The 41,967-nt window shown below is 43.3% G+C and carries 37 protein-coding genes and 2 pseudogenes; 15 read left to right on the forward strand and 24 right to left on the reverse strand.

Features of this window, described 5'->3' with window-relative positions:
- Window positions 1-168: 168 nt before the first annotated feature.
- Both AC2VE5_RS12430 and xth read right to left on the reverse strand, forming a co-directional pair.
- A pseudogene (locus tag AC2VE5_RS12430) lies at window positions 169-912 on the reverse strand (gamma-glutamyltransferase family protein); the annotation flags it as partial.
- Between the two features lie 144 nt (window positions 913-1,056).
- On the reverse strand, window positions 1,057-1,833 hold the full coding sequence (gene xth, locus AC2VE5_RS12435) for an exodeoxyribonuclease III (RefSeq protein WP_486888057.1): 777 nt from the start codon (window positions 1,831-1,833) through the stop codon (window positions 1,057-1,059).
- Between the two features lie 279 nt (window positions 1,834-2,112).
- Between xth and AC2VE5_RS12440 the strand changes: the two genes are divergently transcribed.
- Window positions 2,113-2,346, forward strand: a complete 234-nt coding sequence (locus AC2VE5_RS12440; RefSeq protein ID WP_486888058.1) for a DUF1816 domain-containing protein — start codon at window positions 2,113-2,115, stop codon at window positions 2,344-2,346.
- Window positions 2,347-2,475: 129 nt separating this feature from the next.
- On the opposite strand, the gene AC2VE5_RS12445 is transcribed toward AC2VE5_RS12440, so the two are convergent.
- Window positions 2,476-4,113: an acetolactate synthase large subunit gene (locus AC2VE5_RS12445; RefSeq protein WP_486888059.1), complete on the reverse strand. Its 1,638-nt coding sequence runs from the start codon at window positions 4,111-4,113 to the stop codon at window positions 2,476-2,478.
- Window positions 4,114-4,186: 73 nt separating this feature from the next.
- Window positions 4,187-5,551, reverse strand: a complete 1,365-nt coding sequence (locus AC2VE5_RS12450) for an NAD-dependent succinate-semialdehyde dehydrogenase (protein ID WP_486888060.1) — start codon at window positions 5,549-5,551, stop codon at window positions 4,187-4,189.
- A 467-nt stretch (window positions 5,552-6,018) separates the two neighbouring features.
- On the opposite strand from AC2VE5_RS12450, the gene AC2VE5_RS12455 reads away from it, so the two are divergent.
- Window positions 6,019-6,444 carry a response regulator gene (locus tag AC2VE5_RS12455; RefSeq protein WP_486888061.1) on the forward strand — a complete coding sequence of 142 codons (426 nt, stop codon included), beginning with the start codon at window positions 6,019-6,021 and terminating at the stop codon, window positions 6,442-6,444.
- A gap of 8 nt (window positions 6,445-6,452) precedes the next feature.
- Here AC2VE5_RS12455 and AC2VE5_RS12460 read toward each other — a convergent pair whose 3' ends face one another.
- The 3 genes from AC2VE5_RS12460 to groES form a co-directional block, all read right to left on the reverse strand.
- A complete protein-coding gene (locus AC2VE5_RS12460) occupies window positions 6,453-6,830 on the reverse strand; it encodes a Na-translocating system protein MpsC family protein (protein WP_486888062.1) in 378 nt (125 codons plus the stop codon).
- 197 nt (window positions 6,831-7,027) lie between these two features.
- Window positions 7,028-8,665, reverse strand: a complete 1,638-nt coding sequence (gene groL, locus AC2VE5_RS12465) for a chaperonin GroEL (protein ID WP_486888063.1) — start codon at window positions 8,663-8,665, stop codon at window positions 7,028-7,030.
- Window positions 8,666-8,756: 91 nt separating this feature from the next.
- Window positions 8,757-9,068, reverse strand: coding sequence for a co-chaperone GroES (gene groES / locus AC2VE5_RS12470; RefSeq protein ID WP_486888064.1), 312 nt, complete (start codon window positions 9,066-9,068; stop codon window positions 8,757-8,759).
- Window positions 9,069-9,279: 211 nt separating this feature from the next.
- On the opposite strand from groES, the gene AC2VE5_RS12475 reads away from it, so the two are divergent.
- Together AC2VE5_RS12475 and AC2VE5_RS12480 are read left to right on the forward strand one after the other, a co-directional pair.
- On the forward strand, window positions 9,280-9,753 hold the full coding sequence (locus tag AC2VE5_RS12475; protein ID WP_486888065.1) for a (2Fe-2S) ferredoxin domain-containing protein: 474 nt from the start codon (window positions 9,280-9,282) through the stop codon (window positions 9,751-9,753).
- 276 nt (window positions 9,754-10,029) lie between these two features.
- Window positions 10,030-10,674 carry a response regulator transcription factor gene (locus tag AC2VE5_RS12480; protein ID WP_486888066.1) on the forward strand — a complete coding sequence of 215 codons (645 nt, stop codon included), beginning with the start codon at window positions 10,030-10,032 and terminating at the stop codon, window positions 10,672-10,674.
- A gap of 73 nt (window positions 10,675-10,747) precedes the next feature.
- Here the strand turns inward: AC2VE5_RS12480 and AC2VE5_RS12485 are convergent, their stop codons facing one another.
- A complete protein-coding gene (locus AC2VE5_RS12485; protein ID WP_486888067.1) occupies window positions 10,748-14,734 on the reverse strand; it encodes a magnesium chelatase subunit H in 3,987 nt (1,328 codons plus the stop codon).
- Between the two features lie 219 nt (window positions 14,735-14,953).
- Between AC2VE5_RS12485 and AC2VE5_RS12490 the strand changes: the two genes are divergently transcribed.
- On the forward strand, window positions 14,954-16,177 hold the full coding sequence (locus tag AC2VE5_RS12490; RefSeq protein WP_486888095.1) for a glycosyltransferase family protein: 1,224 nt from the start codon (window positions 14,954-14,956) through the stop codon (window positions 16,175-16,177).
- A gap of 12 nt (window positions 16,178-16,189) precedes the next feature.
- Here the strand turns inward: AC2VE5_RS12490 and AC2VE5_RS12495 are convergent, their stop codons facing one another.
- Complete coding sequence (locus AC2VE5_RS12495) at window positions 16,190-16,576, reverse strand: hypothetical protein (RefSeq protein ID WP_486888068.1); 387 nt, start codon at window positions 16,574-16,576, stop codon at window positions 16,190-16,192.
- 498 nt (window positions 16,577-17,074) lie between these two features.
- On the opposite strand from AC2VE5_RS12495, the gene AC2VE5_RS12500 reads away from it, so the two are divergent.
- Window positions 17,075-17,767 (forward strand): M23 family metallopeptidase, encoded by a 693-nt coding sequence (locus AC2VE5_RS12500; RefSeq protein WP_486888069.1) that lies wholly within the window; start codon window positions 17,075-17,077, stop codon window positions 17,765-17,767.
- 138 nt (window positions 17,768-17,905) lie between these two features.
- On the opposite strand, the gene ftsH is transcribed toward AC2VE5_RS12500, so the two are convergent.
- The gene (gene ftsH, locus AC2VE5_RS12505) at window positions 17,906-19,828 is read right to left on the reverse strand and encodes an ATP-dependent zinc metalloprotease FtsH (protein WP_486888070.1); all 1,923 of its coding nucleotides are present in this window, start codon (window positions 19,826-19,828) and stop codon (window positions 17,906-17,908) included.
- A gap of 330 nt (window positions 19,829-20,158) precedes the next feature.
- Here ftsH and AC2VE5_RS12510 point away from each other — a divergent pair, with 330 nt between their 5' ends.
- Window positions 20,159-20,701, forward strand: a complete 543-nt coding sequence (locus AC2VE5_RS12510; protein WP_486888071.1) for an NADPH-dependent FMN reductase — start codon at window positions 20,159-20,161, stop codon at window positions 20,699-20,701.
- Between the two features lie 113 nt (window positions 20,702-20,814).
- Here the strand turns inward: AC2VE5_RS12510 and AC2VE5_RS12515 are convergent, their stop codons facing one another.
- From AC2VE5_RS12515 to AC2VE5_RS12530, 4 genes are all read right to left on the reverse strand, one after another.
- A complete protein-coding gene (locus tag AC2VE5_RS12515; RefSeq protein ID WP_486888072.1) occupies window positions 20,815-21,507 on the reverse strand; it encodes an ATP-binding cassette domain-containing protein in 693 nt (230 codons plus the stop codon).
- A 43-nt stretch (window positions 21,508-21,550) separates the two neighbouring features.
- Window positions 21,551-22,690 (reverse strand): ABC transporter permease DevC, encoded by a 1,140-nt coding sequence (devC, locus tag AC2VE5_RS12520; protein WP_486888074.1) that lies wholly within the window; start codon window positions 22,688-22,690, stop codon window positions 21,551-21,553.
- A gap of 9 nt (window positions 22,691-22,699) precedes the next feature.
- Window positions 22,700-23,098 (reverse strand): hypothetical protein, encoded by a 399-nt coding sequence (locus AC2VE5_RS12525; protein ID WP_486888075.1) that lies wholly within the window; start codon window positions 23,096-23,098, stop codon window positions 22,700-22,702.
- 63 nt (window positions 23,099-23,161) lie between these two features.
- Window positions 23,162-23,440 carry a hypothetical protein gene (locus tag AC2VE5_RS12530; RefSeq protein WP_486888076.1) on the reverse strand — a complete coding sequence of 93 codons (279 nt, stop codon included), beginning with the start codon at window positions 23,438-23,440 and terminating at the stop codon, window positions 23,162-23,164.
- Window positions 23,441-23,487: 47 nt separating this feature from the next.
- On the opposite strand from AC2VE5_RS12530, the gene AC2VE5_RS12535 reads away from it, so the two are divergent.
- Window positions 23,488-23,904 carry a virulence activator alpha C-terminal domain-containing protein gene (locus AC2VE5_RS12535; protein ID WP_486888077.1) on the forward strand — a complete coding sequence of 139 codons (417 nt, stop codon included), beginning with the start codon at window positions 23,488-23,490 and terminating at the stop codon, window positions 23,902-23,904.
- 91 nt (window positions 23,905-23,995) lie between these two features.
- On the opposite strand, the gene AC2VE5_RS12540 is transcribed toward AC2VE5_RS12535, so the two are convergent.
- The 3 genes from AC2VE5_RS12540 to AC2VE5_RS12550 form a co-directional block, all read right to left on the reverse strand.
- Window positions 23,996-25,150 (reverse strand): ferrochelatase, encoded by a 1,155-nt coding sequence (locus AC2VE5_RS12540; protein WP_486888079.1) that lies wholly within the window; start codon window positions 25,148-25,150, stop codon window positions 23,996-23,998.
- 142 nt (window positions 25,151-25,292) lie between these two features.
- A complete protein-coding gene (locus AC2VE5_RS12545; protein WP_486888081.1) occupies window positions 25,293-26,171 on the reverse strand; it encodes a GGDEF domain-containing protein in 879 nt (292 codons plus the stop codon).
- Window positions 26,172-26,176: 5 nt separating this feature from the next.
- Window positions 26,177-28,270 carry a PAS domain S-box protein gene (locus tag AC2VE5_RS12550; RefSeq protein WP_486888082.1) on the reverse strand — a complete coding sequence of 698 codons (2,094 nt, stop codon included), beginning with the start codon at window positions 28,268-28,270 and terminating at the stop codon, window positions 26,177-26,179.
- A 253-nt stretch (window positions 28,271-28,523) separates the two neighbouring features.
- Between AC2VE5_RS12550 and AC2VE5_RS12555 the strand changes: the two genes are divergently transcribed.
- The 6 genes from AC2VE5_RS12555 (at window position 28,524) to AC2VE5_RS12580 (ending at window position 35,567) form a co-directional block, all read left to right on the forward strand.
- Window positions 28,524-29,090 (forward strand): hypothetical protein, encoded by a 567-nt coding sequence (locus tag AC2VE5_RS12555; protein ID WP_486888083.1) that lies wholly within the window; start codon window positions 28,524-28,526, stop codon window positions 29,088-29,090.
- Window positions 29,091-29,125: 35 nt separating this feature from the next.
- Window positions 29,126-30,412, forward strand: coding sequence for an MFS transporter (locus AC2VE5_RS12560; protein ID WP_486888084.1), 1,287 nt, complete (start codon window positions 29,126-29,128; stop codon window positions 30,410-30,412).
- Between the two features lie 153 nt (window positions 30,413-30,565).
- Window positions 30,566-32,431: a biosynthetic-type acetolactate synthase large subunit gene (gene ilvB / locus AC2VE5_RS12565; RefSeq protein ID WP_486888096.1), complete on the forward strand. Its 1,866-nt coding sequence runs from the start codon at window positions 30,566-30,568 to the stop codon at window positions 32,429-32,431.
- A gap of 122 nt (window positions 32,432-32,553) precedes the next feature.
- On the forward strand, window positions 32,554-34,035 hold the full coding sequence (gene dacB / locus AC2VE5_RS12570) for a D-alanyl-D-alanine carboxypeptidase/D-alanyl-D-alanine endopeptidase (RefSeq protein WP_486888085.1): 1,482 nt from the start codon (window positions 32,554-32,556) through the stop codon (window positions 34,033-34,035).
- A 16-nt stretch (window positions 34,036-34,051) separates the two neighbouring features.
- Complete coding sequence (locus tag AC2VE5_RS12575) at window positions 34,052-35,062, forward strand: heme-dependent oxidative N-demethylase family protein (protein ID WP_486888086.1); 1,011 nt, start codon at window positions 34,052-34,054, stop codon at window positions 35,060-35,062.
- 49 nt (window positions 35,063-35,111) lie between these two features.
- Complete coding sequence (locus tag AC2VE5_RS12580; RefSeq protein ID WP_486888087.1) at window positions 35,112-35,567, forward strand: NUDIX domain-containing protein; 456 nt, start codon at window positions 35,112-35,114, stop codon at window positions 35,565-35,567.
- Here the strand turns inward: AC2VE5_RS12580 and AC2VE5_RS12585 are convergent.
- Both AC2VE5_RS12585 and AC2VE5_RS12590 read right to left on the reverse strand, forming a co-directional pair.
- Window positions 35,559-36,353 (reverse strand): pantothenate kinase, encoded by a 795-nt coding sequence (locus AC2VE5_RS12585; RefSeq protein WP_486888088.1) that lies wholly within the window; start codon window positions 36,351-36,353, stop codon window positions 35,559-35,561. The genes AC2VE5_RS12580 and AC2VE5_RS12585 overlap by 9 nt on opposite strands.
- 43 nt (window positions 36,354-36,396) lie before the next feature.
- On the reverse strand, window positions 36,397-37,182 hold the full coding sequence (locus AC2VE5_RS12590) for an SAM hydrolase/SAM-dependent halogenase family protein (protein ID WP_486888089.1): 786 nt from the start codon (window positions 37,180-37,182) through the stop codon (window positions 36,397-36,399).
- 266 nt (window positions 37,183-37,448) lie between these two features.
- Between AC2VE5_RS12590 and AC2VE5_RS12595 the strand changes: the two genes are divergently transcribed.
- On the forward strand, window positions 37,449-39,035 hold the full coding sequence (locus tag AC2VE5_RS12595) for a polysaccharide biosynthesis protein (protein WP_486888090.1): 1,587 nt from the start codon (window positions 37,449-37,451) through the stop codon (window positions 39,033-39,035).
- A 162-nt stretch (window positions 39,036-39,197) separates the two neighbouring features.
- Here the strand turns inward: AC2VE5_RS12595 and AC2VE5_RS12600 are convergent, their stop codons facing one another.
- From AC2VE5_RS12600 to AC2VE5_RS12620, 5 genes and pseudogenes are all read right to left on the reverse strand, one after another.
- Window positions 39,198-40,244: a class I SAM-dependent methyltransferase gene (locus AC2VE5_RS12600; protein ID WP_486888091.1), complete on the reverse strand. Its 1,047-nt coding sequence runs from the start codon at window positions 40,242-40,244 to the stop codon at window positions 39,198-39,200.
- 116 nt (window positions 40,245-40,360) lie between these two features.
- Window positions 40,361-40,879: a DUF1499 domain-containing protein gene (locus AC2VE5_RS12605; protein WP_486888092.1), complete on the reverse strand. Its 519-nt coding sequence runs from the start codon at window positions 40,877-40,879 to the stop codon at window positions 40,361-40,363.
- A 27-nt stretch (window positions 40,880-40,906) separates the two neighbouring features.
- On the reverse strand, window positions 40,907-41,095 hold the full coding sequence (locus AC2VE5_RS12610) for a CPXCG motif-containing cysteine-rich protein (RefSeq protein ID WP_486888093.1): 189 nt from the start codon (window positions 41,093-41,095) through the stop codon (window positions 40,907-40,909).
- Window positions 41,096-41,100: 5 nt separating this feature from the next.
- Entirely contained in the window at window positions 41,101-41,601 is a 501-nt protein-coding gene (locus AC2VE5_RS12615; protein WP_486888094.1) for a hypothetical protein, read from the reverse strand.
- A gap of 85 nt (window positions 41,602-41,686) precedes the next feature.
- Window positions 41,687-41,967, reverse strand: a pseudogene (locus AC2VE5_RS12620) (photosystem II q(b) protein); the annotation flags it as partial.

The following is a 41,967-nucleotide window of genomic DNA, read 5'->3' on the forward strand; positions in this document are numbered from 1 at the left end:
CGACTAGAGCTTTGGGTATATGTATAATCTCATACCTAGAAGTGAAAGTCAAGACTAATTGGAGACTAAGAGTCTCCCGCTATCCATCCCCTCCCTGCCTGCGGCGAGGAAGGGGAATTCCGCGAAAACCGTTAAATCGTTAGAAGATGCGCCCCAAGTCCTACCTTAAAGCCATCTAGGAGCTTCAATCGCCTCTTGGACGCTAAAACAAAAATCAACAATGCGGAGTTACAAGGGCGGCTTGAGTTTGTGGTTGTCCTTCTCCTCCCATTGTGCCGTAAACAAGATAAGGTTTTCCTGCCTTAAATATCATTGCTGGGTTTAAGGTATGAAAAGTACGCTTTCGGGGTTCTAAATGATTGACGTGAGTTGGATCTAACGAAAAGAAGCTACCCTGATTCTGGAGCAAAACTCCGGTATTTTTAGCAACAATCCCCGAACCAAAATCATGATAGATGCTTTGAATTAAAGATACCGAATTACCATCTTTATCTACCACCCCTAGCCATACAGTATCGCCTTTAGGGTCGAGGAGTTTTGCTTCTTTAACTGTTTTACTTAAGTTAATCGGCTTGCTAATTCTGTGCCATGCTTTTTTGATAATAGAGAGTTTAGAGGAATTTTGACAAACTCAGGATCGCTCAAATATTGATCGCGATCGGCAAAAGATAATTTAGTTGATTCTACAATTAGATGATAGTAATCTGCTGTCCCTTCTCCGATTTTTTTTAAATCAAAATTATTCAAGATGTTTAAAATCGACAGAGAAGCCATTCCTTGAGTATTAGGAGGAAAATTATAAGCCTGATATTCACGGTAGTTAACAGAAATTGGATTAACCCAGTTAGCAGTATGTTGGGCAAAATCTTTAGCAGTCAAAACTCCTCCATTAGCTTGGACATCTGCTACTATAATTATCAGTAAAATCCTACTAATTAGAGATTGACAAAATAACCAAAATACTTAATTAAAGTTGAAATGTATAAAAATGATTTGATGGCTAAAGTAAAGAGATTTACAAGCTCTAACAAAGTTAATTTATTGCGATTACTTTTCTCAAAATTCGACAATTACGGGCGCGTGGTCGCTAGGCTGGGTAAGTTTCCTAGGAGTAGTATCAATAACGCAGCTAGTTGCCTGTTTGTAGAGGTCGGAGGTGAGATAATGATGGTCTATGCGCCATCCCAAATTCCGCCGAAAAGCCACCGCGCGATAGTCCCACCAGCTATAATGTCCGCCTTCGGTTGTAAACTTGCGAAAAGCATCAGCAAAACCCAACTCGATAATTTCTTGCAAGGCTTGACGTTCTAGCTCTGATGCCATAGTCTGACCTGTTAGTAAAGCGGGAGAGTGGATATCTTTATCTTCTAAGGCAATATTAAAGTCACCGCAAATACAGATATTAGAGATTTCATACAAAGCAAAGCGCAAGTATTCTCGCAAGGCTTTTAGCCATTGCAGCTTGTAGAGATATTTTTCGCTTCCTACCGCCCCACCATTAGGGACATAAACGCTAACAATTTTAATGTCGTCAATAGTCCCTGTAATTACTCGCTTTTGGGTGTCTAGGTCATTTGCCCCAATTAGGGGTGCAAAACCTGTACTAACGTCTTCTAAAGGCTGATTGCTAATAATTGCTACGCCGTTGTAGGACTTTTGTCCTGAAGCATAAATGTGATAACCTAACTCGGTAAAAGGCGATCGCGGAAAATCACCGTCTACAACTTTGGTTTCTTGCAAGCATAGTACATCTACCTGATTTTTACTTAACCAATGTACTACCGTATCTAGACGAATCCGAATTGAATTTACATTCCAAGTGGCAACTTTCATTGAAGACAAGTAATTATTTATGAGAAATAGCTGCAACAAAAAATAATTCTACTAACTATTTTTTACGATGTAACAATTTAAGTTGTTTTGAGGAGTAGGAATAGAGTATTACTACTATTAAAAGTTTATTAGCCTAAAACTTATTCTTCACGATAAATAAATAAATTATTATTTATTCCATCCGATAGAAGCTATTTAGAAGATAATAGTTATTGTATTTAAATAACTACTCTGGTAACATAAGCTTTTTGCGGCTACTCTTTATGCCCTACTACATACATGATTAAACAGTTAATTATAGGCTTCATGCAAGGCTTTAAGACACCTTGGTGGGCAGAAATTACAACTGTTAAGCCCCGTTGCGTGTACTACTTTGGACCTTTCAAAACCTCTGCTGAAGCCAAAGCTGCCTATCCAGGCTACATTGAAGATTTGAATAAGGAAGGAGCAGAAGGAATTGTAGTAGTTATCAAACGCTGTAACCCAAAAGAGCTAACTGTTTATGACGAATAGCTAATGCTGGGTTAACCTTAAAAAGTGCAGAAAATTAAGGAAGGAACGAGTAAAAAGTAACAAATTTTGGTTTTAGTGCCTTCTTACTCAATCAAACACATTGATAACTTGCGCTTTTTGACAATAGGTTTACAATTTACAATTTAAGTCCCCAGATCTTTGGGTAAATCGGTAGTTTTCTCGGTAATCTACGGGACAATCAATAACCGTCGGAACATCTTGGGCTAAAGCAGTTTTGAGGATAGGAATAAAATCTGTTGCCGACTCCACGCGGTAGCCTTTTAAGCCCATACTTTCAGCTAATTTTACAAAATCTGGGTTGCCAAAATGGACGTAAGAGGAGCTACCAAATTGATTTTGCTGCTTCCACTCAATTAAGCCGTAACCGCCATCATTGAAAATTAAAGTTACAAACGGCGTACCTACCCGCAAAGCAGTTTCCAATTCTTGGCAATTCATCATAAAACCACCATCTCCTGTCGCTGCAACCACTTTACGGTTGGGATGCACGAGTTTTGCTGCTACTGCGCCAGGAATTGCAATCCCCATTGCGGCAAAGCCATTAGAAATCAAGCAAGTATTTGGGCGATCGCAATGATAATGACGGGCAATCCACATTTTATGAGCGCCAACATCAGAAATGACAATATCTTCTGGTCCCATTGCTTGACGCAGATCGTAAATTAGTTTTTGGGGCTTAATCGGAAAACCAGTATCGTTTGCATACTCCTCGTAATCTGCCCGAATTTCAGTGCGTAATTGCAGGGCGTAGGGTTCGGGTTTGCCTACGCGATCGACTCGCTGCAAAATCTCATCTAAGGAATCAGAAATATCGCCGACAACTTCCACGAATGGCACGTAGCTACTATCGATTTCGGCAGACAGCCCACTGATATGAATAATCGGAATCTTGGCTTGGGGATTCCATTTTTTGGGGGAGTATTCAATCAAGTCGTAGCCAATGGCAATTACCAAGTCTGTATTATCAAACCCACAATTAATATAGTCGCGCTGCTGCAATCCCATTGTCCACAAAGCTAAGGGGTGAGTATAAGGAATTACGCCTTTACCCATAAAAGTATTGACTACAGGGATATTTAGCTCTGTGGCAAACTTGGTTAAAATTTCGCTGGCATTAGCTCTAATTGCCCCATTTCCTACTAAAATCAATGGATTTTTAGCCTCAGAAATAGCTGAGGCGGCGGCGGTAATACTTTGAAAAGCCGCATAGGTTTTTTGCAGAGCGCTGTTATTTAAAGGCGTGCCAACGGCAGGCATGGCGGCAATATTTTCGGGCAAATCAATATGCACTGCCCCTGGTTTTTCGCTTTGTGAAGTCTTAAAAGCTCGGCGGACAATTTCTGGAGTATTGCTAGGACGAACAATTTGGCTATTCCACTTCGTCACAGGTGCAAACATTGCCACTAAATCGAGATACTGGTGTGCCTCAATGTGCATTCGATCGGTTCCTACTTGTCCGGTGATGGCAACTAAGGGTGCGCCGTCTAAATTGGCATCAGCAACTCCAGTCATTAGGTTGGTTGCCCCAGGTCCTAAAGTAGAGAGACATACCCCAGACTTGCCCGTTAAGCGCCCGTAAACGTCTGCCATAAACGCCGCGCCTTGCTCGTGACGGGTGGTGATAAATTGGATGGAAGATTTTTTAATTGCCTCCAAAACGTGCAGGTTTTCTTCTCCAGGCAAACCAAAAATGTAACGCACGCCTTCATTTTCTAGACACTGCACTAATAATTCTGCTGTATTCATCGATTTCCTCCACACTCTATAAAGGGACTATTTGATTCGGCTTCTACCTAATACTTCCCCATAAACGCTGACTTTACTTCACCCAAACGGTCTTAATATTGACAAATTCATGAATTCCTTGGCTGCCTAGTTCTCGACCATAACCTGACTTCTTGATCCCACCAAAGGGCATTCGCGGGTCAGATTTGACCATACTGTTGATAAATACGGCTCCAGATTCAAGTTCGTCAATTAGGCGATCGCGTTCTTCGCTATTATTTGTCCAAGCACTAGCACCCAACCCAAAGGGCGTATCGTTGGCTAATTTAATTGCCTCGTCTAGGTCGGCGACTCTAAATAACAATGCTACTGGACCAAAAAATTCTTCTTTTTGAGCCGGGCTTCCGGGCGGAATGTCAGTTAGTATTGTCGCTGCATAATAATTGCCCAGGCGATCTAACGGCTTGCCGCCAATCAGCACTTTTGCGCCGTCTTTTACCGATTGAGTAACTTGATAGTCTATGTCTTTGAGAATACTTGGCGTTGCCAATGGTCCCAAGTCGGTGTCGGGCTGGGCGGGATCGCCTACTTTTAGCGCCGCAAATTTTTCTACTAAGCGTTGCTGGAATTGGTCGGCAATTTCTTCTACGACAATAAAGCGCTTAGCGGCGATGCAAGATTGTCCGTTGTTGAGCATCCGCGCCGTTACTGCCGTAGCTACGGCGGTTTCTAAATCCGCACTACCCAAGACTATAAATGGATCGCTACCGCCCAATTCTAAAACTACTTTTTTTATTTGTTTTCCGGCGGCGGCGGCTAAACTTGCTCCCGCAACTTCACTTCCAGTTAAAGTCGCAGCTTGGATGCGATCGTCGCTAATTAAATCGCTAACTTTTTGCGCTCCCACTAGCAAAGTTTGAAATACTCCCGGCGGAAAACCTGCTTGAGTAAAAATTTCCTCAATGGCTAAGGCACACTGCGGTACATTTGAGGCGTGTTTGAGCAAGCCTACATTCCCCGCCATTAGTGCGGGAGCGGCAAACCGAAATACTTGCCAAAAAGGGAAATTCCACGGCATTACTGCTAGAATTGCGCCTAATGGTTGGTAGCGAATAAAGCTAGAACTTGCATCGGTAGAGGCGGGGACATCGGCGAGAAATTTGGCGGCATTTTCGGCGTAGTAGCGACACACCGCAGCGCATTTTTCAACTTCCGCGATCGCGCCTTTAATGGGCTTACCCATTTCTAGGGTCATTATTTGAGCGTATTGGGCTTTATTTTGGTCTAAAAGCGCTGCGGCTGAGTGCATCCACTCTGCACGTTGGATTATTGGTATGGCGCGGTATTTTTCAAAAACTTGCTTAGATAAAGCAAGTTTAGTTTCAATTTCCCCTTCTGTTAGGGCATTAAAGGTTTTGAGCGTTTCTCCGGTAGCGGGATTAATTGTAGAAATCGCCATTACTATTCTTCTCACTCTACGGGGCTGGAAATGCTTAGGGCTTCGCCGTAGGCATCGCGTTTCTATTCTATTCTGGCGCTAAAATCAGGTAATATATTGCTTTTTGGGCGATGCCTACGTCAAAAACAAAGTTTTACGCACTTTTGCAAAATTAAACCCATTCCCATCAGGCATAGGTCTTCTTCATCAAAATGTATTACTTTGTAAACTCAATTACATCTCCTCCGGAGATTTTGACTTATTATTAAAAAAATATTAAGTTTCTTCTCAATTTTGTGCAGTTGAATTTTAAGATTTTTGTAATAGTTTGTAGTATTAGCTACACCACTAAGACTTACTTAGTTTTTTGCTTAGACAGGTTTTCTCAAACAATGGCAATTAATTAAGCAAGAGCCAGTCCATCACGAGCGCCGGATACGCCGCTTAGGGAATGCCTCAATTGCAATGTTTATTGACGGATTCCACTAATGGAGGATCAATTGGAAGTTTTAACCAAAAGTGTAGAGACAAATGCCAAACAAGCAAGGATTTTAGCAGTAGATGACAATGAGGATAATTTGCTGCTGCTTGGTGAAGTATTGAATGTGTTTAATTGCTCCCTTATCACCGCAACTCGTGGGCAGATAGCCTTACTCCTAGCCCAAGAATGCAACCCAGATTTAATTTTGCTAGATGTAAAGCTGCCAGATTTAAATGGTGTAGAGGTTGTCCGCCATCTAAAACAAAACTCAACTACAGTAAATATCCCGGTGATTGCTGTAACCGCCTTAGCTAGAGAAGAAGATCGCCAAGCTTTATTAAAAGCAGGTTGCAGCGACTATATCAGCAAACCTTATATGCTCGAAGACTTAGAAGCAACCGTGCGCTGTTATTTAGCCCAAATGGCGAGTTGATTTTCTTACTAACTAGGAGCAATAAACTCTGGTGCATGAGCCAAAATTGCTACAATACTAGTCCGCCCGCTATCTAAGGACGATTTGGAGATCAAGTCTGTAAGGGAAATAGCCGTAACTTCTTCAATTGTCGATTTAAGATAAGGTTCAAAAGCTAAGCGAAGATTAGTTCTTACTTGTTGTGCCAATTCTTCCTTACCACTACTTATTAATAACTGTTCGGGTTGGGTGAGCGAATCTTCAATAACCATTGCTAAATTTTTATCGAGCAGTTTACAAGAAACTTGTTGTGGTTGATGTCCGAGGATTTTCAAATATGCGTTTTGGACGCACTCTAATACCTTTTGCTCTAACTGCTCTTGAGTGTGGCAAATATTTTTTGTCATAAAATTATTTTTTATAAGAAATAACTAATTTATTTTTTACAATCTACCCTGCTAGGGTTTAGCTACAAACAACCCATAGAGATATATATCTAAAACTTATGTATATAAGCAAAATAGGCAGAGTTTCCTTACTAAGAAACTCTGCCTATTTTTGAAGCAGCAACGAGGGCGCAAGTAATACTTACACCCATCTACGATTAATAATCGTAGTCGCCGCCACCCATACCACCACCCGCAGGAGCAGCGCCATCTTTTGGCTCAGGCTTGTCAACTACGATGCACTCAGTAGTTAAAACCATACCAGCGATGGAAGCTGCGTTTTGCAAGGCAGAACGAGTTACTTTCGCAGGATCGACAATTCCGGCAGCAAACATATCGACAAATTCGTTAGTTGCCGCATTGAAGCCCACATTAAAGTCTTTTTCTTTGACGCGTTCGGCAATTACTGCACCATTTTGTCCGGCATTTTCAGCAATCCGCTTTAAGGGGGCTGCCAAAGCACGAGATACAATCATCGCGCCAATCAATTCTTCATCTTTGAGGTTGCCTGTAGCCCAAGCTTCCAATTCAGGAGATAGGTGAGCTAAAGTTGTACCACCACCAGGAACAATACCTTCTTCTACGGCGGCTTTGGTTGCGTTAATCGCATCTTCTAGACGCAATTTGCGGTCTTTCATCTCAGTTTCTGTAGCTGCACCAACTTTAACTACAGCTACACCACCAGCCAACTTAGCTAGGCGCTCTTGCAGCTTCTCTTTGTCGTAGGACGACTCAGTTTCGTCCATTTGGCGACGGATTTGTTCGCAACGAGTTTTAACCGCTTGTTCGTTACCTTCAGCAACGATTGTAGTAGTGTCTTTGGTGATATTAATGCGACGAGCTTTACCTAGCATTTCTAGCTTGGTGCTTTCTAGCTTTAAGCCCGCATCTTCAGTAATTAGTTGACCGCCCGTTAGTACGGCAATATCTTCTAACATTGCTTTACGGCGATCGCCAAATCCGGGAGCTTTAACCGCCGCTACGTTCAATACACCCCGCAGGCGGTTGACAACCAAAGTTGCTAAAGCTTCTTTTTCAATGTCTTCGGCGATAATTACCAATGGACGACCAGAACGAGCTACTTGCTCTAGTACGGGTACTAAGTCTTGAACTAAGGCAATTTTCTTGTCTGTCAACAAGATAAAAGGCTCTTCAAAAACTGTTTCCATCCGCTCTGGATCGGTAGCAAAGTAAGGAGAGATGTAGCCTTTATCAAAGCGCATCCCTTCAGTAATTTCTAGTTCGGTATTCATAGATTTCCCTTCTTCTAGGGAAATTACGCCTTCTTTACCGACTTTATCCATCGCATCAGCAATCATCTGCCCGACTTCTTCGTCGTTACCCGCAGAGATAGAGCCGACTTGGGCGATCGATTTTGAATCTTCTACTGGACGAGCGTGTTCGGCAATTTTGCCAACTAAGAAATTAGTTGCTTTGTCTACTCCACGCTTGAGAGAAATTGCATTGGCTCCCGCCGCTACGTTTCTCAGACCTTCTTTGACCATAGCGTGAGCAAGCACGGTAGCTGTAGTTGTGCCATCACCTGCCGCATCATTGGTTTTGGAAGCTGCTTGGCGAATTAGCGCTACACCAGTATTTTCAACGTGGTCTTCTAGTTCGATTTCTTTGGCAATAGTTACGCCATCGTTAACGATTTGTGGTGCGCCAAATTTCTTTTCTAGAACTACGTTACGACCTTTAGGTCCTAACGTAACAGCTACGGCTTCTGCCAAAATGTCCATGCCCTTTTCTAAAGCACGACGAGCATTCTCGTTATAAATAATTCGCTTTGCCATATTGGTATTGTGTGGTGAGGGGGTTACTTTGCTTGAAGACGCTAGAGAATAAAAAATTTATTCCTGCTTTGTACCTTTTTTGTTGTGCTTTCTATGCAACTACGGCAAGGATGTCTTTTTCCGATAACAGTACATATTCTTCTGTACCGAGCTTGATGTCTGTGCCAGCGTACTTGGAGTAAAGAACTTTATCTCCAACTTTGACATCGAGTTCGGTACGGCTACCATCATCGTTGCGCTTGCCAGGTCCAACGTTGACAATTTCCCCTACTTGGGGCTTCTCTTTGGCGTTATCGGGCAAATATAGACCTCCGGCGGTCTTTTCTTCGGCGGCGCTGACTTTTACAAATACGCGATCGCCTAGGGGGCTAACTGTCGATACACTTAGAGTTACTGCTGCCATATATATATCTCTCCCAAAAAAATTAGCACTCTCTGCTCCTGAGTGCTAATTTACCTAAATAAGTCACCTAAAAGCAACAAAATTCTGTGTACGGGTTTCCGAACTTATGCCTTGCGATAGTTGGAATGGTTGTAGGAAAAGGCTTAAGCCGCGCGATCGCTCTTTATAATTTGTCAAAATAGTTTTAACGCAAAAATTACCTTTTGTAACAATGACTCAAGAAAACGCCGCGCCAGTAGAAATATTTGCAGAAGTTGAAACCTGCCAAGCTCAAAGTCTTGAATCTTTAACTAACTGCGTTCAAACCTTGGGACTAGAGAAAATCCAACGCCATATTTTTATCTGTGCTGACCCAACTTTTCCTCAATGTTGTTCTAAAGAAGCTAGTTTAGAATCTTGGGAGTATCTGAAAAAACGTCTAAAACAGTTAAAACTTGATAAGCCAACTGATACACGCCCCAGTTGTATATTTCGCACTAAAGCTAATTGCTTGCGCGTCTGTAGCTTCGGACCAGTTCTAGTAGTTTATCCTGACGGCGTTTGGTATCGGCAAGCAACTCCTGAAGTAATTGAGCGAATTATTCAAGAACATTTAATTAATAACTGTGTAGTTGAAGAATATGCTTTTTTAATTCATCCTTTGCCACAACCTGTAAATTTTGATACCTCCCTAAGTAAACAATAGTAACGTCTATTTTTAGACTCAAGTAATATCAAGGCTAGTAATAGCAATTATCCAGTAGGTTGCTAAAATTTTAATGAAAAAACCACTACACAACAACGCATCAGATATACTATATAGTTCCGTAGCATTACTGGAATCGCAATTTTTCAGTAGAAAATAAAGAAGGAAAATAAGCTTGGGAAAACAATTGTGACAGTAGGTGCTATCAACAGGGACACGATGCAAAATACCCACCATAAAATTTCATCAAATTAAAAGTAACCACAGTAGCAAAGTATGAAAGAGACTAGCGTTAAAGAACACAAAAGACTGCTACTAATTGACGACGATCCAAACTTAATATTGCTGGTCAAAGATTATTTAGAATTTCGCGGTTATGAGGTTATCACGGCTGAAAATGGCAGGGAAGCATTAGAAGTTTTGGAAAATGACGTTCCAGACATGATTGTTTGCGACGTGATGATGCCGGAGATGGATGGCTATGATTTTGTTAGTAATATTCGCGAAAATGAACGTACCAGCTGGATTCCAGTGCTATTTCTTTCTGCCAAAGGTCAAGCTCAAGACCGAGTTAAAGGGTTAAATGTGGGCGCAGATGTTTACATGGTTAAGCCTTTTGAGCCAGAGGAATTGGTAGCTCAAGTAGAAGCATCGCTCAAACAAGCTTTTCGGCGGCAACAGTCGAATAATGGGGGCGATAATGAATCAAAAATTCAAGTACCCTTCGATGTGCATCTCACGCAAACAGAGATGAAAGTTGTGCAGTTTGTAGCTAGAGGTTTGGCGAATAAAAATATTGCTGATGAACTTAATGTAAGTCAGCGCACTGTAGAAAGTCATGTTTCTAATATGTTAGGCAAAACAGGGCTGCATAATCGTACGGAACTAGCTCGGTGGGCAATCGAGAACCAGATGACTTGAAGTAATTGTTACAAATAAAAAGGAATAAAAAATCGCGTGGAGGTAAGCTAGTAGCCTCCACGCGATTTCTTACTTATTCGATGCCTTCGATGCGGTCTTCTACTTCTTGATATAATTCGCGCAACATCTGCAAGTTGCTTTCGCTAGTTTCCCAGTAACCGCGCCCATTGACTTCCAACAAAGTTGAAACTACTTTGCGGAAAGAATGAGGATTGAGGTTCATCAAGCGCTGACGCATGGCAACATCTTGAATAAACGTCGAATTGGTATCTTCGTAAATCCAGTTATCCACCGCTCCTGCCGTTGCACTCCAACCCATCGTATTTACTAAGCGCTTAGAAAGCTCTCTTACACCCTCGTAACCGTGATTTAGCATTCCCTCGTACCACTTGGGGTTGAGTAGCTTAGTACGGGCATCTAAACGCACGGTTTCAGATAAGCTGCGGACTTGGGCATTGGCGGTAGTAGTATCGGCGATAAATGACGAGGGGGTTTTACCGTCAGCACGTAAACTTGCTACAAGTTTTGTAGGATCGGAGTCGAAATAGTGACTAACATCCGTCAAGCTAATTTCTGAGGAGTCGAGATTTTGGAAAGTAACATCAACAGTTTTTAAGGCGGTTTCAAAAATCTGTTGAGACTTATCCATCATGCCCGGATCGTCAGCGCTAAAGGCGTAAGATTTGCGACTGAGGTACATATCTTGTAACTCGGCTTCGCTATCCCAAGTGCTATTTTCGACTGCCAGGTTGACGTTAGAAGAATAAGAACCTGAAGCATTAGAAAATACGCGAGTTGCAGCTTGACGCAAATTGATACCCATTTCTTCCGCTTGAATTAGCGCGTGTTTGCGGACGTAATTCATAGATAGCGGTTCGTCGGCTTCGGCTGCCATTTTTACAGCTTGATCGAGCAAGTTCATTTGGTTGATAAACAAGTCGCGGAATACGCCAGAACAGTTGATGACGACATCAATGCGGGGTCGTCCTAATTCCGTTAAGGAAATTAGTTCTAGCTTATTGACTCTACCTAACGCATCGGGTACGGGGCGCACTCCTACCATCCACATGACTTGGGCGAGAGATTCGCCGTAAGTTTTGATATTGTCAGTTCCCCAGAGGACGAGTGCGATCGTTTCTGGATATTGACCGCCGTTTTCGGCTTTTTGCCGCTCTAACAATCGATCTACAACGATTTTGGCAGAGAGGATCGCCGCCGTTGTGGGGATAGATTGCGGATCGAGGGCGTGGATATTTTTACCTGTGGGTAACACATCCGGGTTACGGATCGGATCGCCGCCAGGACCAGGAAGCACGTATTCGCCTTCTAGAGCTTTGAGTAATGCACCGAGTTCGTTATCGGCGCATACTTGTTGCAGGCAAAATTCTAGGTACTCAAACAATGGCTTCAAGTCTTGGGAATCGACTTTTGGGTAGCCTGCTTGATGCAGTGCTTCTGTCCAAGGCTCTTTTTTACCCATGTTAAAGAAGTTGAGTTTGGCAACTTTGGCAACTCGACCATCGGCATCAGTTTGAGCTTTTACTAGGGCAGAAACGGCGCTTCTCGTAGCTAGAGTAATGCTTTGCAATAACTCAACGTCTTCCAAAATACCTTGGTCGTTACGGCGGTAAATTTCGTTAATGTCTCTCCCGATGCTAGTCGCAATGATGCGCGGTAGGCTTTTGGTTTCTTGTTCGTTGCGATCGAGACTAGCAATATTTACGAGGGTTGCGATCGCTTCTTCGGCGCTTGGTGGCTTGCCAATCACGTGTAACCCGCAAGGTAATAACCGCGACTCTATCTCCATTAACCGTCTGTAAACCATACCAACAATGTTATCTCGCTCCTCGGCAGACATATCTTTGGCATCAGTTTCCGGTAAGGCGATATCTTTGTCTAAATTCACCATTCGGCACTTGTCCATAATGGTGTTGACAATGGGAATACCTCTACCGCTACCTTTGAGGGTTTGGTAGGAGGCGATTAATTCGCTTAGTTCTTTTAACCCTTTGTACAATCCAGCATTTTCAGCAGGTGGAGTCAAATAGCTTATAGTTTCAGCATAACTGCGACGTTTGGCGATCGTTGCTTCGCTGGGATTGTTGGCAGCGTAATAGTAAAGGTTGGGAATTGTACCAATTAAGTTGTCTGGGTAACATTCTGCCGACATTCCCATTTGCTTACCAGGCATAAATTCCAACGAACCATGCGTACCAAAATGCAGTACCGCGTCAGCTTTCCAGATTTGCTCTAAATAGGTGTAGTAAGCAGCAAAGCCATGATGAGGACTCGCCGAGCGGGAAAATAGCAGCCGCATCGGATCGCCTTCGTAGCCAAAGGTAGGTTGTACGCCAATAAATACATTGCCGAATTGTTTGCCGTAAATTAAGAGGTTTTGCCCGTCGGTATTGAGGTGTCCGGGGGGCGCTCCCCAGTTTTCTTCCAAGCGATGAGAGTAAGGGGTAAGTTGCTCGTACTCTGGTACGGACATTTTGTAGGCAATATTTAATTCGGGGCTATTGTACTGCGCTTGGGCATCGTGGATAACTTCTTGCATCAGTGCGGATGCTGATTCGGGTAATTCTGGCAAGTCGTAACCGTTGCGCTTGAGCGCTTGCATGACTTCGTAAATAGAGCCAAATACATCCAAGTAAGCCGCCGTCCCTACGTTACCTTTGTCGGGGGGAAAGCTAAAAACTGTAATTGCAACTTTTTTCTGCAATTTTGGCTGGCGGCGCAGATTTGCCCACTTTAATGCTCGTCCTACTACCGCTTCAATTCGATCTTGCAGGGCGATCGCTTTTCCGGTATTTGCATCGCGCCCTGATAAGATTATCGGTTCAATTGCTCCATCTAATTCGGGGATGGCAATTTGCAACGCTACTTGAATTGGGTGCAGTCCCAAATCGCTATCTTGCCATTCTTGAGTCGTTTGAAATACTAAAGGCAACGCCACCATGTAAGGGCGATTCAACTTTTTTAGAGTTTCAATTGCTTTGGGATGATCTTGCCTAGCCGGTCCGCCAACTAAAGCAAATCCGGTTAGCGATATGACGACATCAACCAAACAAGAGCCTTCTTGTCCCTTACTATCCCAAAAATAAGCTTCTACAGGTTTAGAAAAGTCCAAGCCCCCAGCAAAAACGGGAATTACTTTAGCACCCATTGCTTCAAATTCTTGCACCATTGCCACGTAATGGGCATCGTCCCCGGTTACTAGGTGGGTGCGTTGCAATACTAAGCCCACACAGGGCGCTAGGGGGTCTTTTAAGTCAGCATTAATGTCTTTGCGGCTGTTGTACCAGTTGAGGTACTCTTTGACATCCTCGAACATCCTTGTAGCCAGGGGATGCCAGATTCCCATGTCGGGATAAGTTACTGGATCTTGGTACTTTAACGCTGCTTCTTTAGATGCGCCAGGAAAGATGTATTTATCTGTCAGCATCAGTAGAAAATTCTCTAAGTTTTCCGAAGATCCACCCAGCCAATACTGAAAACTGAGCATGAAATTACGGGCATCTTGGGCTTTATCTATTGGCAGGTACTTCAACACTTTAGGCAAAGTTTGCAATAGTTTGAGCATTCCATCTTGAAAAGACGCGCCCGATTTTTCTTTACGATTACGCATAAATTGCGCGATCGCACTTTTTGATTGTCCTAGCTGCGCCATAGAAAAGCTACCCATTTTATTGAGGCGCATCACCTGGGGCATAGAGGGGAAAACTACCGCTACGTCCAAGTTGTCGCGGTGGGGTTCTACGGCAGCTACTACCTTGTCGGCTAAGTCTTCAATAAAAATTAGCGAACCAATAAATACATTGGCTTTGGCGACATCTTTTTTAAATTCTTCGTAGTTTTCGCTAGATCTCAGTTCTTCAATCAAGTAGCCAGAAATTTCAATCGCAATCGATGGGTGTTTGTCATTAATTGAGCGCACCGCTTGCGATAGGGCGCTTTGATACTGGGACTCTAACACGACATAGACCACTTTGATGAGCGATCGCCCCTGGAGGTTTTCTGGCGCGATATGTCTGATGGTGGACTTGACGTGAGTGAACATAAACCATTTCTCCTGTGATGCGGGATCTATTGCCCCTGGAATTTAAAAGCGTTATTAATGGATGACTTCTACAGTAGTTTTTATCAAAAAATGCTTACCAAATGGGGGTTAAGCCGTTTTATGACACAATTTGTATAAATATACTGCAACAATTCTTTGCGTTAGTTGACAAAAAAAGTAGTAGTGACTCAACCATTTATTACAAAAACTTCATCAAGCTTGTCCGCCGTTGATATTCTGATTCTTGCCAACGGTCCTGGAGAAGTAACAACTTGGGTACGTCCTGTGGTTCGCGCTTTGCGATCGCAATTAGGTGAAACGTCCCAGTACACCCGCATTTCAGTAATTTTATCGCCTTGTCCCCACGCCACGGGCAAAGAAGCGGAGATTTGTCGCAATTACGAGGAAGTAGACAGAGTACAGGAAGCAAAGTATTTTTGGCAGTTTTTGCTGTGGGGAAAAACGGCGCAAAACTGGGAATGGCGCGATCGCGGTGTAGTGCTTTTTTTGGGTGGAGACAGCTTTTTTCCGGTAGTTATTGGCAAGCGCTTGGGTTATAAAACGGTGGTATATGCCGAGTGGGAAACTCGCTGGCATCGCTGGATTGACCGTTTTGGCGTCATGCAACCCCAGGCTATTGCGCCTAAGTTTGCCCATAAGTGTACGGTGGTCGGGGATCTGATGCTAGAGGCGGCAAAGGGGCAACAGGCAAGCAACGTTGAAACAGAACTAATTGGGCTATTACCAGGGTCGAAGGCATCAAAACTCGCTCAAGGCGTACCTTTGCTACTAGCGATCGCGGAGCTTGTGGCGGCGGCGCGTCCGCAAACTCGGTTTGTTATTCCTGTAGCTCCCACTGTTGACGTGGAAACTTTAGCAAATTTTGCAAGTCCAGATTTTAATCCGGTAATTGAGCGTGTGGGTGGAGTTGGTGCAGTTCTTGTGTCCGCGCCTCCCCAACTCAAAACGTTTAGTGGCTTAGAGGTGGATTTGTGGATGAAGTCGCCTGCTTACGATCTATTAGCGCAATGCCGTATTTGTTTGACTACCGTAGGCGCTAATACCGCAGAGCTTGGCGCTTTGGCTGTACCGATGATTGTTTTATTACCTACTCAACAGTTAGACGCGATGCGTTCTTGGGATGGTTTGCCAGGTATACTTGCAAACTTACCTATAGCAGGCACAGCTATGGCAAAAGCAATCAACTGGACAATTTTACACCTGCCTCGGCGTTTGTACGCTTGGCCCAACATTTGGGCAAAATCTGAGGTAGTTCCAGAGCTAGTTGGCAACCTGCAAGCTGCCGATGTAGCCGATATGGTGTTAGATTTTTTAGCTCATCCCGAAAAGCTCCAGAAAATCAGCGAAGTCTTGCGGAGTATTCGCGGCGAATCTGGAGCCGCCCAGAAATTAGCTGCTTTAGTTATGGACCAATTAGCGTAAAAAGCCGGAAAATTACTCTGAAGATTGCCCATCCCTGCGTCCTAATTCGTAGACTCCACAACCCATACAGGCAATAACTCCCATACTAATTGCCCAACTACCGCCTAAGCCTAGTTCTACGCCGTAGTTGCAAAGTACGCCCAGAGCTAAAAAGGGCAAGATGCTAAAAATTGAAGCATAAAAAGCATTTTGAGATTCTCTAGCCTTGCGAGTGCGCTCAAATTCTTTTTCGCTGGTGTATAGACTGCGCTCGGCATAATTGAACCAGCGTTGCAGTTGCAACGTCAACCAGTCGCTAAAGGGGGAAAATCCTAAATATAATGCCAACGACCACAAACTCGCCCCCGCGATCGCACTAGCATTCACATCAAACCTAAAAGGAAAAATATCGTTGAACATAACTAGATTAGGCGATCGTTAAATTTACAAGCATTGCTTAAAAAATTTTAACGATAAAGTACGTTATTCACAAAATCCTCCCTCCTTTGTCCTCAAGATTCGCTGCGCTGGAAAACTTTTTCTCAAACTGGGCTTTGGGCTACTCAATCCTCTAATTGACATCTACTACTCTGCTTGACATAAATCTCCTATCGAGTAAGATATGTCCTTGACTGGCGTTAGAAAAAATAATACATTTACTCAATTTTGAGCAAATGTATTAGTCTTTGTAATACTTTTGGCAGTTGGATCAATAACTATTCAACTTCTATCTCTCATATAATTTCCAGAAATTGAGTTTTATTTGTAGCCGACCGAGAAACTTTAGAGCGTGCATTTGCATCTAAAAAGCTCTTGCCACTGGGCTTCGAGTGTATTGACATTACTCAATTATTGGGAAATTGTCAAAATTGCTGGCTAAATATCGGTGTTTGTATTTTTTATTGAGGAGTGTTAAATATGAGCCAACGACCCAAACTTTACTACCATCTACCAAATGCCCGTTATCTGCAAAGTTTATTGTTAGTTTTTATAAGTATAATTACTGTACCAATTTTTGGTTCGCAACCACAGAGCGTCAAAGCCTTAGAAACTGATGGAGAGCAAGTTGCAAGTAGAAATACTTGGCATGGTGCTTCTTTCCCGGTTGAGAATTTTCGCGGTTATAGTTCACCTTTCGGCTATCGTCGTTCGGCGACAGGTGGTTCTAATTGGGAATTTCATGGCGGCTTAGATTTGGCTGCACCCCAAGGAAGTTATATTCGCAATTGGTGGGCAGGTAAGGTGGTAAAAGTTGCTGACAGAAATGCTTGCGGAACCCACATAATTATTCAATCTGGGCAGTGGGAACATAAATATTGCCACATGAAAGGTCATGTTGAAACTGCCAAGGGTGGCAAATATTTAATTGACCGGGAAGGTGGGGTACAAATTTGGGAAGGTCAACAACTAGGCGCGGGTTCTCGAATTGGGCGCGTAGGTATGACTGGACGCACTACTGGACCTCATTTACATTGGGGGCTAAAATATGCCAGCAATTATGTAGATCCAGCTTTGGTGCTGAGGGCTATGTATGCTCAACAACCAACTAATATTCAAAATGCCGCCGTTAGCCAGCAACAGCTAGTAAATAGCAAAGTTTCAGAATTTTAAATCGCTCTGGGCAAAACCAAGGTCGCCTCTAAAACCACAGCAAAAAGCGGGTATTCTTTTGTCCCCGCTTTTTGCCTTGTCCAAACCCTAGCAAAGGTAAGTTTTATCTGTAAGCAGCCAAGAATTGGGAGTTCGACTTTATTTCTTGACCAGAGTTAGTTTTTGCTCCGTTGATTGAGCGTTTTGCACAATTTGCCGGAAGCTGTCGCCATCTATGGTTTCTTGATCGATTAGTTGCTCTACTAGCAAATCCATCAACGTGCGATTTTCTTGCAGAATCTTTAAAGCTTGCTCGTAGCAATTACCAATAATTTCTCTGACTTGAGCATCAATTTTACTGGCGATTTCTTCAGAAGACTCCGACTTCTTCCCTAAATCTCGACCCAGAAATACATCGTTGTTTTGTTCTTCTAGCAAAATTAATCCCAAATCGCTCATCCCAAACTTTGTGACCATCTGCCGAGCTATATTAGTCAATTGCTGGATGTCTTGTCCTGCGCCTGTTGTAATTTCTCCTCTCCCAAATACAACTTCTTCGGCGGCTCTACCTCCTAAAGTAGCTGTAATTCTTGCTAGAATTTGCGCTCTTGAGATTAAGCCTTGTTCTTCATTGGGCGTAAACCAAGTTAAGCCTTGGGCTTGTCCGCGTGGAATTAGCGTTACTTTCTGCAAGGGGTCATGGTCTTTGAGGATCGTTGCAATCAAGGCGTGTCCGACTTCGTGATAAGCAATCAAGCGCTTGCTCTTGCTATCGACTAAGGGCGTACCTTCCATTCCCGCGACTACTCGATCTACCGCATTATCAATTTCTAGCACCGTAATAGCATCTTTACGCCGTCTAGCGGTAAGAATTGCCGCTTCATTGAGTAAATTAGCTAAGTCCGCCCCGGTGAAGCCTGGAGTGCGTCTAGCAATTGCTTCTATCGATACAGATTCATCAACTTTTTTGTTGCGGGCGTGGACTTGCAATATTTCCAACCGCCCTTTTAAGTCTGGGGTATCTACCGTTACTTGGCGATCGAAACGTCCTGGGCGCAATAAGGCTACATCCAATACATCTGGGCGGTTGGTAGCGGCAATAATGATAATGCCTGTATTTGCTTCAAACCCGTCCATTTCTGTAAGTAGCTGGTTGAGAGTTTGTTCTCTTTCGTCGTTACCGCCACCAATTCCCGTACCTCTTTGTCTTCCTACTGCGTCGATTTCATCGATGAATATTAAACAAGGAGCGTTTTCTTTGGCTTTCTTAAATAAATCGCGGACGCGGGATGCACCAACACCGACGAACATTTCTACAAATTCGGAGCCAGAAATGCTAAAAAATGGCACGCCTGCTTCCCCTGCGATCGCTTTAGCTAGTAAAGTTTTACCAGTTCCTGGCGCACCAATTAGCAATACGCCTTTAGGAATTTTTGCCCCAATAGCAGTAAAGCGCTCTGGTTGCTTTAAGAAAGTAACTACTTCTTGCAGTTCTTCTTTGGCTTCATCAATTCCTGCAACTTCGCTAAAAGTTATCCCGGTTTTTGCTTCCATTTGAAAGCGGGCTTTTGATTTACCAAAATTCATTGCTTGGCTACCAGCATTAGCAGAGCGGCGCACAAATAGCAGCATCAAGGCGACTAATGGCACAATCCATAGCAAGTTAAGTAAAAACCACATCGCGGCTCTACTATTAGCCGAAGAACTGGCTTCTAGTTCAATGTTTTTGTTGCTGCGGATTCTTTTGATTAATTCTGGGTTTTGGTCAAAAATTCTGACTTCCTGTAAAGGTGCATCGGGACTTTGTCCTCGGAGTCTAACTTTGGCAATCGGCTGCTCTGGGTCTAGTTCTACTCTAGTTACTTCGCCGCTATCGATTTTTTCTAAAAGTTCGCCATAGGATAAAGTATCTGACTCTGACTTTTGGGCGATCGCCGGAAACGTACCTATTAGCATTGACTGCAATACTAGCAGCGATCCCGCCGCCAATCTTACAAGGCGTTGCTTTGTTTTCCCTTTATTTTTAGCCAACCTTGGTACTGGTTGCTGACTTATCAATGCTTCTTTCCGGGAACTACTCATATTCAATTGCCCTCTGTCTTTTGACGAACAACCATTATTTGTTTTGTTGACTCAATCTCTAAGTCAATTCCTAACTATATCTATCCAATCTAGTCTAACTTTCCTGTCTCAACTACTGCTTTAAGCCAAGGTGTTAGCAATCCTATTTTGAGCCATAAACTTCAATTGACCCCTCATTAGCTTTAAGCCAAGGTGTTAGCAATCCTATTTTGAGCCATAAACTTCAATTGACCCCTCATTAGCTCAAAAAATGCTAAGTTATATGTAGTCGTACTGAGTATGAGTTGCTAGGCGATCGCAGTTTGTTTAGTCCAATTTGGGAAAAAATCTATGGTCAAGTTTGTAGGTATCGGCGGAAGTTTGCGGGCTAATTCTTACAGTCAAATTGCCCTGAATATAGCTGCAACACGCGTCGAAGCCTTGGGCGCTGAAGTAGAAATATTAGACCTGCGCCAAATGAATTTACCATTTTGCGATGGGGGGGAGGAGTATCCAGGCTATCCCGATGTAGAGAAGCTGCAAACGGCAGTAAAAGCAGCCGATGGATTGATTTTGGCAACACCAGAGTATCACGGGAGCGTTAGTGGTGTACTCAAGAATGCCCTCGACTTAATGAGCTTTGAGGAGTTGGATGGTAAAGTTACAGGCTTAATCAGCGTCTTAGGCGGTCAAGCAAACAGCAACGCCCTCAATGATTTGCGGGTAATTATGCGTTGGGTACACGCTTGGGTAATTCCTGAGCAAATTGCGATTCCTCAAGCTTGGAAAGCTTTTTCATCGGAGGGTAAGATTTTGGATGAGAAAATTTCTCAGCGCTTTGACGAGCTTGCTCAAAGTTTGGTTGACAATACCCGCAAATTAAGAGGTGTTTAGGCAATGTCTATACGAACAATAGACGGGTAGCAAACAAGCAATGAAAGTTTCTCCACGATGGATCGAGGCATCGGATTAAATGTGTACCCCAAGCTGAAACCAATAGCGGTGTATTAAGCTACTAGCCGCCCGTCTTCCATAGAAATAATTCGCTCGGCGATATCGAGAATGCGATTGTCATGGGTGACGAGCAAAATAGTGCTGCCTTGCTCTTTTGCCAATCGCTGCATGATGTTCGCCACAACGCGACCTAATTGTTTATCCAGCGCAGCCGTTGGTTCATCTGCCAGAATAATTTTAGGCTGACTGACCAAAGCACAAGCGATCGCAACGCGCTGTTTTTGTCCACCAGACAAATCGCTTGGATAGTAGTCTATTCGGTGTTCCAAGCCCACTGCCCTCAAGACATTCCGAATGCGAGTATCTGCCTCTAGTGCCGTCACTGAATGAATTTCCAACGCCATCTCAACATTTTGATAAACCGTGAGAAAGTTCAATAGATTGTGCGCTTGAAAAATATAGCCGATATCACGACGAGCGAGAGTCATCTGTTCTTTGCTGACATTGAGTAAATCCTGTCCTAAGATGCTTAAACTTCCGTCCTGGATTGAGCGGAGGCTGCCCATGAGCGTTAACAATGTCGTCTTACCAGAACCTGATGGTCCTGTCATAATCAAGATTTCGCCCCGATCGATTTGCAGATTGATGTCAAACAAAACCTGTTTTCGCAATGAGCCTTGCCCATAGTAATAATTCAAATGGGTCATTGAGATCGCGGGGACGGGTATCTCTGGCAATTTGGACATCCTTACCTCCTAGAAAATATCGGCAGGGTCAGCAGTTTGTAATTTACGTACCAGCGATCGCCGCAGACAATGAACTCATGATTGCGGTAAGGACAAAAACAAACACAATTCGCCCCAAATCCATTGCCATCGGCAGCATGGTTGCAATATTAGTAATGCGGTAAATGCCCAAAGCGATCCCAGTCCCAGGAATGAACCCCAGGGCTGCCAAAATCAGGGATTCTTGGAACACGACGATGAGCAGATAGCGATCGCGAAACCCCATTGCTTTGAGCGTGGCATATTCGGGCAAATGATCGGTCACATCGCTGTAAAGAATTTGGTAGACAATTACAGCGCCGACAATAAAAGCGATCGCTACTCCCAAGTCAAAGGTATAGCCCACAGGAGTGCTGGCATTCCAAAAGGCAACTTCTGCTTTGGCATAGTCATCTCTAGTCATGACTTTGACATCATTGGGCAAACGCGATCGCATCTCTGTCAAAACTGCTTGGACATTTGCACTAGGTTCTAGTTTGATGACTCCAACATCAATTAATCCACTCTGGCGAAAATTAGCCATGCGTAAAAAGTTGACATCACTCGTCACCAAGTAGGCATTGATGCCAAAGGTAGGGCTAAGTTTGAACAATCCCCGGACTTGAACTTGGCGTTCATTGATTTCAGTTGCGATCGATTCCCCCGCCTGAAACTGTTGGGCGATCGCACCAAATTCTTTACGAGAACTCGAATTAAACAGGACTGTATCTGGTGCGCGCAGTTTCTTACGATTGTCTTCTACGCCAGGAACATTTATTACCCGATGTTCTGGGTTAATACTGATCGCATAAATGTCCCAAATTTCTTTGTTTTCAGGATTGCGCCATTGCATCGCATTGAGATAGATCGGGCTAACAGACGCAACACCTGTTACGCCTGCTGCCTGATACAGTCGGCGCTCGGTAAAACGGTCAAGGGAAATTAGCGATCGCGATCGCCCACTCAACATGACAATTTCACCGTTCAGGCTATGGTGAAACTCCACTGCGCTACTAAACAATGCCCCTCGAAAGCCCATTTGCAAAAACATCAGCACGTCGGCAAAGCTAATGCCTGCGATCGCTACTAGCAACCGCGTCCGTTCTTTTCGTAACTGTAGCCAAGATAGAAACAATGGTTTCTTTTTCTGGGTAATCTTAGTCATTTAATTTCCTCAAGATTTGACATCGATCGCTACTTGCAGACTCAGATTTGTCAAACCCGCAACTCTACGGCTTGATGGCTCATCGAGTAGCACTTTCACTTCCACTACCCGCGCATCAAACTGAGCCGCCGGATCGGTATTTAGAAGATCTTGTTTGCTAATTTCTAGCCCGACTTCAACAATCTTGCCGCATAGCACCTCTGAAAAAGCGTTGTTTTTGCTAGCCACGGTTGCAGTTTGCCCTACTTGAATGCGGCTGACATCCAATTCATAAACTTCTGCTACCGCCACCATTGCCTGAGTTTGCCCTAGGCTAATGATGCCTTGAGTCCCAACCAACTCTCCAGGACGAGTATTGATTTTGAGAACTTGCCCATCTTGAGGCGATCGCACTGTTGCCAAGTCCAACTCTGCCTGTGACCGCTACACTTGCCAGTGCTTGCGCCACTTGACTCCGCACCACATTTACATCTACCGGACGCACCTCGGCAATTTGATGAGGGTGGCTTGCGCTTGCGCTACCTGCTTGGAGCCAGATAACTGAATCCGGCTCAAATTAGCCCGCACCTCGTTTAGCTGTTGCCGCACTGTATCGGCAGTGAGTTGCTTACCATCGCGCAAGGAAGCAGAAACGGCTCCTTCGATATAAAGTGCTTGATAGCGCCGATCTTCGATGTCTGCATTGCGAAGTTCTGCTTGCAGACGGGCGATCGTGGCTTTCTGGGCAGTGGTTTCAGTTTGTAATTCCACCTGTTGGCAATCGACGACTTGCGCCTGCGCCCGAATTTCTCCCGACTTTGCACCTGCTTCTATCTGCTCTAACCGAGCTTGGGCGACTCGATAAAAAAATCTATTCCATCACGGATCAAGGACAGCAAGAACTGCTCGATTGGTTAATAAAACCCTGCGAACCCGCCGCCATTCGGAAAGACTTGGGCGTGATGGGGTTGGCGGGTCATCTCGTTCCATCTCAAGTAGTAGGCCGCGAAATTGAACGGCGGCGGCAATTACACGTTGAAATACTGCAACAAGCCAAGAAATTAGATGAGCATTTTTCCCAGCATCTCGATTCCTTAGACCTAAAAGATGTCTATATGCACTTAGTGATTCGGCGCGGCATTCGGTATCAACAAGAGTGGGTGGCTTGGTGTGATGAAGCAATTGAGGGGATCGCGCAGGCTGTCGAACGTCAGGTAGTTGTAGAAACTGAGTAAAAGATTTGTTAGTCGGTTAATACCGATTCTTTATTAGCCTGAAACTAAAGTTTCAGGCTAATAACTAAAGTTTTCAATTATCTTTAGCTTTTTAATGATGGTGGTGATGTCCGCCCTCATGGTCGTGTTGATGATGGTCGTGGGTATGAGGTAGAGCCATCTGGGGATTAACAGCTACTGCTTGCTCTGCTAGTAATTCGGCAATGTGAGAATTAGCCCAATCAGCCGCCATTTCTAAAAATTCTGAGCGATCGTTTACGCAAGGCATTTGCACGTAGTTTACTTCCGAGTGCTTGCGTTGCAGAGCATGAATGATATGGTCTACATCTAGCAAAGTTTCGTGATTTTCGGTTGCAAAGCCAATGGGCATAAATACGAGTACTTTTGCACCCAAATCAATTAAATTATTAGCAGCAACAAAGGCGTTGGGCTGCGTCCAATCAATTAGGGGTGTGTCGTGATTGAGCCAGCCGACAGAAATTAGCGCATAGCGGTTAATCAATTCATCTCTAACGCGATCGTAGAGTGCTTGGCTTTCAACAATTCCTGAAGTAAAGCCTTTAGCTTTGTGGGGACAGCCGTGATTCATCAGCACGATCCCAATTTGAGAGGGTAAGTAAGCCGCCGCTAACTCACTAGCTATTTTCTCCTCTACCATTTGTGCCATTAGCTTGATGTAGGAACTTTCGTTATAGAAAGAAGGAATATAACGCTGTCCTTTGACCCAGTGTTCGCCATCATCGGCTAATTTGGTTAAAGCTTGGTTGACTTGCTCGACGGCGATGCCGCTAGTAAAAATTGAATCTACTACCAAAAGTGGATAAATTAACAGCTTGTCAAACCCTTGCGCTTTGATTTCTTCAAGCACTTGTTCGGGAAGGAAAGGAGCGCAGAAGTTGAAAGCTTTAAATACTTGAATTTGGTTGCCCCATTTGTCTTGCAGGAACTTTTCAATTCCCGCGCGTTGCGCCTCGAAAATGGCATTGTGAGGGGAGACAAAATGATCGTGCTGGTGATCCCATTCATGGCGATCAAATATGGCTAACAGCTTCGCTAGTGGTGGATAAATCCACGTTGGCACAGGAGCAAATTTAGCTGTGAGCAAATTTAAAGCTTGTTCGTTGTAGTTAGCAAAGTCTTCGTAGCTTTCAACTTCACCATAACCCATGAGCAATACTGCAACTCGGTCTTTACCTGTTGCTTGGGCAGGTGATAGAGATTGATATTTTTCGGGGGTAGCTACCACTATTAAAGATCCTCGGCTAGATAAATTTTAGATTGTTGGGCTAGATAGTAAATCCTTCACTTATTAGGTTAACATCCCCTACTGGGGGATTGTTTAAGTAGTTTTGAGTTTTAAGCAATAGTAAAAAAATATAGACAATTGTTTAAGGTGCAAGCCTTACAGCGTCACGCCCTTCTCGTTTAGCCCTGTACAATGCGGCATCGGCTTCTCGAATTACAGTTTGTCCCGTCATGCCGTGTTCGGGGAAACTAGCTACACCCAACGAAAGTGTAATTTGACCCAAGGGTTTGTGGCGATACTTGAGGTGGAGGTGCTTGATACCTTCTCTAAGTTGCTCTGCGCGCCTGCTAGTTACTTCTAAAGAGCCTTCAGGTAAAATTAGGATAAATTCTTCACCCCCATAACGACAGGCGATATCTGAGCCTCGGACATACTTTTGTAAAAACTGCCCTAGTTCTTTGAGTACGCTGTCTCCAACTTCATGCCCGAAGGTGTCGTTAAATCTCTTAAAGTGGTCAACGTCAAGTATGATAATTCCTAATGGTTGCTGCTTGCGATCGCACCTTTGAATTTCCCGATCTAAAGATTCTTCCATGTAGCGGCGATTAAATAAGCCTGTGAGCGGATCGCGGATGCTTTGATTTTCTAATTTTTCACGCAGTTTAATGTTTGCTAGTGCCAAAGAAATATGCTCGGTGACGGTAATAGCTAGTTGCTGTTTAGCTTCAATTGCCGTTCCCGATTCCAAAGAGCTAAGATATAGCATTCCTAGCGCTTCTCCTTGAGCAATCATTGGTACGCATAGAGAAGCAGCAGGAAGGGGATGTTCGAGGTGGTGACACTGCAAATTGCCATGCCTCGCTCCGGCAAAATGCGATCGCCCCCGCCGCAATGCCCAGCAATCGTTGGGTAAAAAGAAGGAGTGGCTGGTAAGGGGTGGCGCGCCCCAAGTTACTACAGCTTCGACAATATTTTTGGAGGCATTGATTAAAAAGATGCCGCCGGGAACATCAGGAAACATCAGCTTCAAAAATGTAGAAATTGCCGTATAGCTTCTTCAATAGTGCGGCAAGCTTGGAGAACGTCGCTAATTTCGCTGAGTAGCGTAATTTCATGATTGCGCTGCTCTAGTTCCTTGATTGAACGATTTAGGCGATCGTTTGTTTGCTTGAGTTGAGCTTCGGTTTGTTGACGATGGGTAATGTCGCGGAAAATGCTTTGAGTAGCCACGGGCTTGCCATCAACAAATTTACAACTAGCGCTGCCCTCAACTAGAATATTTTTACCATCTTTGGTGACAAATTCTGCTTGCACAACCCCTAAGTTTTCTCCATTCAATACGCGCTGAAACAACTCTTGGCAATGAGCTTGAAAATCAGGAGAGATAATGTCATATAAGGACAAATGAGCCATCTCAACTTCGCTGTAACCGAGAGCTTCTCGCCAAGCTCGATTTACATATAGCAAATGCCCATCGCTGCCAACGCTTTGAATCAAATCGTTGGCGTTTTCAAATAAATCTTGGTAGCGCTCTTGAGTTTCTTGCAAAGTTTTTGCGGCTTCGGCGCGCTCGGTGATGTCGCTACCACTAGCAATTACATACTCAACTGCGCCTGTTTTGTCGCACAATTGCCTATTTGACCAGGCAATTAAACGGCGATCGCCATTGCGGGCAATCCAGTGAGTTTCGTAGTTATCAATGCTGGTTGAGCGTAGGTTTTCTATAGCGTTTTTTACTTCGCTTACTTCCTTGGAAGGTAAAAATAAATCCCATAAATACCTACCTTTGACTTCATCGCTGTAATACCCTGACGTTTGTTCGCAAGCGCGGTTAAAGCGAACAACTTTGCCCTCTCGATCGCAAACTATGACTAAGGAGGCGATCGTGTCTAGCACAGCAAAAGTAAAGTCTCTTTCTTGCTCTAAATCAATTTCTAGTTTTTGACGCTCGTTAATTTCTCGTTCGACAAAGTAATAAACAATTGCTAAAACCAGGAAGTTAAGCAATATCCCAATAGCAAATATAATTGCAAAGTTGTAGGTATTTGCTCGTGCTGAAAGGGTATTTTCTTCTAGTAGTTGATTTTCGGCGGCTCCCATTGCTTGAATTGTGGCATTAACTCGGTCAGAAATATACTTACCTTGCTCAGTGTCTAACTCTTGAGCGGCGGCATTAAATCCTTGTTTGCGACGATCTATAGCATTTTCAACTTCTGTCAATTTCTGATTGATTAGCTGTTCGAGAATTACCAACCGTCCTTGTTGATCGGGGTTATCGGCAACTTGCGATTTCAACTGCGTAACTTTTTGCTTGACCGATGGTTTGACTTTGTAATACGGCTCCAAATATTCTAGCCGAGGGCTATTGATGTAGCGATGCTTGGCGATCGCTGCTGCTTGCATTTGCAAGTTTATATCTTCAAGATTGTTAATTACTTTATAGTGTTCGATCTGCCTTCCTGTACTTTTTACCTTATCTTGGAGGCTGCGATGAGCAATATATCCACCACCAGCTAAAATTACTGAGGTCAATCCTAGTCCCACGGCTACTTTGCGGAAAAATTGTTGGCGCTGTTGATGGCGCTGTTGATGATTGAATTGGTTGGTCTCCAATTTAGACAAGTCGCGGCGTAGCTCAATAAGTTTGACAACTTGACGTGCTAAGGCTTTGAGCGATTCAATTTGTTGAGGATTCAGTTCTCTAGGTACGTAGTCGATCGCGGCAAGACTACCTAAAGCGTAGTTTTGAGATGTAATTAAAGGTACGCCAGCATAAAAGCGAATGTTAGGGTCGGAGGTTACGAGGGGATTGTGGGCAAAGCGATCGTCTAGTGCTGCGTCGGGAACAATAAATATTTCGTCTTGCAAGATTGTATAAGCGCAAAAAGCTTGTTCGCGGGCTGTTTCTGTAGTCTGCAAGCCAATTTTGGACTTAATCCACTGACGGTTGGCATCAATCAGACTAATGATGGCAATCGGAGTACGGCAAATAGATGCAGCTAAGCGAGTAATATCGTCGTAGGCTTTTTCTGCTGGGGTATCAATAATTTGGTATTGACAAAGATTTTGTACCCTTGCGATTTCATTTTCAGGTATTGGCGGTGTAATTTTTTTGTTCATTCATTATTTACCAATTACCCAATGAGAGGCTTTACTTACCTTGCCTAGCTAGAAACATTTCTGTACTCACCGAACCTAAACAACACCCAAGTTTTTGGCAATTTTTGGCTGCCATCTTGCGATTATATCCATCACAGCCAGATTTGCGTAAGATACCTCTTACGCTACGATGCAGCTAACTGCGGGCGCAAAAGTTGCCTTAAGTGAATGGCATCGATATTTCTAATTTTAAGCTTTCATTTTAGTTGTCGTTATGAGCATTATTATTTGCCCTGGGTTTCATTTACCTGAACTTACTCAATGTTTGCTGCAAGAATTGTTATTGGTTGCTGATTCAAGTTTGAATCTATCAGAAAATACGCATATTTTCCCAGCACAAAGTTATACAGCTTTGTCTGCAATACATATTATACAAGACTTGATGGAAACTTACGGTCAACCCGTAGAAGCTGCGCCCGTAGCATTTATTAGTTTTAGTGCCGGGGTAATAGGCGCTATAGGAGCAGCTTGGGGATGGAAATTATTGGGAGGTAGAGTTAAAGCTCTAATTGCTATTGATGGCTGGGGAGTACCCCTAGGGGGGGATTTTCCTATCTATCGGTTGAGTCATGATTACTTTACTTACAAAACTTCACTCGATTTAAGTTACCAAGGGGATAGCTTTTATGCCGATCCGGCTGTGGATCATTTGCAGATGTGGCGATCGCCTGCGACAGTAATGGGATGGGCAGTAAGTCAAGTCAATCCCCAGGTGCGATCGTACACTAATGCTGCTGAGTTTATATTGATGCTATTGAAGCGCGATCGCGAAATTGAGTAGATTGGGGACGATAATTAAATTTTTAAGATTATTTTATGTTTCCTGTAGAAGAACCAACCGCAACGCAAGTTGGGTTTCGCGCTTTGCTCAAAAATCGCTCCTTTATGGCGTTGTGGCTCGGACAATTGCTTGCTCAAATAGCTGATAAAATTCTTTTAACTTTGCTAATTGCGCTATTAGCGGTGTACCCCACAGTTACGGGGACAGAAAACTCTATGCGCTCGGTTTTATTGCTTACTTTTACCTTACCAGCGATTTTATTTGGTTCGGTGGCGGGAATTTTTGTAGACAGGTTGGGTAAAAAGTCAATTCTCGTAGTTTCAAATGTGATTCGCGCGCTTTTGATATTTACAATTCCTTTTTTACCAAGGGAATTTATAATCTTATTATTGATAACATTTGTTATTTCAACAGTTACTCAGTTTTTTGCCCCTGCAGAACAAGCTGCAATCCCGTTATTGATCCACCGCGAGAACTTGTTAGCAGCTAATGCTTTATTTACTACAACCACGATGGGGGGCTTTATTGTTGGCTTTGCGATCGGGGCACCGCTTTTAAGTCTTAGTCAAGCTTGGGGAGGAAATTATGGACAAGAGCTATTAGTTGGTGGTTTATATCTTTTGGCAGCAGCGACGTTGCAAGCCGTTTCTATGAAAGAAACTGTAGGTGATACTCGCAGCATGACGGTGAATCCCTGGCAAGAAATCAAAGCAGGCTTTTGGTATCTGAGGCAAAACCGCCTGGTTTGGGATGCGATGTTGCAACTGACAACTTTGTACTGTATAATTGCCGCCCTAACGGTGCTGACTTTCAGCTTGGCTCCACAAATTGGCTTGCAGTCAGAGAAACAATACGGGTTTATAGTGGCGGCGGCGGGGATAGGAATAATATTAGGCGCGGGAGTTTTAGGACATTGGGGCGATGTCTTTCGTCATAAGCCACTGCCTTTGTTTGGTTTTTTGATTATGGCGTTTGCTTTAGCTGTTTTTAGCTTTGTCAGCAATTTATGGCTGGGTTTGGGGATGAGTGCTTTATTGGGAGTAGGTGGTGCGATGGTTGGCGTACCAATGCAAACTTTAGTTCAAAGAGAAACTCCTTCTGATATGCACGGTAAGGTGTTTGGATTTCAAAATAATTTGGTAAATATCGCTTTGAGTGCGCCCTTAGCAATTACAGGTCCCATTACCGATGCTGTTAGTAACGCTGTAGGCTCCGAAGCCCTTGGATTACGGATAGTGCTAGTGGGGATGAGTGCGATCGTCGTTACTGTGGGTATATGGGCTTGGAATAATACTCGCCGCGTTCTGCGAAATGTAATATAACCGTGACAAATTTCGTTACGAAAGTCAGGTTTTCTATTAAAATGAATCTTTGAATACAAAAATTCTTTACTCCTAAATTAGCTATCGGGTGAGGTTTACCTAGTGCGTTCACAAAATATCCCAGAAGGGGAACTGCGTTTTAAAAGTAATTCTATAATTCCAGAAATTATTAGTACAGAAGTACCTGAAGCGGCTCTAGTCAGTGGTGTTAAGCGCGCTACAGGGGGCTTTGCTTTGATAGATGCGCTCAAACGTCACGGCGTTGAGCATATTTTTGGCTATCCTGGCGGGGCAATTTTGCCACTTTATGACGAGCTTTATAAGGCTGAAGCGTTGGGCGGTATTCAGCACATTTTAGTTAGACACGAACAAGGCGCGGCTCATGCGGCAGACGGTTATGCTCGTGCTACTGGCAAGGTGGGAGTGTGCTTTGCTACATCAGGACCTGGAGCCACTAACTTAGTTACAGGCATTGCTACGGCGCAGATGGACTCGATCCCGATGGTAATTGTTACGGGACAAGTAACTCGTGCGGCAATTGGTACGGATGCTTTTCAAGAAACGGATATCTACGGTATTACTCTGCCGATTGTCAAGCACTCCTATGTAGTGCGCGATGTTAAGGATATGGCGCGGATTGTAGCAGAAGCCTTCTATGTTGCTAGTACCGGGCGACCGGGACCAGTTTTAATTGACGTACCTAAAGATGTTGGTTTAGAAGAATTTGACTACTTGCCTGTAGAACCAGGTAGGGTAAAATTGCCGGGGTATCGTCCGACGGTTAAAGGCAATCCCCGCCAAATTAATGCTGCTTGGCAATTGATGCAGCAAGCCCGTCGTCCCCTATTGTATGTGGGTGGGGGGGCGATCGCTGCCAGCGCTCATCCCGAAATTAAGCAGCTTGCAGAGTTATTTAATATTCCCGTTACAACTACGTTGATGGGTAAAGGTGCTTTTGATGAAAATCATCCTTTAGCATTGGGAATGCTAGGAATGCACGGCACGGCTTACGCTAACTTTTCAGTCAGCGAGTGTGATTTATTGATTTGTGTGGGAGCAAGGTTTGACGATCGCGTTACGGGGAAATTGGACGAATTTGCTTCCCGCGCTAAGGTGATTCACATCGATATCGATCCGGCAGAAGTTGGCAAAAACCGCATCCCAGAAGTGCCAATTGTCGGGGATGTCAAGCAAGTCCTAATCGATCTATTAGCACTATGCCAAACAAAAGGCGATCGCGTTAGCACCCCAAATCAAACCCAAGAATGGCTACATCGGATTAATGCTTGGCGACAAGATTATCCTTTAGTTGTGCCTCACCATGCAGACAGTATTGCGCCTCAAGAGGTAATTGTAGAACTGGCGACTCAAGCGCCGGATGCTTACTACACAACGGATGTGGGACAACATCAAATGTGGTCGGCACAGTTTCTCAAAAATGGTCCCCGGCGGTGGATCTCAAGCGCTGGGTTGGGGACTATGGGTTACGGTTTACCCGCCGCAATGGGTGCGAAAGTAGCATTACCCCAAGAAGAAGTCATTTGTATTAGTGGCGATGCCAGTTTTCAAATGAATTTACAAGAATTGGGAACATTAGCACATTACGGTATAAATGTCAAGATTGTAATTGTAAATAATGGCTGGCAAGGGATGGTACGTCAGTGGCAGCAGGCGTTTTATGGGGAACGTTATTCGTCTTCCAATATGGAGCCAGCGATGCCAGACTTTGTAATGCTTGCCCAGGCGTACGGGATTAAAGGTATTAAGATTCAGCACCGGGAAGAATTGAGCGATGCGATCGCCCAAATGTTGGCTCACAATGGTCCGGTGCTAGTAGATGCTCACGTTACTAGAGATGAAAATTGCTACCCAATGGTTGCGCCTGGTAAGAGCAACGCCCAGATGATTGGTTTACCAGAAATTGCCAAACTACAACAAGTAGAGCCAGTCTACTGTAGTAGCTGTGGGGCTAAAAACCTAAGTAACAATTTTTGCCCTGAGTGCGGTACTAAATTGTAAGACGGCGCTACGAATTTAATCCAAAATCGGTGACGTAAATATTTGCGTCACCGATTTTTTTAGTCAAAAAACTGCTCTAATTAGCAATTGGCACAGTTTTTCCCAAAATATTCTTAATTTTCATGCTCGCTACTATTAAAAAAATTGGATTAATCTTACTATTGCTCCCTGCCCAGTTGAATATTGAGCAAGCCGCAGCCCAAACTAGCGCCACACCCCCAAAGGTAGAAGTAAATCGGGCTATTTGTCCCGCCCAATTGAGTAATGCGATCGAAACAGTTACCAATCGCCCGCAATTTAGCCGGGGGCGCTGGGGAATAATCGTTCAAAAGTTGAGTAATGCCCAAAATCTATACAGTCGCGACGCAGACAAATACTTCATTCCTGCTTCAAATGTCAAGCTGCTGACAACGGCTGCGGCTTTACGCCAACTAGGAGCAAATTTTCGGTTTCGTACTTCTATTTACGGTACAGATAACGGTCTATTGCGCCTTGTGGGGCGAGGCGATCCTAGTTTGACTAATGTTCAGCTTACAAGCCTAGCAAGGCAGTTAAAAATTACAGGAGTTCGCCAATTAATATATTTAGGAGTCGATCGCGATCGCTTTGCTGATGATATTGTTAATCCAGACTGGGAATGGGGAGACATTCAGGCAGATTACGGCGCACCTGTTGGCAGCTTAATTGTCAATCAAAATGCCGTGAAGTTGCAGTTATTACCGCAACAAGTAGGTCAACCATTGCGCCTTGAGTGGCAAGATCCAATTGCCGCAAGGCAGTGGCAAAAAGTTGATAATCAATCGCTCACCGCCAAGCCAGGACAACCAGCAGAAATCGCGGTAAATCGGGATTTAAGAGGTATTTTGAACATTCGCGGACAATTGAGTGCTAATTCTCCCCTTGAATCAATATCTTTAGCTGTGGTCGATCCAGCAGAAAACTTTGTGCAGCACTTACGCCGGGCATTATTAGTCGCGGGAATTCAGGACAATAGTAATCGAGTTAGACTAAATATAGTTGAAGTTCAAAAGCAACTCGCTAATGCGCCGGAACTTGCAGCCATAGATTCGCCGCCACTATCGCAGTTATTGGTAGAAACAAATCAAAATAGCAATAACTTGTACGCCGAGGCGTTGTTACGCAAGTTAGGAAACAAAGTAAATTCCTTTGATAGCAACTCTCAAAAAGGAATAATTGCCGTTAAACAAGCTTTGACAATACTTGGGGTAAATCCAAAGGGCTATGTTTTAGCTGATGGTTCCGGGCTATCGCGGCATAATTTGGTTAGTCCTGAAGCGATCGCCCAAACTTTGAGGGCAATGGCATCGCCACAGTATGCAGCTATTTACAGCGCTTCTCTGCCTGTAGCGGGGGTTAGTGGTACGTTATCTAATCGCTTGAAAAATACCCCAGCCCAAGGAGTTGTCAGCGCCAAAACAGGCACAGTAAGCGGAGTGGTAGCTTTGTCAGGATATATTAATGCGCCGAACTACGATCCGCTTGTTTTTAGTGTTATTGTGAATCAATTAGACCAGAGCGGGGCAACCATTCGCCAAGCTGTAGATGAAATTGTTCTATTGCTTGTAGCTTTGCGTCGTTGTTAGGTTGGCGCTAACAAGGATGGTAAATTCATTGGAAGTTAACACCGTAGAAGCCTCAGACGCAGCTTGCTATTTTCCCCTCGATCGAGGACGGTATGAGGTTAAACCTGGGTTGATGCCTTTTGGCACAGATTTGGGTAATTCTCAAGCTGACGCGCAAGTATTTCAAATAGATAGCAACTTTACGCAGTATCGTCAGGCTAAACTTTTGGCTCGTGCAGAAAACTTGAGCAAATATTACCAAACTTGCAATTATGCTCCCACAGTAGCAGGTGCGATCGCGCGTTTGATTGTCGAACGTCTTAGCAAAGAACACCCCCAATACTTTTATACTGAAAAAGCTGCTAATAACTTGTTGGCGTTTCATAGTCGTCTTACTGGAGACACTATATATTTGGATGCAGATTGGCAGTTGCAGCAAGCTCAAAGCCAAGTTATGCCACCGTTAAGCTCTACTCTTGATGCGATCTCCTTACAGGTGCAAGAAGACTTAGCAGTTGTCTGTCGTGCTAGTGACGGTACAAACTGGCTAAGTGCTACTCATTTGTGCTATCCCAACCACTGGTCAGCAGAGGATAAAATTGGTAAGGATTTTGCTACAGTCCACGCCCCGGTAGCAGGGATGGAAAAGATTAATTCTAGATCGGAGGCGATCGTCGAGCGGATGATTCTCCAAAAACCAATGGTGCGTTTTGCTTGGGGTTTGAGTACTGACACTCGCCTCAATCATCATCCAAAATCGCCTCAAGATCCGATGATAATTGACCAGTGGCAAGGTAGAAGCTTTGATTTAGAACATCCCCGGCTATACCTAAGAATTGAACGCCAAGTAATTTGGGGATTACCGGAATACGAGAGCGCATTATTTACTATTCGTACCTACTTTCGAGATTGTAGAGTTATTAAAAAAGATCCGGTATTGCGCTTTAAACTGCATTCAGCAGTTCAATCTATGCACCCAAAATCGTTGGTTTATAAGGGATTGGTGGAGAGCCGAAATAGGATCTTGGCATGGTTAGAAGCTGTTTAAATGCTAGATTAGAAAAAACTGCCGATTTTAGGGTGCGATTATTTAAGCTATGAGCCGTTTATGGCAAATTATGCAAACGTTGCTGGGGTTAATTCTTCGTCACCCAGTAACTGGCACGAGTATTATTCCGATTTTACCTGATGGTCGGATTGTGTTAATTCAAAGGCGCGACAATAATTTGTGGGCGCTTCCGGGAGGCATAGTCGATTGGGGTGAAGATGTCCCAACAGCAGTAGCGCGCGAGTTAGCAGAAGAAACGGGATTAGAAATTGTCAAAATTCGCCGCTTAGTGGGAGTGTATTCCGCCCCCGATCGCGATCCGAGAATGCACTCCATTTGTATTGTAGTTGAAGCGGAAGTTGCGGGAGTAATGGCAATCAAAGACAAGCTAGAAGTGCTAAATATTCAAGCTTTTGCGCTAAACTCGTTGCCAAAGGGTAAACTAGCTCACGATCACGAACGACAGTTGCAAGATTATTTTGATAATTTGACAACTTTAGCTTAAATTTTGCTGTTTTCGGTAAGCTTGCATCCCCCAAAAAATCAAATTGCGATCGCAAGTTACTTGCTTGGCGACTTTGGGAAATTGAGAATTGAGATAGCTAAACAAAATAGTGCGATCGCCTCCGGTCAATATTACTTGGCTATCTGGATATATCTGCAACCAAGCGTCTATAAAGTTTTGCATTCCAGCAGTTAAGGAATAGATGATGCCACTTTGGATTGCTGTGGTAGTATTTGTAGCAAAGCGTGGGGGCAATTGTTGGGGTAATTCGACGCTGGATAAATTGGCTGTTTTTTGACCTAAAGAATGAAATTGCAAGCTTAATCCGGGTAAAATTGCCCCGCCAACTAAAGCAAAATTGGCATCGCTGCCAGTAAAAGTAAGTGCTGTACCTGCATCAATGACTAATACTGGCATTCCCCAAACTTCTTTTGCACCCCACAAAGCTAAAGCGCGATCGCTCCCCAAGGTAGGATAGCTATTTTTTAGCGGTACGCTATCTAAAGTAATTACTTCTACATTAGGATAAGTCTGCCAAAGTTCCGTTTGGCTTGGAACTACAGAAACAACATACAAAGGTATAGGATGAGTAAAATCTTCTGTAAGAATTTGTTTTGGCAAGATTGGGGCTAAGTCTTGCCAATTTCCAGAGGCTAAACTCTGAATAAAAGTAGCCGCCAAATATTCTGTATCCCAAGTACAACAAAGTTCTTCGCCTTTAAACCAAGCCCAGTGCAGCCGAGAATTGCCGATCGCCAAAGCCAGCCAAACAGATTTATTAACCATACAAAGTAGAGCAGAGGCGTTGTGTCTGCTCTAAAACCTGAATTTAATTTAACAAAGTAACAACTTGATTTATGCGGGGTTTACCAAAACGTTCCCAAGCACTACCGCCACGCAAAAATAATTCCATCCATCGCTGAGGCTGACCGTTTTTATCCCAACCTGAACTACCCGGAGAAAATGCCAACGTTCCTTCAGGTACTTTAAAACTACCATCAGAATACACCGCGTCGCTAACCACATCTCCAACTCTAATGACTACTTTAGATTCAGGTTTTATATCCAGACTATTACCAAGGATAGTTGTTTTGATATTACCGTAGCCATCAATCCAAGCAACGCGATCGCTCGGCACATCAGGTATTTGACTGGGATTCAATTCATCGCCCAATAAGCTAAAATCTTCTTGGGCGATCGCTATAGCTGCGGTGGGAAAAACATCGCGAGAGCGAAATTGCGAACCACCACGAGACACTTTGACGATCTGGATAACCTCTGCGTATTCCTTGATAAATGACAGAGTATACCCTGCAAGGACTCCTACTACTTTGACTCCATTGGGTAGTAGTGCATAGGTGAGTCCTTCGCCTTCATTGTCTATTCTGGGTTCGGAGTCATCTTGACGGGGAGCGCAGTTGTGGTAAATCAAGCGTTTTTCTGCTCCCGGATTAAGTCCTAGTTGAGCAATCCAAAAGCCTGTAGCTAATGTACTAAATGGCGGTACGGAGAGACAATGAATTTGAGCATTAGGTAAACCCATAGAAAGACGTTGCGTTACTTCCGCAAACGCTGGATCGCCGTTGCCGTAGTCTGCAATCAAATTAACAAGCATAGAATTACGTTTAACTATTGCACTTCAAATTAACTATGCCAGATACACATTAACTTAGGAGTAACCTAAGTTAAATTTATCCAATGACAAATAATTTAATATTTTCTAGGTTTAATTAACGCTTTTTATAAAGCCAAGATTAGCTACACAAAAACCAATATATATACATCAGTACATTTAATACATATTTGGTAAACTATTTGACGATATGGTTGGTGTCGAGGAAAATGGATTAGCGGTCATCTACACTCAGTTATATAAAAAGAATGAAGACTAAGGTCGAGCAACTAGCTGCTGAAAATGCTACCAAAGCTGAAATTGTTAGAGATATCCAACAATTAGTACCTCCAGGCTCTCCGGAGCCTCATTGTCCTAAAGTTCTAAAAGATTTGCAGACATTGACCGCAGATTTAATTCAATCTTATATCGCTGCCGGAAGATTGACAGAAGATCCTTTTGGAGATGCTTGGAAACGTCAAATTCACTTATATACAGCAGAAATTAGTAGCTTAATTTACAACAAAGTAGTGCTTGTAACTGGTGGAGAGGGCTGTGTTGGCAATCAACTTATAAAAAAACTCGCCCAGTTGGGAGTAAAACGGATAATCTCTGTTGATAAAAGCCGTAATACCGATGGTTCCAATATTAAGTTTACGAGCGAGCAAATACCTCATGTTTTATACGCGGCTGACGTTCGAGACTACGATGTTCTCAAATCTATATTTGATGCAGAAAAGCCAAGTATCGTATTTCATTTAGCGGCTCAACGTTTACCTTGGCTGGCTGAAATTGAGATTCGCGAAACCGTCACTACTAGCATTTCTGGCATTCAAAATATTATCCGTTTATGCAAAATTTATGAGGTACAGCAGTGTGTTTTCTCCTCAACGGGTAAAGCTTCTAGATACTTGACTTCTGAAGTGTATGCAGCAACGAAAAAACTAGCTGAGTGGCAATTTGCCGAGGCGGCGCTCCAAGGTGATACTACTTATTCTATGGTGCGCTTTACTCATATGCTAGACAACAGTTCGGTGTGCCAACAAATAGACGATAAAATTAGGCAAAGTAAGATCGTTAATTTGCACGCCCCTGAACGCTACATTGTCGGTCAAAATGTTGGTGAAGCTGTTCACTTATTACTTAATGCCTTGGTTTTATCTCAGCCTGGTAAGCTAAAGCTTTTAACAGTCCATAATCTTGGTTGGCCGACAGAAACCTTAGAAATTGCCCTGTATAAGATTATTCAATCTGGACAGAAACTACCAATATATTTTCAAGGTTTGATACCTGGTTACGAAGAACCTTTCTTTTTAGGTCAATTCGATTGGTATAAGCCTACAGAAATTCACTTACTAATCAATGCTCTAGAAGAAAAGTTTACAAAGATCGATATTTCTAGAGATATATTAATTAGCGAAATTGCTCCTTTTAATTTTAGTATCCTCGATCGGCACTTATTATATTTTCAAGAATTATTAGCCAACCAAGATTTAGCAGAAGTTGAAATCAAGGGTTATTTGGCAGTAGTTGTAAAAGATATAGTTAGTTCTAGCTTTGCGTGGAGTTCTGCGCCACAATTACTAAGTATTTTGCGATGGGGCGTTGACAAAAAAAGATTGCAAGCAGAAGGTACTTCTATAATTGCCCATAAAAATATTGTTGAATTAATCGTTCAAGAGTTACACGGCAAGATAGATACCGAAACTTTGTCAGAAGTTAAGATAAATCCCGAACTTTTTGATTCTACGATCGAGATATTATCAAGTTTGCCGACAATACAGCAGGCAGTAAGCTATTTCAAAACTATATCTAAAAACTATAAAAATTCAACGATTAGCGTTTTAGCTGTGTAGGTTGGCATCTTTTGATAGCAATTGATTTTTGATGTGCAAAGTATTCACCCAGTCTTGGATAAGTAGGAGCAAGTATATAGTAATTTTGTTTCGTTTTTTGGTAATGTGATCGCGTTTGCAAGATAACCAATTAATAGAGGGGATTAAAGCCCCTCTACTAAATTAAGCTGCTTGCTTATGAGCAATTAGATACTTACTCATAAAGTGTACTTGGGTTGTAATCTTCTCAAAACCTGCCTTTTCTAACCGCTCTACCAAGTCATCAGTGATGTAATGCTTGTAGTAGGGTTCGTGGAAGGTTTCATGGAAACTATCCATAATCGGGAGCATTTCTGGAGAGTCGAACATTTGAATTGAGTCACAAATTACAAAAACTCCTCCTGGCTGCGTAACTCTAAAACATTCCTCAATTACCTGCTGACGCGCAGCACTTGGCAATTCGTGGAATGTAAATACACAAGTCACCGCATGGAAGTAATTATCTAAATAAGGCAATTCCTCTGCATTAGCTTGGAGAAGCTGCGGCAATTCTCCAGGAATTTGCGATAGCAATTGATTAGCTTTACGCAAATAAGCTGGTGATAAATCTGTCCCAAATAGAGCCGCTTGAGGGAAAGCATTACGCAGCAATTTCAATGTTCTCCCCGTACCGCAAGCAACATCCAAAATCCGGGGTTTTGAGTTAGCGCCTAAATTATCTTTTAAAGGTGCTAATATTCTCCGTCGCATGGGGTCAGCCGAACCACCAAATAATAGCTCAACTTGCAAGTCATACAAATTAGCTGATGAATCGCTTAAGTAACCATTGGTTTGATGGTGGAAATTTTGCAAATAGTAGCTGGGATAATCATCTTTGGCTACTTCTACAGAAAAATCTTGATAATTCTTCTGGTTGAGTCGCTGCCAAATTTGTGGCATATCTAGCCAAACTTCAGGATAATAGCGGAAAAAATCAGCCCAAGGATTATCAAATAGCAAGCTATGAGCGTATATTCCACGTTCGGCATCTTGCCAGTCTGCTTCTAGCAATTGATTTAATCTTGCTTGGAGCTTTAGCAACAATGCTGGAGTCAGGGGCGACGGTTTTGGTTTTAACTGCGGAGATACTAAGCCCAGTACTTGCGAACTCAAGTATTTATGAGCTAAACCGAAGTAGTTTTTACCATTCTGAAAAGTCTGATAAGTCAGCTTGGTTACGGTGTCAGGCATGGGAATAGCTGCTGTCAATTGTGTATATTAATAATAACGTAAATAATTGTAACGAAAGAATCATCTGCCTAGGAGAAGAAACAAATCCAAATTTTGGCTAAAAATTAAAAGAATTATCAAACGTTGGAATTGGTTTGCAATTGATTAAATTTAGCTCGAATTGTCTCAATTCGTTTACGGTTTACACCCAAATCTGACTCGCCCAAACGCGAAGCTGAACGGACATGAATTACCTTGGCATCCCGATCTACTAAAAATTCTACATCGTCAACAAATCCGACTACAGGAATAGTAAATTCTGCATAGATATAATTATCTGTTTCTCGATCTATTGTCGATTGTTTGAATGATTGGACAACAGTTTTAAGGGTTTTAAAAGCATCTTCAGCAGAAGAATTGTAGGTTAAAGGATTAATCCTATGCTCGGTCTCCAAACTTTGGCTGTTAACGCAGTTAAGCGTAGCAGGACAAGCTGATAATTGTCCCGTAGCAATACTGAGATTGTTAGGTTTATTACCTGCTAATAATTTGGTTTGACCAGAAAACAATATAGTTCCTCCTAGTAAAAAAACTATAGTTAAAACTATAGGCAAATAGCGAGAAATAATTGTGTTAATTAGATTATTTGATTCCATAATTGCATTGTCCTTAAATAAATGTTTTTACTCTACATACTCGCTATTTACGCTTAGCTCTAGAGTATCCTCGTCAACTTGAATATACAACACATTTGGACGACAACAAACTTGGCAGTCTTCAATATATGACTGATAATTACCAGCACTTAAATCGATAAAGGCTACGCTTGGTTCGCCACAATAAGCACAAAAATACTCTGTTGAATTTTGCAAGGTTACTATTCGCCTAAAAATTTGTTAATTGCCGCTTTTATTGCTTGTTTTTGTTCAGCGTCGTAGTTCCAGCGTTCTAAAAAAGCTTGATAGCTACCGGAGTCAGCGTTAATACTTGCTACTAGCTGCTGGGATTTTTCATACACTAAGTCTAAGTTTAGTAATTTTATCAATCGTACTGTCCTTTCTTGGACTCGTTGGGAAGATTTTGCCATTTCCTCATCTTGGCGGCGGTGGTGGTATAACTCTTGCGCCGTAGACATGGCTAAATTTTTTATTAGAAGTTCGGATACTATCTCACTGTGCGATCGCAATCCTTCAATAATTTCTTGGGTTGGGCTATCGGCTAAATCCGATGTGAGGTAAGTAACAAAAAAACCTCTAGCACCGTCTTCCGTTTGCACTAAGGTAGCTATTTCTGAAGCGGATATTTCGTTTTGCGTTAGCAATTCTTGAGTAAATGCGATCGCACTGGCGAAAGTTATTAGTTCGGGAATTGTTGCCATAATACTAATTTTTGAATAAATACATAAAAAGCGCTCTCCAAGTGGAGAGCGCTTTCTATTTTAGATCGGCAAGGTCAGTTAATTCTTAACCGTTGATTGCTGGAGCAGTTAGAGCAACAGGAGTAGCTTCACCCGCAGCTAGGTCTAGAGGGAAGTTGTGAGCATTGCGCTCGTGCATTACTTCCATGCCTAGGTTAGCGCGGTTGAGTACGTCTGCCCAGGTACCGATTACTTGTCCTTGGGAGTCAATTACTGACTGGTTGAAGTTGAATCCGTTCAAGTTGAATGCCATGGTGCTGATGCCCAAGGATGTGAACCAGATGCCGATTACTGGCCATGCTGCTAGGAAGAAGTGCAGGCTGCGGC

The organism is Aliterella sp. E5.1 (assembly GCF_057473825.1).

What these genes read in the sequence shown, in the direction of transcription:
- xth (WP_486888057.1), bottom strand. Translation starts at nt 1,833, where the DNA reads ATGAAAGTTGCCACTTGGAATGTAAATTCAATTCGGATTCGTCTAGAT.
- AC2VE5_RS12440 (WP_486888058.1), top strand. Translation starts at nt 2,113, where the DNA reads ATGATTAAACAGTTAATTATAGGCTTCATGCAAGGCTTTAAGACACCT.
- AC2VE5_RS12445 (WP_486888059.1), bottom strand. Translation starts at nt 4,113, where the DNA reads ATGAATACAGCAGAATTATTAGTGCAGTGTCTAGAAAATGAAGGCGTG.
- AC2VE5_RS12450 (WP_486888060.1), bottom strand. Translation starts at nt 5,551, where the DNA reads ATGGCGATTTCTACAATTAATCCCGCTACCGGAGAAACGCTCAAAACC.
- AC2VE5_RS12455 (WP_486888061.1), top strand. Translation starts at nt 6,019, where the DNA reads ATGGAGGATCAATTGGAAGTTTTAACCAAAAGTGTAGAGACAAATGCC.
- AC2VE5_RS12460 (WP_486888062.1), bottom strand. Translation starts at nt 6,830, where the DNA reads ATGACAAAAAATATTTGCCACACTCAAGAGCAGTTAGAGCAAAAGGTA.
- groL (WP_486888063.1), bottom strand. Translation starts at nt 8,665, where the DNA reads ATGGCAAAGCGAATTATTTATAACGAGAATGCTCGTCGTGCTTTAGAA.
- groES (WP_486888064.1), bottom strand. Translation starts at nt 9,068, where the DNA reads ATGGCAGCAGTAACTCTAAGTGTATCGACAGTTAGCCCCCTAGGCGAT.
- AC2VE5_RS12475 (WP_486888065.1), top strand. Translation starts at nt 9,280, where the DNA reads ATGACTCAAGAAAACGCCGCGCCAGTAGAAATATTTGCAGAAGTTGAA.
- AC2VE5_RS12480 (WP_486888066.1), top strand. Translation starts at nt 10,030, where the DNA reads ATGAAAGAGACTAGCGTTAAAGAACACAAAAGACTGCTACTAATTGAC.
- AC2VE5_RS12485 (WP_486888067.1), bottom strand. Translation starts at nt 14,734, where the DNA reads ATGTTCACTCACGTCAAGTCCACCATCAGACATATCGCGCCAGAAAAC.
- AC2VE5_RS12495 (WP_486888068.1), bottom strand. Translation starts at nt 16,576, where the DNA reads ATGTTCAACGATATTTTTCCTTTTAGGTTTGATGTGAATGCTAGTGCG.
- AC2VE5_RS12500 (WP_486888069.1), top strand. Translation starts at nt 17,075, where the DNA reads ATGAGCCAACGACCCAAACTTTACTACCATCTACCAAATGCCCGTTAT.
- ftsH (WP_486888070.1), bottom strand. Translation starts at nt 19,828, where the DNA reads ATGAGTAGTTCCCGGAAAGAAGCATTGATAAGTCAGCAACCAGTACCA.
- AC2VE5_RS12510 (WP_486888071.1), top strand. Translation starts at nt 20,159, where the DNA reads ATGGTCAAGTTTGTAGGTATCGGCGGAAGTTTGCGGGCTAATTCTTAC.
- AC2VE5_RS12515 (WP_486888072.1), bottom strand. Translation starts at nt 21,507, where the DNA reads ATGTCCAAATTGCCAGAGATACCCGTCCCCGCGATCTCAATGACCCAT.
- devC (WP_486888074.1), bottom strand. Translation starts at nt 22,690, where the DNA reads ATGACTAAGATTACCCAGAAAAAGAAACCATTGTTTCTATCTTGGCTA.
- AC2VE5_RS12545 (WP_486888081.1), bottom strand. Translation starts at nt 26,171, where the DNA reads ATGTTTCCTGATGTTCCCGGCGGCATCTTTTTAATCAATGCCTCCAAA.
- AC2VE5_RS12550 (WP_486888082.1), bottom strand. Translation starts at nt 28,270, where the DNA reads ATGAACAAAAAAATTACACCGCCAATACCTGAAAATGAAATCGCAAGG.
- AC2VE5_RS12555 (WP_486888083.1), top strand. Translation starts at nt 28,524, where the DNA reads ATGAGCATTATTATTTGCCCTGGGTTTCATTTACCTGAACTTACTCAA.
- AC2VE5_RS12560 (WP_486888084.1), top strand. Translation starts at nt 29,126, where the DNA reads ATGTTTCCTGTAGAAGAACCAACCGCAACGCAAGTTGGGTTTCGCGCT.
- dacB (WP_486888085.1), top strand. Translation starts at nt 32,554, where the DNA reads ATGCTCGCTACTATTAAAAAAATTGGATTAATCTTACTATTGCTCCCT.
- AC2VE5_RS12575 (WP_486888086.1), top strand. Translation starts at nt 34,052, where the DNA reads ATGGTAAATTCATTGGAAGTTAACACCGTAGAAGCCTCAGACGCAGCT.
- AC2VE5_RS12580 (WP_486888087.1), top strand. Translation starts at nt 35,112, where the DNA reads ATGAGCCGTTTATGGCAAATTATGCAAACGTTGCTGGGGTTAATTCTT.
- AC2VE5_RS12585 (WP_486888088.1), bottom strand. Translation starts at nt 36,353, where the DNA reads ATGGTTAATAAATCTGTTTGGCTGGCTTTGGCGATCGGCAATTCTCGG.
- AC2VE5_RS12590 (WP_486888089.1), bottom strand. Translation starts at nt 37,182, where the DNA reads ATGCTTGTTAATTTGATTGCAGACTACGGCAACGGCGATCCAGCGTTT.
- AC2VE5_RS12595 (WP_486888090.1), top strand. Translation starts at nt 37,449, where the DNA reads ATGAAGACTAAGGTCGAGCAACTAGCTGCTGAAAATGCTACCAAAGCT.
- AC2VE5_RS12600 (WP_486888091.1), bottom strand. Translation starts at nt 40,244, where the DNA reads ATGCCTGACACCGTAACCAAGCTGACTTATCAGACTTTTCAGAATGGT.
- AC2VE5_RS12605 (WP_486888092.1), bottom strand. Translation starts at nt 40,879, where the DNA reads ATGGAATCAAATAATCTAATTAACACAATTATTTCTCGCTATTTGCCT.
- AC2VE5_RS12615 (WP_486888094.1), bottom strand. Translation starts at nt 41,601, where the DNA reads ATGGCAACAATTCCCGAACTAATAACTTTCGCCAGTGCGATCGCATTT.